The following is a 55,775-nucleotide window of genomic DNA, read 5'->3' as shown; positions in this document are numbered from 1 at the left end:
GCAGATCCACCACTGGGCGGCGCTGATCTTCCTCGCCGGCATGATGGTCCACATGATGCGGGTGTTCTTCACCGGCGCCTTCCGCAAGCCGCGCGAGGTCAACTGGCTGTTCGGCTTCCTGCTGCTGGTGCTGGGCATGTTCACCGGCTTCACCGGCTACTCCCTCCCCGACGACCTGCTCTCCGGCACCGGCGTGCGGTTCATCGAGGGTGTCATCCTGGCGATGCCGCTGATCGGCTCGTACCTGCAGATGTTCATCTTCGGCGGGGAGTTCCCGGGGCACGACATCATCCCGAGGTTCTTCACGGTGCACGTGCTGCTGCTGCCGGGCATCATGCTCGGTCTGCTGGTGGCCCACCTGATCCTGGTCTTCTACCACAAGCACACGCAGTTCCCGGGTGCCGGCAAGACCAACAAGAACGTCGTCGGCATGCCGCTGCTGCCGGTCTACATGGCCAAGGCCGGAGGCTTCTTCTTCCTGGTCTTCGGTGTCATCTCGGTGATCGCGGCCATCGCGAGCATCAACCCGGTGTGGGCCATCGGCCCGTACCGCCCGGACCAGGTGTCCACCGGCGCCCAGCCCGACTGGTACATGGGCTTCGCCGAGGGTCTCGTCCGTGTGATGCCGGGCTGGGAGTGGGACTTCTGGGGTCACACCATCAACTTCGGTGTGCTGATCCCGATCCTGATCTTCCCGCTGGTGCTGGTGGCCATCGCGGTCTACCCGTTCATCGAGTCGTGGGTGCGGGGTGACAAGCGCGAGCACCACATCCTGGACCGTCCGCGCAACGCCCCGACCCGTACCGGCTTCGGTGTGGCCTGGCTGGTCGCGTACTTCGTGATGCTGATCGGTGGCGGTAACGACCTGTGGGCGACCCACTTCCACCTGTCGATCAACTCGATCACCTGGTTCGTGCGCATCGCGTTCTTCGTCGGTCCGGTGCTGGCGTTCATCGCCACCAAGCGGATCTGCCTGGGGCTGCAGCGCCGCGACAAGGACAAGGTGCTGCACGGCCGCGAGTCGGGCATCATCAAGCGCCTGCCGCACGGTGAGTTCATCGAGGTCCACGAGCCGCTCACCCAGGAGCAGCTGCACGTCCTCACCCAGCACGAGCAGCCCGCTCCGCTGGAGCTGGAGCCCGAGGTCGACGAGAACGGCGTCGAGCGCAAGGCCACGCGGTCGCAGAAGCTGCGTGCCAAGCTCTCGAAGGCGTACTACGGCGAGGACAACGTCATCCCGAAGCCGACCGTCGAGGAGTACAAGGAGATCAGCAGCGGCCACGGCCACCACTGATCACCGAGCCGCCGTGAGGGCACGGCGGTTGTGAGACGCCACCCAGAGGGCCCCGTCCGGACACCGGACGGGGCCCTCCGGCATGTCCGCGGCTCGATAGGGTTTACCTCATACGCAGGCACGAACCAGGAGTGTGGACCATGAACGTTGCGACCCCGGCAGGCGGCGACAGCGTGGCGGCCCACACCTGGCCGGGCGTCCTGAACGCCCTGCTCGACGGCCATGACCTCGCCGCCGACGACACCGCCTGGGCGATGGACCGGATCATGCGGGGCGAGGCCACCGACGCGCAGATCGCCGGGTTCGCGGTGGCGCTGCGCGCCAAGGGCGAGACCGTCGCGGAGATCTCCGGGCTGGTGCGCGCGATGTACGCGCACGCCCGGCTGATCGAGGTGCCGGGCCCCGGCGTGGACATCGTCGGCACCGGCGGCGACGGCGCCAAGACCGTCAACATCTCCACGATGTCCTCGATCGTGGTGGCCGGCACGGGCGCGAAGGTGATCAAGCACGGCAACCGCGCCGCGTCGTCGGCGAGCGGCTCCTCCGACGTCCTGGAGAAGCTCGGCGTCCGGCTGAACCTCACCCCGCGGCGCGTCGTCGAGGTCGCCGAGGAGGCGGGCATCACGTTCTGCTTCGCGGTCACCTTCCACCCGGCGCTGCGCCATGTCGCCACCGCCCGCGGGCAGCTGGGCATCCGCACCACCTTCAACGTGCTGGGCCCGCTCACCAACCCGGCGCGGGTGCAGGCGCAGGCGACCGGTGTCGCGGATGCGCGGATGGCGCCGATCCTCGCCGGGGTGCTCGCCGAGCGCGGTTCGTCCGCGCTGGTCTTCCGCGGTGACGACGGGCTGGACGAGCTGACGACGACGGCGACGTCGCGGGTGTGGATCGTGCGGGACGGCGCGGTGCGGGAGGAGACGTTCGACCCGCGGGACGTCGGGATCCCGCTGGTCCCGGTGGAGGCGCTGCGCGGTGCGGATGCGGCGTACAACGCCGAGGTGGCGCGGCGGCTGCTGGACGGGGAGAAGGGCCCGGTCCGCGAGGCGGTGCTGCTGAACTCCGCGGCGGCGCTCGCCGCGCTGGAGCCGACCGCGGCGCCGCTGACCGAGCAGATCCGGGCCGGTATGGAGCGGGCGGCTCAGTCGATCGATTCCGGGGCGGCCAAGCGGGCGCTGGAGCGCTGGGCGGTCGCCAGCAACGCCTGAGCGCGGTACGGCCGTTGCGGGGAATGCGGCGCAATTCCGGTCCGGTTGATCTCAACAACCGGACCGGGCTTGCGCCGCTCCGTTCATATGGCATGATGCTGCGCAGGTCACGAGTGACAGCGATATAGGCCCCGGCCCGCTGTCCGGCAACCCTCCTTCCGTGGCGGGGTGCCCCGGGTGATGACCAGGCCGCAGGCAGCGAGGTCTGCGGCAAGCGCGGATCCCTCGCCAGGGATCCTGGTCCTCAGAGGGAGAACTTCCGTGAACCAGCGAATGCGATAGGGCTGCAAAAGCCCGCTCTCCAGCCTTTCGCTTCCGAAGTAATTCAGCGTCCCACCGCTGCTCTTTCCTGCCTGCCGAATTCCCCGCGCCCCTTCGCGCTTTCGCCTACCCGCGCGCGGTGAATTCGCCTTTCTCTCACGGGAGTTCGCCATGCCTGTCTCCACCCTTGCCGCCGACCGCCCCGTCTGTGACGAACTGGAGGTTCTGGGGCGAGATGTCCAGGTACCGCTGGCCGCCGGCGGCGAGATCGGCTACGCCGCCCTCGACTACGCGGCGAGCGCCCCCGCGCTCCAGCGGGTCTGGGACGACGTGGCCGCCTACGCGCCCTACTACGGCAGCGTGCACCGCGGCGCCGGGTACCTCTCGCAGCTCTCCACCGACCTTTTCGAGAACGCCCGCACCACCGTCGCCGGCTTCCTCGGCTGCCGCGACGACGACCAGGTGATCTTCACCCGCTCCACCACCGACTCCCTCAACCTGCTGGCCGCCGCGCTGCCGCCCGCCACCCGCGTCTTCGTCTTCGAGACCGAGCACCACGCCGCGCTGCTGCCGTGGGAGCAGCGCGACGGCATCGACGTCACCTACCTCGACGCGCCGCGCACCCCCCGCCAGGCCGTCGACACCCTGGAAAAGGCCCTCGCGGCCCGTGCCCCCTACGGACCCGCGTTGGTCTGCGTGACCGGCGCCTCCAACGTCACCGGCGAGATCTGGCCGGTCCAGGAGCTGGCCGCCGCGGCCCACGCCCACGGTGCGCGGATCGTCCTGGACGCCGCCCAGCTGGCGCCGCACCGGCCCGTCGACCTCGCCGGACTCGACGTGGACTGGGTCGCGTTCTCCGGCCACAAGCTGTACGCGCCGTTCGGCTCCGGCGTCCTGGCCGGCCGCGCCGACTGGCTGCGCGAGGCGGACCCGTACCTGGCCGGCGGCGGCGCCAGCCGGACCGTCACGCGCCGCCCCGACGGCGGCGTCGACGTCGCCTGGCACACCACCGCGGCCCGCCACGAGGCCGGTTCGCCCAACGTCATCGGCGCCTACGCGATCGCCTCCGCGTGCCGGGCGCTCACCGACGCGGGCTTCGACACGGTGGTCGCCCGCGAGCAGGAACTCATCGCCCGCGTCCGGAACGGCCTGGCGGATATCCCCGGCGTCCGCGTCCTGTCGCTCTTCGGCGACGACGCGGACCGCGTCGGCGTGCTGTCCTTCGTCGTCGACGGCTGGAACAGCTCGCGCCTCGCGGCGGCGCTGTCCACGGAGTACGGGATCGGCGTCCGCGACGGGCTCTTCTGCGCCCACCCGCTGGTCCGAGCGTTGCTCGGCGGGGCGCCGGATGAGCCCGCCGAGTGCGGTTCGCCTGTGCTTGCGCCCGCGGCGGGCGGGAGCGAGCTGGGCGCCGTCCGCGTCAGCTTCGGTGCCGGTACGCCCGACGAGCACGTCGACCGCTTCGTCCGAGCGGTCCGGGAACTCGTCGCGGCCGGGGCGCGCTAGTCCGCGGCCTGTCCGCTGCCGGTCCGCTGCGCGGTGCCGGGTGCGGTGTGTGGCCTGCGGCCCGTCCGCTGCCCTGCCGCTGCGCGGTGCTTGTGCGGTGCGTTGCTCGCTGTCTGTTTGTTGCGCCTGCGGCGGGCGTGGTCGCTGCGCGAGGCTTTTCGGCTGCGGTGCCGGACCTCCGGACTCCGTCCTGCGGTCCGGCCCCTTCCGTTTGTGGTGGGGGAAAGATGGTGGGGGTACGCCACCGTCGTCGTCTTCTCGCACGTAGGGAAGATGACGACGGTGGCGAACCCCCACCGGCCTTTTACCACCCACCCACGGGAGGGGGACCTCCGGAGGACGGAGTCCGCAGGAGGGCCCCCGCTCCCGACAACCCACGCCCGCCGCAGGCGCAACGGCGCCAAACCCTCACGGCGGGAAAGCCGAAAAACAACGCAGCAGGCGAACCCGCAGGCGAACCGGCGAACCGCCCGCCGCAGGCGTCAGGCGTCAGGCGTCCAGGCCGATCGCGAACGCCGCCTCCAGGTCATGCTGCGAATACGTGCGGAACGCAATGTGCGTCTCGGTGGAGGCGACGCCCGGCACCTTGCTGATGCGGCCGGGGATGACGTCGGCGAGGTCGTCGTGGGCGGCGACGCGGACCATCGCGATGAGGTCGTGCGCGCCGGTGACCGAGTACACCTCGCTGACCCCTTCGAGCGCGGCGATCTGCTCGGCGATCTCCGGGATCTGGTCCACGCTGGTCTTGATGAGCACGATCGACGTGATCACGGCTGGCTCTCTCCCTCGGTCGCCGGTGCATTCCCCCTGGTGACCTCCACAGTAGCGGGCCGGTGGCGGGCCCATGCGTAGAGGAAGCCGAGGGCGAAGCCGATGACGTGGGCGAGGTAGGCGACGCCGGGGCCGGCGGGGTCGCGCTGGGCGGCCAGCCACTGGAGGGCGAACCAGAAGAGCAGCACCACCCAGGCGGGGAAGCGCAGCGGGAGGAAGAAGAGGAAGGGGAAGAGGCTGGTGACGCGGGCGCGGGGGAAGAGGTAGAGGAACGCGCCCAGGACGCCGGAGATGGAGCCGGAGGCGCCGACCAGCGTCTGGCCGGAGGCGGCGTGGGCGGCGGCGTAGCCGAGGAGCGCCAGGTAGCCGGTGACGAGGAAGAAGACGGTGTAGGCCGGGCGGCCCATCCGGGCTTCGGCCATGCCGCCGAAGACGTGCAGGAAGAGGGCGTTGCCGAGCAGGTGCAGCCAGCTGCCGTGGACGAAGAGCGCGGTGAGCGGGGTGAGCCAGGCGGCCGGGTGGCCGGCCCAGAGGTCGCGGGGGATGACGCCCCAGCGTGCGAAGTACGCGGTCTGCGCCTGGAGGAGGGCGTCGCCGGTTCCGTACAGCGGGTTGAGGCCGGATGCGGGGCCGAGGACGAAGAGGGCGCAGCAGACCGCGATGAGGAGGTTCGTCACGGAGTACGCGCCGCGGGCCGGGCGGTCCGGATGGCGGGCGTCCGGTGGGGTGTGCGGCGGCCGGGGCCGGGGGTCTTCGGGCGGTGGCGGAGGCAGGGGCGGCGCCGTCATGAAGGGGATCATGCCGCAATGAGGGGCATTCGGGGCGGACTGCCTCGCCGCGTCCCGCCTCCTGGGCCGTGCCCGCGCGGCCGTGCCGTCAGGCCGTAGGGTTACGGTCGGTACTTTGCGTACTTCCCGCAGTCCGACGGCGCACCGCGTGAGGCCGCAGCATCCGCACCGCACGAGTAGGAAGAAGGACGATCACGATGGCTGTTCCCCTGCCGACGGACCGGACCCGGTGGCGCTGCACCCTGTGCGGCAACCTCACCCGCTTCGACGTGACCCGCACGTCCAAGGTGGTGGAGTACACGCACCTCGATCTGGCCGGGGAGCCGAAGGTCGAGGAGCGCGAGGTGCTCAGCGACGCCGTCGAGTCCGTGCGGTGCCGCTGGTGCAACGCGGTCGACCAGATCGAGCTGGTCGACCGTCCGGGCGCGGACGCCTGAGGATCGGGGCGAGTAGACCGTGGTGGAGCGTCCAGCAGGGGAGCCGGGGGCGAGCGGGGCGGCGTCCGGCGGCGGGGGCGAGGAGGCCTTCGACCGTCCGCTGCCCGAGGGCGTCCGGCGCCGTGTCGTGGCGCTCACCGCGGACGCGTTCGGCGCGCTGACGGTCGCCGAACTCCCGCCGCCGCTGCGGCAGTACGCCCGTTTCACGCCCTCGCGGCGCGCCAAGTTCGCGGGGAACGCGATGGCCGCCGCGCTGGAGAGCGACGCCGTCTTCCGGCAGCGCATCGCGGAGAAGGTCCGCGAGGCGCAGCCGGAGGTCGCCGAGGCGCTGGAGCGGGGCACCGCGCCCGCCGCCGCCGATCCGCTGGACCTCGCGGCGGCGGCGTACGTGCTGCGCCCCGACGGCTGGCCGAAGCTGGTCGCCGCGGCGGGCGAGGAGGCGCAGCGGGCCCGCGCCGAGCGGGCGGGCGAGGAGGCCGAGCGGGAGCTGGCCCGGTTGCGTGAGGAGCTGGCGCGGGCCCGTGCGGACGCCCGCGCCGACGCCGACCGGGTGCGCGCCGAGCTGGACGCCGTCCGCAAGGAGAACGACGCGCTCCAGCGGAAGCTGCGCAGCGCCCTCAGCGATGTGAAGCGGGGTGCGGCGACGGCCCGTAAGGCGGCGGCGGAGCTGGAGTCGGAGCGGTCCCGGGCGGCGTCCGAGAAGGCGGCGGCCGACAGTGAACTGCGCCGTCTCAAGGCGCGGATCGGGGAGAGCGAGGCGGCGCTGGAGACCAGCCGCCGCGCCGCCCGGGAGGGCCGCAGCGTCGAGGACATGCGGGTGCGGCTGCTGCTGGACACCGTGCTCGACGCGGCTCAGGGGCTGCGCCGGGAGCTGGCGCTGCCGCCCGCCGGGGTGCGGCCCGCCGACACCGTCGAGGCGGTGGAGCCCGGCCGGATGACGCCGAAGGACATCGCCACCCGCGCGCTGTCGGAGACCGATCCGGCCCTGCTGGACCAGCTGCTGGCGCTGCCGCAGGCCCATCTGGTGGTGGACGGCTACAACGTCACCAAGACCGGCTATCCCACGATGCCGCTGGACAAGCAGCGGCTGCGGCTGCTGGGCGGCCTCGCGGTGCTCGCCGCCCAGACCGGTGCGGAGATGACCTGTGTCTTCGACGGTGCGGAGCTGGCGGCGCCGGTGCTGCTCGCGCCGCCGCGCGGGGTGCGGGTGCTGTTCAGCAAACCTGGTGTGACGGCGGACGAGTTGATCCGGCAGCTGGTGCGCGCGGAGCCGGCGGGGCGGCCGGTGGTGGTGGTCTCCACCGACCGCGAGGTGGCGGACGGTGTGGCGAAGGCCGGGGCGCGTCCGGTGGCATCGGCCCTGTTGCTCAAGCGACTTGCCCGCGTCTGACGGGGCGACGTGCCCGGGGGTGACGGATCGACGATTTGTCCGTTCCCTGCTCTCTGACCGTCAAGTGCCCACTACAGCCCGTGTGATGTTGGTAAAACCTGGCCTGGGCGCGGCGTTTTTTACCCGGGAGGATTTGAAGCGATCACAACTCGGTTACTAAGGTCGGGCCTCGAACCTTCATGCAGTTGATCATCCACCCGGGATGAACAGTGAAGGAACCGCCGAGTCCGCGGCGTACGCGCGGAGCCGGGGTCACCACCCCCCACTTCCCGGTAGGCGGCTGAAGGAAGAAGGAGATCGCCCCCGTGGCGTCCCACCGTCGACCCAAGCAGCCGAGCCGTACTCGTGTGACCGTGCTCACCGCGACCGCCGCGGCGGCCGTCGCCCTCTCCTCCCAGGCCGCGCAGGCCGCCCCGTCGAAGAAGGACGTCAAGTCCGAGGTCGACAAGCTCTACGAGCAGGCGGAGCAGGCGACCGAGAAGTACAACGGCGCCAAGGAAGATCAGCAGAAGCTCCAGAAGGAGGTCGCCGACCTCCAGGACAAGGTGGCCCGCGGTCAGGGCGAGCTGAACGAGCTGCGCAAGGGCCTGGGCGCCGTCGCCTCCGGCCAGTACCGCAGCGGCAGCATCGACCCCTCCGTGCAGCTGTTCCTCTCGGGCGACCCGGACACCTACCTGGAGAAGGCCGCCACCCTCGACCAGCTGAGCGGCAAGCAGGCCGATCAGCTCAAGGTCATCGCGGACAAGCAGCGCCGCCTCGCGCAGGAGCGCGCGGAGGCCGCCAGGAAGATCCAGGACCTCTCCGAGACCCGCAAGGCGCTCGGGGACAAGAAGGACGAGATCCAGGGCAAGCTCGCCAAGGCGCAGGAGCTGCTCAACACCCTCACCGCCAAGGAGAAGGAAGCCCTCCAGGCCAAGGAGGACCGCGCCAACCGCTCCAACGAGCGGGTGGACCTCGGCAACGACGTCCCCGCCTCGCAGCGCGGCGCCGCCGCCCTCGCCGCCGCCCAGACGAAGATCGGCTCGCCCTACGTCTGGGGCGCCACCGGCCCGTCCTCCTTCGACTGCTCGGGCCTGACCTCCTGGGCGTACCAGCAGGCCGGCCAGTCGCTGCCGCGCACCTCGCAGGCGCAGGCCAGCGCCGGTACCCGCATCGGCATGAGCGAGCTGAAGCCGGGCGACCTGGTGCTCTTCTACGGCGACCTGCACCACATCGGCCTCTACGCGGGCAACAACACCGTGCTGCACGCGCCGAAGCCCGGCGCCGCGGTCCGCTACGAGTCGATCAACAACATGCCGTTCCAGTACGGCGTCCGCGTCTGACGCTCCGGGCCACTCGCCCGGCGGCAGCGCCGCGCCCGCCTCCCGCCCCGTCGGCGGCCTTCCCGGTCGCCGGCGGGGCGGCGCCGTTGCCGCCCGGGCGGCCCCCAGCGGTTTCGTCGTCGCATGCCCCGGCTTACGATCGGCCGCATGGCAGGTCAGGGTGTACGGCGACCGCCCCGGGCCACGGCCGCGGGGAGCGCCGTGCTGCTGACGTTGGTGCTCGCCGCCGCGAGCGGCTGTGCGAAGGAGCCGCCGCCGCGGACCCGCTTCCCCGAGGTGCAGCGGATGCTGGACGCCCGCGCCCGGGCGGTACAGGAGCACGACGAGGCCGCGTTCCTCGCCTCCGTCGACCCGGTGCGGCCCGGCTACCGCGACCGGCAGCGCCGCGCCTTCCGCACGATCGAGGAGCTGCCGCTGACCGGCTGGCGCTACGACCTCGTCGCGACCGACGCCTTTCCGCTGGCGTCCGGCGGCAGCACGATGGCCGCCAAGGTCGAACTCCGCTACCGGCTCAAGGGCTTCGACGCCGAGCCGGTCACCTCGGTGCAGTATCTGACGCTGACCCGGACGGCCGGCCGCTGGCGGATCGCGTCGGACGACGAGGGCACCGCGTCCGGCCACGCCGGCACCCGGCAGCTGTGGGACCAGGGGCCGGTGGCGGCGGTGCGGGGGCGGCATGCGCTGGTGCTGGGCGCCGCCGGGGACCGCGGGCGGCTGGCGGATCTGGCGCGGCGGGCGGACGCGGCGGTGCCCGCCGTCACCGCCGCCTGGCAGGGCCGCTGGAGCGGCCAGGTGGTGATCGAGGCGCCGGGCTCGGTCGCCGGGATGGCCCAACTGCTGGGCAGCGGCGACCCGTCCGCGTACGCGGGCATCGCGGCGGTGACGACCGGTGAGGCGGGCGCGCAGGCGAAGGCCCCGGCCGACCGGGTGATCGTCAACCCGGAGGCGTACGCGGACCTCAACGACACGGGCCGCGCGGTGGTGCTGGCGCACGAGATCACCCATGTCGCCACCCGCACGGCCACCACCGGCGACACCCCGCTGTGGCTCTCGGAGGGGTTCGCCGACTGGGTGGCGTACCGGGGGAAGCGGCACACGGCGGCCGCGGCGGCGCCGGAGCTGTCGCGGGCGGTCGCCGCCGGGCATCCGCCGCGGCGGCTGCCCGCCGACGCGGACTTCGGCTTCACCGGCCGCGCCGACCGGCTGGCGAAGGCGTACGAGTCCGGCTGGCTGGCCTGCCGGATGATCGCGGACACATGGGGCGAGGCGAAGCTGCGCGCGTTCTACCGGGCGGCGGGCGGCGTGCCGGCGCGGGAGGGGCATGCGGGGCCGGGGGTGCGGTCGGCTTCGCCGTCGGCGGGGGCCGGTGCCGCGGCGTCCGGTGACGGGCCCTCCGCCGGAGCGCCGGCCACCGCGCCGGGCCGCGACGACGCCAAGGACGGCGGTGCGGGCGGGACCGGGCGGCGGGTCGTCGGCGGGCATCCGGCGGCGCCCGCGCCGGGGGCGGCGGACGGCCGTCGCGAGGCCGTCCGCAACGCCCGCCTCGACACCGCCTTCCGCTCCCAACTCGGCCTGAGCGCAGGGGAGTTCACGAAGAAGTGGCGGGCCTACCTCAAGCGCGCGCTGACCTGACGGGGGAGTGCCCGGGCGCGCGGGCGCCGGGAGGCTGCGGCGGGGCGGACGGGCGCTCGGCGGCGGCGCCCGGACCGGGGCCCGGGGCCGGGGCCGTCTCCGGTGCGGGCGGGCCGCCGGAGCCGTCCGCCGGGGCCTCGCCGTCCGCCGCGCTCCGTACCGTCGTCCGCCACAGCCTGCGGGCGGCGAGGAGGGCGGCCCAGAGCAGCAGGGCGTTGCGGAGCAGCAGGACGGCGACGCCCGGTGCGTCGCTCGCCACGACGCGGTCGAACCAGAGCGGGAACTCCCAGCACGTCAGGCCCGTCGCGGCCAGCACCAGCGCCACCGGCAGGGTCTGCCGGCTCGCCCGTACGGTCAGGCAGACCGCGCCGAGCCCCACCGGCCACAGCAGGTACTGCGGGCTGATGACCCGGCTGGTGACGGTGGCCAGCAGCACCGCGGTGAACGCCGCGTCGCACCACACTGCGGGCCGCGGCGCGGCGCGCAGCCCGCTCCGCAGCCGCCACCACACGAGCCAGCCCAGGGCCACGGCCGTCAGCACCGTCGCCACCGCGCTGACCTGCGGCACCAGCGGGCCGACGAACTCCATCGAGCCGTAGCGCAGCACCACCTCGCCCGGCAGGCCGAAGTGCCGGGCCACATGGAGGACGAGCGCGCCGAGCGACTCGACCTCCGTACCGCGGTCCCGTTGGGCGGTGAGGAAGGCGAACGCGCCGGGGGCGGCGAGGGCGAAGCCGAGCGTCAGCGCCGCACCGCAGACCACCGCGCCGCCCCACAGCGCCCGCGCCCGGCGGCCGCGCAGCGGCGCCCCGCACAGCAGCAGCACGGGCCACACCTTCAGCAGCGCACCGCAGGCGATCAGCGCCCCGGCCAGGCGCGGGCGGCGGGCGGCGGCGCAGAGCGCGGCGACCGCGACGGCGGTGACCATCAGGTCGTAGCGGGCGTACCCGGTCGGGCCGAGCAGCGCGACCCCGGCGATCCACACCCACGCGCCCGCCGGCCGCCGGCCCGGCCGCCGCCCGGCCCGTACGAGCAGGGCGAGGACGGCGGCGTCGGCGGCGAGCAGCAGCGCGAAGAAGGCGTGCGGGTAGGTCAGGAACGGCAGCAGCCCGGGGGAGAGGACCGCGAGGGCGGCGCCCGGCGGGTACTGCCAGGTGACGTCGCCGACCGGGAAGGAGCCGGAGGCCAGCACCTGCGCCCAGCTCCGGTAGATCACCGACACATCGCTCGTGACGTCCGGCCCGGGCACGGTCAGGACCTTCAGGACGCAGAGCAGGAGGACGGCGCGGGTCGCGGCCCAGGCAAGGAGCTGGAGGCCGGTGACCGGGAGGCGGCCGGGGCGTAGCCGATCCGTCCGGAGACGGAGACGGAGGCGGAGACGGAGGCGGGGACGGGGACGGGGACGAGGGCGGTCGTCCGGGGCGGTGGGCGGCCGGGCCGGGGGCCGGGCGTCGCCGGGGTGCGCGGAAGCCATGGTCACCTCGTTGTCCGTGTCGTGCCCTGTCGTGCCCTGTCGTGCCGTGTCGTGCCGTGTCGTGCCGTGTCGTCCCGTGGGGCCGTGCCGTCGCCGTGCCGGTCGTGCCGGGGGCGCGCCGGTCGTGCCCGGCGGCGCCGTCCCGCGGCCGGTCCGCCCGGCCCGGGGACGCCCCGGTCCCGCCCCGGGGCATGATGCCGGACGCCTCCCGCCGTGCCCCGCCTCCCGGCCCCGGCGCGTCCCGGACCGCCGCCGCCCCCGGGCCCGCTCCGGGGCCGACCCGGTACTGTCGGCCGGAGGCGAGGCCACCGGGCCGCGCCCGCGAGCCGAGCCGACGCCGAGAGACCAGCGTGCACAAGACCCTCATCGTCACCAACGACTTCCCGCCGCGCCCCGGCGGCATCCAGGCGTTCCTGCACAACATGGCGCAGCGCCTGGACCCCACCCAGGTCGTCGTGTACGCCTCCACCTGGAAGCGCGGCGCCGAGGGGCGCGCGGCCACCGCCGCCTTCGACGCCGAGCAGGAGTTCCCGGTCGTCCGCGACCGTACGACGATGCTGCTGCCCACCCCGGCCGTCACCCGCCGCGCCACCGCGCTGCTGCGCGAGCACGGCTGTACGTCGGTGTGGTTCGGGGCCGCGGCGCCGCTCGGGCTGATGGCGCCCGCGCTGCGCGCCGCCGGGGCGCGCCGGATCGTCGCCACCACCCACGGCCACGAGGCCGGCTGGGCGCAGCTGCCCGCCGCCCGGCAGCTGCTGCGCCGCATCGGCGAGGGCACCGACACCCTCACCTATCTCGGCGAGTACACCCGCCGCCGGATCGCCTCGGCGCTCACCCCCGAGGCCGCCGCCCGGATGGTCCAACTGCCGCCCGGCGTCGACGAGAAGACCTTCCACCCCGGCTCCGGCGGCGACGAGATCCGCGCCCGCCTCGGCCTCACCGACCGGCCCGTCGTCGTCTGCGTCTCCCGGCTGGTGCCGCGCAAGGGGCAGGACACGCTGATCGAGGCGATGCCCGCGATCACCGCCGCGGTACCGGACGCCGTCCTGCTGGTCGTCGGCGGCGGTCCGTACGAGAAGGAGCTGCGGGCGCTGGCGGAGCGCACCGGGGTGGCGGAGTCGGTGCGGTTCACCGGCGCGGTGCCGTGGGCGGAGCTGCCCGCCCACTACGGCGCGGGCGACGTCTTCGCGATGCCGTGCCGCACCCGGCGCGGCGGCCTCGACGTCGAGGGTCTGGGCATCGTCTACCTGGAGGCGTCCGCCACCGGGCTGCCCGTCGTGGCCGGTGACTCCGGCGGCGCGCCGGACGCGGTGCTGGACGGCGAGACCGGCTGGGTGGTGCCCGGCGGCTCCCCGCAGGCCACCGCGGAACGCGTCGTCACGCTGCTGGCGGACCCGGAGCTGCGCCGCCGGATGGGCGAGCGGGGCCGCGCCTGGGTCGAGGAGAAGTGGCGCTGGGACCTGCTCGCCGAGAAGCTGAAGGAACTGCTCTGAGCCCGGGGGTGGGCCCGTGCGGCCCGCCCGCAAGACGCGGACGGACCCGCCCGGAGGCGGCCGCCCCCGGACACGCCGACGGGGCGCGCCCGGTGGGCCGCGCCCCGTATGCCTGCCGTGCCGACGGGTCCGTCAGCCGCGGTAGAGCGCCTCGATCTCCTCGGCGAAGTCCTTCGCCACCACGTTCCGCTTGAGCTTCAGCGACGGCGTGACGTGCCCGGAGTCCTCGGTCAGCTGGGTCGGCAGGATGCGGAACTTCCGGACCGACTCGGCCTTGGAGACCGCGGCGTTGCCGTCGTCGACCGCGCGCTGCACGGCGGCCAGCAGCTCCGGGTCGTCGGCCAGCGTCACCGCGGTGGAGTCCGCGGGCCGGCCGTGCTCGGCGGCCCAGCGCGGCAGGAACTCCTCGTCGAGGGTGATCAGCGCACCGATGAACGGCCGGCCGTCGCCGACGACCATGCACTCCGCGATCAGCGCGTGCGCCCGGATCCGGTCCTCGATCACGGCGGGCGCGACGTTCTTGCCGCCCGCCGTCACCAGGATCTCCTTCTTCCGCCCGGTGATGGTGAGGTAGCCGTCCTCGTCGAGGGTGCCGAGGTCGCCGGTGTGGAACCAGCCGTCGGAGAGCGCCTCGGCGGTGGCCGCCTCGTTGTTCCAGTACTCGGTGAACAGGTGCTCGCCGTGGAGCAGCACCTCGCCGTCGTCGGCGATCCGCACCACCGAGCCGGGCAGCGGCTGGCCGACGGTGCCGATCTTCGGCCGGTCCCAGGGGTTGAACGCGGTCGCCGCACAGGACTCCGTCAGGCCGTACCCCTCCAGGGCGGTGAAGCCGATGCCGCGGTAGAAGTGGCCGAGGCGCTCGCCGAGCGGGGCGCCGCCGGAGATGGCGTGCGTGGCGCGGCCGCCGAGGACGGCGCGGAGCTTGCCGTAGACCAGCTTGTCGAAGAGCTTGTGCCGCAGCCGCAGGCCGAACTTCGGGCCCGCCGCGGTGTCCAGCGCCTTGCTGTAGGCGATGGCGGTGTCCGCCGCCCGGTCGAAGATCTTGCCCTTGCCGTCGGCCTGGGCCGTGGCGCGTGCGCCGTTGTAGACCTTCTCGAAGACCCGGGGGACGCCCAGGATCATCGTCGGCCGGAACGTGGCGAGGTCGTCGGTGAGGTTCTTGATGTCCGGCGCGTGCCCCAGCTTGATCGGCGCCATCACGCAGGCGATCTGCACCAGCCGGCCCAGCACGTGCGCGACCGGCAGGAAGAGCAGCACGGACGACTCACCGGTGGTGAACAGCGGGCGCAGCCGCTCGACGACGTTGCCGACCTCGGCGAAGAAGCTGCGGTGGGTGAGGACGCAGCCCTTGGGGCGGCCGGTGGTGCCGGAGGTGTAGACGATCGTGGCGGGCGAGTCGGCGTCCGCGAGGGCGGAGCGCTCGTCCACCTCCTCGTCGGTCAGCGCGGTGCCCGCGGCCGACAGCCGGGCGACGGCGTCCCGTTCGATCTGCCAGATGTGGGCCAGCGCGGGCAGCCGGTCGCGGACGGACTCGACGGCCGCCTCGTGCGCGGGCGTCTCCACCAGGCAGGCCACCGCGCCGGAGTCGCCGAGGATCCACTGGATCTGCTCGGCGGAGCTGGTCTCGTACACCGGCACGGTGATCGCCCCGGCGCTCCAGATGGCGAAGTCCAGCAGTGTCCACTCGTAGCGGGTGCGCGACATCAGGCCGATGCGGTCGCCGGGCTGGATGCCGGAGGCCATCAGGCCCTTGGCGACGGCGCGGACCTCGGCGAGGAACGCGGTGGCCGTGACGTCCTGCCAGCCGCCGGCGGTCTTCCGGCCCACGACCGCGACATCCGGGTGCTGCGCGGCGTTGCGGCGGATGAGATCCGTCAGATTGCCGTCCGAAGGGACCTCGTACAGAGCCGGAAGGCTGAACTCGCGCAAGACTGCTGCTCCTCATTGGCGCCGGTGCCACGACGCTGTGTGCTGCACCGGTTCGGTCCATGACTGGCAGGGGACTGGACTGCCCGGACGTTACCCACCGGTATTGCTTTGGGGTAGGGGGTACGGCCAGATGTTCGATGCGTCACATGGCGAGGGGTGCGGCGGGGGACTTACGGCCCCACCTGCGAGGGGCGGGCCGCCCGCGCAGACTAGACCAGCGTTTCGGTGACCGGAAAGTAACCGGCGGAGGGCACCCTGCCGACCGGCGCTCGCCACGACTTAGGCTTTCGGTCATGCGACTGCACGTGGTCAGTGACGTACACGGCAACAGCCGGGACCTCGCCCGCGCCGGTGAGGGCGCCGACGCCCTCGTCTGCCTCGGCGATCTCGTGCTCTTCCTCGACTACGCCGACCACGCGCGCGGCATCTTCCCCGCCCTCTTCGGCGCCGACAACGCCCGCCGCCTCATCGACCTGCGCACCGCCCGCCGCTTCGAGGAGGCCCGCGCCTTCGGCCGCCGCCTGTGGGGCGAGCTGGACGCCGCCGGGCAGCCGCGCGAATCCGTCATCGAGACCGCCGTCCGCGACCAGTACGCCGAACTCTTCGCCGCCCTGCCCACCCCCACCTACGCCACCTTCGGCAACGTCGACATCCCCCGCCTCTGGCCCGAGTACGCCCGCGCGGGCACCACCGTCCTCGACGGACAGCGGATCGAGATAGGCGGCCGCGTCTTCGGCTTCGTCGGCGGCGGACTGCCCTCCCCGATGCGCACGCCGTACGAGATCGGCTACGAGGAGTACGCCGCCAAGATCGAGGCGCTCGGCGAGGTCGACGTGCTCTGCACCCACATCCCGCCGGACGTCCCCGAGCTGTGCTACGACACCGTCGCCCGCCGCTTCGAACGCGGCAGCGCCGCCCTGCTCGACGCCATCCGCCGCACCCGCCCGCGCTACTCCCTCTTCGGCCACGTCCACCAGCCGCTCGCCCGCCGGATGCGCATCGGCGCCACCGAGTGCGTCAACGTCGGCCACTTCCGCGCGACCGGCCGGCCCTACGTCCTGGAGTGGTGAACCGGCCGCCGCGCCCGGCCGCCTCGCGGGCCCGCGCCGCCCGGCCCGCTGGTGTCCGGCGCCGCCGCGCCGCGCGGTAGCCTTCAGCAGCAGAGACACCGGTTTCGACGCGAGCCGGGGGCCGGGCCGTACCGGCGCAATCGGCATGGAGGAGTCACGGCGATGGCCGAACACACCAGCTCTAGCACCACGATCGCGGCGCCGCCCGCCGAGGTGATGGGAGTGATCGCCGACTTCGAGCGCTACCCGCAGTGGACCGGCGAGGTCAAGGAGGCCGAGGTGCTGGCCAAGGACGACCACGGCCGCGCCGCCCAGGTCCGGCTGCTCCTCGACGCCGGTGCCATCAAGGACGACCACACCCTCGCCTACACCTGGACCGGCGACGACGAGGTCAGCTGGTCGCTGGTCAAGTCCCAGATGCTGCGCGCCCTCGACGGCTCCTACCGCCTCGTCCCGGTGAACGGCGGCGCGGCCACCGAGGTGACCTACCAGCTCACCGTCGACGTCAAGATCCCGATGCTCGGCATGATCAAGCGCAAGGCCGAGAAGGTCATCATCGACCGCGCGCTCGAAGGCCTGAAGAAGCGCGTGGAGTCCGGCCCCGAGGGCCCCGCAGGCGCGGCCGGGACCCGCTGAACGTGCGGACCGTCCTCGTCACGGGCGCGGGCGGCGCCGGCCGCTCCACCCTCGCCGCGGCCACCGCACTGGCCGCGGCCCGGCAGGGCGCGCGGGCACTGCTGCTCACCGGCCGGAGCAGCGCCCCGCGGATCGCCCTGGGCACCGAGCTGTCCACCACGGCCACCGAGATCGCGCCCGGGCTGCACGTCCGCAGCATCGACCCCGCCGACCGCTTCCGCACCGAGTTCCTCGCCTTCCAGGACCGCGTCGGCGCCGCCCTCGACCTGCTCGGCGCCACCCCGCTCGACGCCGACGAACTCACCGAACTCCCCGGCGCCGAATCCTTCGCGCTGCTGCACGCCCTGCGCGCCGCACACGCCTCGGGCGCCTGGGACACCGTCGTCGTCGACGCGCCGCCCGCCGACGAAACGATCCAGCTGCTGGCGCTCCCCGCCCAGGTCCGCCGCTATCTGCGCCGGCTGCTGCCCGCCGAACGTCAGGCCGCCCGCGCCCTGCGCCCGGTCCTCGCCCAGCTCGCCGGCGTCCCGATGCCCGCCCAGAAGCTCTACGAGGCCGCCGACCGCTGGGAGCAGGAACTCGCCGCCGTCCAGGCCGTGATCGACGCGCCGGGCACCACCGTCCGGCTGGTCACCGACGCCGGACCGGTCGCCGTCCAGGCGCTGCGCGCCGCCCGCGCCGGGCTCGCGCTGCACGGCCGCCGCATCGACGCGGTCCTCGTCAACCGGCTGCTGCCGACCGGCTCCGCCGACCCGTTCCTCGCCGCGCTCTCCGGCGCCCAGCAGGACGCGCTGAAGGCGCTGCGCGAGGAGGCGGCCGGGCTCCCGGTCCACGAGGTCGCCCACCTCGGCCGCGACCCGCAGGGCCTGGACGCCCTCGCCGCCCTCCTCGGCGCGGACGCCGCCCGCATCGGCGCCACCTCCGAGACCGCCGCGCGCGCCGCCGACCCCTGGACCGTCGAGGACCGGCTCGCCGACGACGGACTGCTGGTGTGGCGGGTGCCGCTGCCCGGCGCCGCCCGCGAGGGGCTGGGGCTGGTGCGGCGCGGCGACGAGATCGTCGTCACCGTCGGCCGGCACCGCCGGATACGGACCCTGCCCTCGGCACTGCGCCGCTGCACCGTCACCGGCGCCGGACTGCGCGAGGGCGTGCTCCAGATCCGCTTCACCCCCGATCCCGCGCTCTGGCCCGAGCAGGACTGATCCGGGTACCCCCGTTCGGGTACCGTCAAAGGTGAGTCCCGTCCCGGCCGCCGGGCGCCCCGGCGCACCGCGGCCACCCGCCGCAGCAGTCCACGGAGCCCGCCATGAGTGATGCCACCGACCGTCCGGCCGAGCCCTCGTCCGCTCCCGACGCCGACGCCTGGGAGACGGCCTGCGCCGAGGACCTCGCCGCCGAGAAGGCCCGCCGCCGTGCCGAGCAAGGCGTCCCGCCGGGCAGCGCCGCCGATGAACTGCGCAAGCTCGCCGAGGCGGTGAGCGACAAGCTCGCCGGGATCCAGCTGCCCGGCGCGCTCGGCGGCGCCGCCGCGTCCACCGCCGTCAGCAGCCTGTTCCGCCAGGCCAAGGCCGCCGTCGAGCCGGTCGTCGAGCGCCACCCGGACGTCTTCGACCACCTCGCCGCCGCCGGCTCCGAGCTGCTCGCCGCCTACCGCTCCGCCGTCGAGGGCGGCGAGGCCCGCTGGACCCGCAAGGAGACCGGCGACCACCCCCGGCCCGCCGGGCGTCCCGAGGACCCCCGCGACGACGACGGCCCCACCGGCACCGAGCGGATCGATCTGGACTGACGGTCCCTGGGGCCCTCCCCCGCTCCGGTACGGTGGATCACGGCGGGGTTCGAGAGACAACTGAGGGACACATGGGACTCACCATCGGCGTCGACATCGGCGGCACGAAGATCGCGGCCGGTGTGGTCGACGAAGAGGGCTCGATCCTGGACACCTGCACGGTGCCGACCCCGCAGAGCGCCGACGCGCTGACCGACGCCATCGCCGACGCGGTCCGCTCGGTCGGCGCCGCCCACCAGGTGGAGGCCGTCGGCATCGGCGCGGCCGGATACGTCGACGAGAAGCGGGCCACCGTCCTCTTCGCACCGAACATCGACTGGCGCCACGAACCGCTCAAGGACAAGGTCGAACAGCGCGTCGGCCTGCCCGTCGTGGTCGAGAACGACGCCAACGCCGCGGCCTGGGGCGAGTACCGCTTCGGCGCCGGCGCCGGCCACAGCGACGTCATCTGCATCACGCTCGGCACGGGCCTGGGCGGCGGCATCATCATCGGCAACAAGCTGCGCCGCGGACGCTTCGGCGTCGCCGCCGAGTTCGGCCACATCCGGGTCGTCCCCGACGGTCTGCTGTGCGGCTGCGGCAGCCAGGGCTGCTGGGAGCAGTACGCCTCCGGCCGCGCCCTGCTCCGCTACGCCCGCCAGCGCGCCTCCGCCACCCCCAAGGACGCCGGCGTCCTGCTGGGGCTGGGCGACGGCACCCCCGAGGGCATCGAGGGACGGCACGTCAGCGAGGCCGCCCGCCGCGGCGACCCGGTCGCCGTCGACTCCTTCCGCGAGCTGGCCCGCTGGGCCGGTGCGGGCCTGGCCGACCTCGCCTCGCTCTTCGACCCGTCCGCCTTCATCGTCGGCGGCGGCGTCTCGGACGAGGGCGAGCTGGTCCTCGACCCGATCCGCAAGTCGTTCCGCCGCTGGCTGGTCGGCAATCAGTGGCGGCCGCACGCCCAGGTGCTCGCCGCCCAACTCGGCGGCAAGGCCGGGCTGGTCGGCGCCGCCGACCTCGCCCGCCAGGGCTGACCCCCCGCCCGCCGCGTCCCGGACGCGGCGGGCACCGCAGTTTCCGGGCCCCGCCACCGGCACCAGGAGCCGCCATGACAGCGCTTCCCGCATCCCGCACCGCACCGGACGGTTCGGCCGTCGTGCGGGTGCTCAGCTACAACGTCCGCTCGCTGCGCGACGACGAGGCGGCGCTGGCCCGGGTGATCCGCGCCTGCGCGCCCGATCTCGTGCTGATCCAGGAGGCGCCGCGGTTCTTCCGCTGGCGCAAGGCCGCCGAACGGCTGGCCCGCGCCGCCGGTCTGACGTACGTCACCGGCGGCGCCACCGCCACCGGGCCGATGATCCTCGCCGCGCTCCGCCTCCACGTCGAGCGCACCGCCGACATCCTGCTGCCCCGCACCCCGGGCCTGCACCGGCGCGGCTTCGCCACCGCCGTGGTCCGGGTCGGCGGCGCCCGCCTCGGCGTCCTCAGCTGCCATCTCAGCCTGGCCGCCGCGGAGCGGTACGCCCAGGCCGAACGGCTGCTGGCGGAGCTGGCGGCGCTGGACGTGCCGCACGCGGTGGCCGGCGGGGACCTCAACGACCGCCCGGACGGCCGGAGTTTCCGGCGGCTGTCCGGTGCGCTCACCGACGCCTGGGCGGCGCACCCCTGGGGCGGGGAGTTCACCTCGACGCCGCGCGAGCCGCACCAGCGCATCGACGCGCTCTTCACCACCGGCGGCATCGAGGTGCTGGGCTGCGGCGTGCCGCACGGGCTGCCCGGGGTGGACCCCGCCGATCTGACGGCCGCCAGCGACCATCTGCCGGTGCTCGCGGCGCTGCGGATCCCGGCGGACGCGCCGTAGGGCCCGTCGCCACACTCCCGTCGCGGGGCGAGCGGCGGGAGCGCGACGACGGGCCCCGGGCGGCCTCAGACCACCGCGCCGCTGCCGGGCGTCGGCCCGTCGTCCTCGTCGTCGTTCTTCATCCGGGCGATCAGGGTGGCGAAGCCGCCGAGGAAACCGCCGATGCCCAGGACCGTGATCCACCACGTCACCGGCTGCTGGAGCAGCACCGTCACGATCAGCAGCAGCGGGCCGCCGAGCACCGCGAGCCAGGCGAACTTCGCCGTGACGTCGGCCTGCGGGAGCGGGGGCGGCTCGGGCGGGGTGAAGTGGCCCTCGTCGTCCTCGTCGAAATCGTCGTCGGACGGCTCGGCGGCGCTCCAGTCGCGCGGGCCGACACCAGGTGCGAACACCACGAAGCTGCCGGGGGAGCCGGAGCCGGGCGCTGCGGGGCCGGACGGTGCCTTCGGCCCGGCGTCCTCCGCGGTCCGCTCCCCGGCTCCGCCGTCCTCGTCCGCGGCGCCGGGCTCCGGCGCCGCGGGGCCGGGCCGCTCGCTCTCCGGCGCGGGCGCGGCGCCGGTGGCCTGCGCGCTCCCGCCGGGCTCCGCGGGGCCGGAGCTCTCGCCGCGTACCTCCCGGCGGGCGTCGTCCCACGCCGGTTCCTTGCCGTAACCCGCGACGATCTGGGCCCAGGCGGCCTCTTCGTCCAGCGGATCCTGGGGATCGCGAGGGCTACGCTCCGCCACGGGCCGCCGTCCCCTCGTCCACCGGTTCGGTCAGGGCGCCCGGGGCCAGCCGCTCGATGAAGGCGGCGGTGTCCCGGAAGATCTGCTCGGCGTCGTGGTCGAGCGTGGCGACGTGGTAGCTGCGCTCCAGCAGCGTCCGGTCCACGTCCGTCGACGACACCCGGGCCAGGACCCGCTCCGAGTCGGCCGGCGGGACGACATGGTCCTGCGGGCTGGTCATCACCAGCAACGGCTGGGTGACCTGCGGGAGTTCGGCGTCCACCAGCCGGAGGAACTGCCGCAGGGAGTACGCGGCGTGCAGCGGGACGCGGTCGTAGCCGACCTCCTCGGCGCCGGGCTTGGCGATGTCGCTCGCCACCCCCTTCGTCGTCGGGACGAAGTGGCGCAGCACGGGCAGCAGCGGCGCCGCCGCGTCGTGCACCTTGTTGGCCGGGTTGACCACCACGACGCCGCTGACCGCGTCGCCGTGCCGGGCGGCGAGCCGCAGCGCCAGCGCGCCGCCCATCGACAGCCCGCAGACGAAGACCTTCGTGCACCGCTCGGACAGCGCCCGCAGCTCGCGGTCGACCTCCGCGTACCAGTCCTGCCACGTCGTGACCGCCATGTCCTGCAGGCGGGTGCCGTGGCCGGGCAGCAGCGGCAGCGTGACGCTCGCCCCGCGGTCGGCGAGGTACTCGGCCCAGGGGCGTACGGACTGGGGGGAGCCGGTGAAGCCGTGACACACGAGGACGCCGACCTCTCCGCCGTCACGGCGGAACGGCTCGGCTCCGGGAAGGAGCGGCACCGGGGAACTCCGATCGATGAGGGATCTGGCTCGTCACCTGCAGCGTACGCGGAGTGACGCCGGTGGGGTAAGGGCGATCGCGCGATGCGGGGCCCGCCGCGTCCCGGGCGGCGGGCCGCAGGCGACGAACCCGGCTCCGGGCCGGGTTAAGGTCTTTGCGTCACACACAGGAGGCAGTCGGTTGATCTACGGCGCAATGAAGTTCTCTCTCGGCGGTTCGCTCAAGCTGGCGTTCCGTCCCTGGGTGGAAGGCATCGAGAACGTTCCCGCCGAGGGTCCGGCGATCCTCGCGAGCAACCACCTGTCCTTCTCGGACTCCTTCTTCCTGCCCGCGGTCCTCGACCGCAAGGTCACCTTCATCGCGAAGGCCGAGTACTTCACCTCGCCCGGCGTGAAGGGGAAGCTGACCGCCGCGTTCTTCAAGGGCGTGGGCCAGCTGCCCGTCGACCGCTCGGGCGCGCGCGGTGCGGGCGAGGCGGCCATCAAGAGCGGCATCGAGGTGCTGGAGCGCGGTGAGCTGTTCGGCATCTACCCGGAGGGCACCCGCTCGCCCGACGGCCGCCTCTACCGCGGCAAGCCCGGCGGTCTGGCCCGCGTCGCGCTGGCCACCGGTGCGCCGGTCATCCCCGTCGCGATGATCGACACCGAGAAGGTGCAGCCGCCCGGCAAGATCGTGCCGAAGATGATCCGGCCCGGCATCCGCATCGGCAAGCCGCTGGACTTCACGCGCTACCAGGGCATGGAGGGCGACCGCTTCATCCTGCGCTCGGTCACCGACGAGGTGATGTACGAGATCATGAAGCTCTCCGGCCAGGAGTACGTCGACATCTACGCGACGGCCGCCAAGCGGCAGATCGCCGACGCGAAGAAGAAGGCCGAGGCCGAGGCGAAGCGGGCCGAGGGCGCCGGCAAGGGCAAGGGACACGGCACGGACGGACCGGGTAAGGCCGAGGCCGGGGCGTAGGCGCGCCCGGCGAGGGGTGGGGGCCGGGGATGGCGGACACCGACAGCACGACGAAAGCGGGCGGGGCGGCGGCGGGCACGGTACCCGCCGCGCCGCGGCCGGGGCTGCGCATGTCCGTGGAGCTGCCGCTGTGGCGCGCGCTCACCGGCTACCGCGTCCTGACCCTGATCTACACCTGCTGCCTGGTCGCCTCGCAGTACGAGAAGTACGTGCATCCGCTCGGCGCGGTCGGCTACATGGCGGCGCTCACCGTCTGGACCGCGCTGACCTGGCGCCACACCACCTCGGCGGAGCGCTGCACCCGGCGCTTCCTCGCCGGTGACCTCACCTTCGCGGTCGGCGGCATCCTGCTGACCATGGTCGTCGAGTCCCATGAGCGGATCATGGGCGGCGCGGCCACGCTGCCGTCGATCTGCACCGCGGGCTCCGTCCTCGGTTTCGCGATCAAGGGCGGCTGGCGGTGGGCGATGGCCGCGTCCAGCCTGGTGGCCGTCGCCAACCTCGTCGAACGCGAGGAGCTGGCCGGGAACACCATCCACAACGTCGTGCTGGTCTGGGTGGCGAGCGTGGCGATCGGCTACGTCGTCGAGGTGGCCCGCGACAGCGAGCGCACCCTCGCCCGCGCGCTGCAGATCGAGGCGGCGACCCGCGAGCGGGAGCGGCTGGCCCGCGATATCCACGACAGCGTCCTGCAGGTCCTCGCGATGGTGCAGCGCCGCGGCGCCGCGATCGGCGGGGAGGCGGCGGAGCTGGGCCGGATGGCCGGGGAGCAGGAGGTCGCGCTGCGGACGCTGGTGTCCGGCGGGCTGGTCCCGCCGCCCCGCGCGGGCGCACCGGCCACCACCGCCGCGCCGCCGGTGGCCGCCGCGGTCCCCGAGGACGCGGCGGACGGCCGCTGCGACGTACGGGCGCTGCTCGCCCCGTACGCCGGGAGCGGGGTGACGTTCTCCGAGCCGGGCTCGGCCGTGGAGCTGCCCGCGCACGCCGCCGGGGAGCTGGCCGCCGCGGTCGGCGCCGCGCTGGACAACGTACGGGTGCACGCCGGGGAGGGCGCCCGGGCGTGGGTGCTGCTGGAGGACGAGCCGGCGGCGGTCGTGGTGACGGTCCGCGACGACGGGCCGGGCATCCCCGAGGGGCGGCTCGACGACGCGGAGCGGGAGGGCCGGCTCGGCGTCGCCCTGTCGATCCGCGGGCGGCTGCAGGACCTGGGCGGCACCGCCGAGTGGCTGTCGGTTCCCGGACAGGGCACCGAGGTGGAGTTGACCGTACCCAAGGGCGCACCGCCCGAGGGCCGACGCGGGGGGAAGGCGCGCGCATGAGTGACCAGGACGCGGCGGGGCCGGGCGGTTCCGGTGACGCGATACAGGTGATGGTGGTCGACGACCACCCGATGTGGCGGGACGCCGTCGCCCGGGACCTGGCGGCCGCCGGGTGCGAGGTGGTGGCCACCGCGGGCGACGGTCCGCAGGCGGTCCGCCGGGCCCGCGCCGTCGTGCCCCAGGTGCTCGTCCTCGACCTCAACCTCCCCGGGCTGCCCGGCGCGCAGGTCTGCAAGGAGGTCGTCGGCTCGCACCCCGGGGTGCGGGTCCTCGTGCTGTCGGCCAGCGGGGAGCACGCCGACGTGCTGGAGGCGGTGAAGTCCGGCGCGACCGGCTATCTGCTGAAGTCGGCGAGCACCGAGGAGCTGCTGGACGCGGTGCGCCGCACCGCCGCCGGGGAGCCGGTCTTCACGCCGGGGCTGGCCGGTCTGGTCCTCGGCGAGTACCGGCGGCTCGCGACGGAACCGGCGCCCGCCACGGCGGACGAGCCGGGCGCCCCGAGCCTGACCGACCGGGAGACCGAGGTGCTGCGGCTGGTCGCCAAGGGCCTCTCGTACAAGCAGATCGCCGAGCGGCTGGTCATCTCGCACCGCACGGTGCAAAACCACGTCCAGAACACCCTCGGCAAGCTCCAGCTCCACAACCGCGTCGAGCTGGTCCGCTACGCGATCGAGCGCGGGCTCGACGACGCCTGACGGCGGGGCGCGGCCTCCGGCGGCCGCGTCACCGCCGCGCCGCGCCCCCGCCCGTACGGGTGATCGTCGGGCGCCAACTCGCCCCCGGCGCACCGGAGTCGGCCGCACACCCATCCCGGAGTGACCCGGATCACCTCTAGCGTGACCGCATCGGTTGGTGCGGGGCCGTGTGCGGCCCTCTGACGGGATGTAGGTGAAGGCGATGCGGGTCGGAGTGCTGACCGGCGGTGGCGACTGCCCCGGTCTGAACGCGGTGATCAGGGCCGTCGTCCGCAAGGGCACCCAGGAGTACGGGCACACCTTCGCGGGCTTCCGCGACGGCTGGCGCGGGCCGCTGCGCGGCGACGTCCGGCCGCTGGACATCCCCGCGGTGCGCGGCATCCTGCCCCGCGGCGGTACGGTCCTCGGCTCGTCGCGGACCAACCCCTTCCAGGAGGCGGACGGCGTCCGCCGGATCAAGGAGACGCTGGCCAAGGAGGAGATCGAGGCGCTGATCGCGATCGGCGGCGAGGACACCCTCGGCGTCGCGGCGCGGCTCTGGGAGGAGCACGGCATCCCCTGCGTCGGCGTCCCCAAGACCATCGACAACGACCTCTCGGCCACCGACTACACCTTCGGCTTCGACACCGCCGTCGGCGTCGCCACCGAGGCCATCGACCGGCTGCACACCACCGCCGAATCCCATATGCGGGTCCTGGTCGTCGAGGTGATGGGCCGCCACGCCGGCTGGATCGCGCTCCACTCGGGGCTCGCGGGCGGCGCCAACGTCGTCCTCATCCCCGAGCAGCGCTTCGACGTCGAGCAGGTCTGCGCCTGGATCGAGTCCCGCTTCCGGGTCCGCTACGCGCCGATCGTCGTCGTGGCGGAGGGGGCGATGCCCAAGGACGGCCAGATGGTGCTGAAGGACGGCAGCACCGACGCGTTCGGGCACGTCCGGCTCTCCGGGGTGGGGGAGTGGCTGGCCAAGGAGATCGAGCGGCGGACCGGCAAGGAGGCGCGGACCACGGTCCTCGGCCACACCCAGCGCGGCGGCACGCCGAGCGCCTTCGACCGCTGGCTGGCCACCCGCTTCGGGCTGCACGCCATCGACGCGGTCCACGCCCGCGACTTCGGCTCGATGGTGGCGCTGCGCGGTACGGACATCGTGCGGGTGCCGCTGGCCGAGGCGACGGCGCAGCTGAAGACGGTCGATCCGGCGCTGTACGCGGAGGCGGGGGTGTTCTTCGGCTGACGGTGCGCGCGGCGGCGGGCGGCCGCTTCGGGCCCGCCGCCGTTCGGGGCGGCCCGCCGCCGGGGCGCGGCGGCGCCCGGCGCCTCGCCCCGTATATTCGGCCCGGCGGACAAAAGCCGCGAATCGGTCGGATGCGGGGCGAGGAGGAGAGCGGTATGGAGATCGTCGCGTTCGGGGTGCAGACCGATGAACGGCCGCTGCTGGAGCGGGCGTTCGCCGACCGGCACCAGATCCGCTGCCTGGACGTCAACCTCGACCACGACACCGCGCCCATCGCCCACGGCTACGAGATCGTCACCACCGACGTCAACTCCGAACTCTCCGCCGAGGTCCTCCAGACCCTCTTCGTGGGCGGGACGCGGCTGATCGCCCAGCGTGCCACCGGCTACAACAACATCGACCTCCAGGCCGCCGCCGACCTCGGCATGACCGTCGGCCGGGTCGCCGCCTACTCGCCCTACGCCGTCGCCGAGTTCGCCTGGGCGCTCGCCCTCGCCGTCGACCGCCGGGTGATCCGCGCCGCCCAGCGCACCCGCCTCTTCGACTTCCGCCTCGACGGGCTGATGGGCCGCGACCTGCGAGGACGCACCGCCGGCGTGGTCGGCACCGGCCGGATCGGCGCGGCCTTCACCCGTATCGCGCACGGCTTCGGGATGCGCCTGCTGGGCTGGGACCTCGCCGAGAACCCGGACTGCCAAGGCCTCGGGATGCGCTACGTCGACCGCGACCGGCTCTTCGCCGAGTCCGACCTGATCACCCTGCACGTCCCGCTGACCGACGCCACCCGCCACCTCGTCGACGCCGCCGCGCTGGCCGCCATGAAGGACGACGCCCTGCTGGTCAACACCAGCCGCGGCGGCCTCGTCGACACCGCCGCCCTCGTCGAGACCCTCAAGTCCGGCCGCCTCTCCGGCGTCGCCCTCGACGTCTACGAGGAGGAGGCCGGGATGTTCTTCCACGACCGCTCCCTCGACGTCGTCCGCGACGACGTCCTGGCCCGCCTGATGACCTTCAACAACGTCCTCGTCACCTCCCACCAGGCGTACTTCACCGCCGACGCGGTCGGCCAGATCATCGACGCCACCCTCGCCAACGTCGAGGACTACCTGGCCGGCCGCGGCGGCGCGAACCTCCTGGTCACACCAGAACGGCCGCCAGCAGCTGAGCGGTGAGCGCCGACCCGTCCAGTGTCAGCACCGACTCCGGGTGGAACTGCACCCCGGCGAACCCCGGACCGCGCAGCGCATGCACCTCACCGCTTACCTCGTCCCGGCTCAACTCCACGCGGTGCATGGCCAGTTCCGCGGCGGTGGCGTCGTCGCAGCGGGCCGTGAAGGTGTTGTAGAAGCCGACGGTCTCCGGCCGCCCGAAGAAGTCGATCCGCTCCTGCGCCCCCTGGAACGGCACCTCCTTGCGGACGATGTCCAGCCCCAGCTCCGCGGCGAGCAGCTCATGGCCGAGGCAGACCCCGAGGACCGGCCGGTCCGCCGCCCGCCCGCGCAGCAGCTCCGCGGCGAGCGACCGCAGGAACCGCATCTTCGGGTCGGCGGCGTCGGACGGATCGCCCGGCCCGGGCCCCAGCACCACCGGCCCCCGGTGCGCCCGCACCGCCTCCCGCAGCCCCGGCGCGTCGAACCGCCGCACCGTGACCTCCAGGCCCGACGTCCGCAGCAGATGCGCCAGCATCGCGGTGAAGGTGTCCTCCGCGTCCACGACCAGCGCATGGCCGCGCAGCGCGGCGGTCGGCTCGCCGGAGCGCATCCGCAGCCAGAACGGCGCCAGATCCGCCCGCCGCGCATCCAGCGCCGCCCGCACCCGCGGATCGTCCGCCAGCCGCGGCGCCGTGGCGGCCGCGGCCGGCCGCTCCGGCGCCGGCCGCACCCCCAGCGCGGTGAGCACCCCAGCCGCCTTCGCATGCGTCTCCGCCACCTCGCCGTACGGGTCCGACGCCCGCACCAGCGTCGCCCCGACCGGCACCCGCAGCCGCCCGTCCGCGTCGATGTCGGCGGTCCGGATGAGGATCGGCGAGTCCAGCGTCTGCGCGCCGGACGCGTCCCGGCCCAGCAGCGCCAGCGCGCCCGCGTAGTAGCCGCGGCCCCGGCCGTCGGCGGCGCGCGGCTCGTGGCGCTCGATGACCCGGCAGGCGTTCTGCACCGGCGAACCGGTGACCGTCGCCGCGAACATCGTCTCCTTCAGCACCTCGCGCACGTCCAGCGAGGTCCGGCCGCGCAGCTCGTACTCGGTGTGCGCGAGGTGCGCCATCTCCCGCAGCCGCGGCCCGACGACCACCCCGCCGCCGTCGCCGACGGTGCACATCATCTTCAGCTCCTCGTCGACCACCATCGACAGCTCCTCCACCTCCTTGCGGTCGCCGAGGAACGCCAGCAGCCCCTCGGCGGTGGGGCCGTCCGCCGGGTAGCGGTAGGTGCCGCTGATCGGGTTCATCACGACGGTGCCGCCGCCCGGCGCGTCCGGCCGCGCCCCGGTCATCCGCACATGCACCTCGGGGCTGGCGCCGACCAGCGTCCGCACCCCGGGGCGGTGCACCACATACGTCCAGTACGCGCCGCGCTCCCCGGCCAGCAGGCGCCGGAACAGCGCCAGCGCGTCGGCGGCGCCGAACCCGTCGATCGCGCCCTCGAAGGTCCGCCGGATCACGAAGTTGGCGCCCGCCCCGGTGCCGATCTCGTCCCGCACCACCCGCCCGACGATCTCGGCGTACGCGTCGTCGGACACGTCGAACGCCCCGTCGCGCACCGCCACGTCGTGCGCCGGGAGCGCGTCCAGCACGGTGTCCAGCGGCAGCTCGCAGACGGTGTGCGGGCGCAGCACGGCGAGCGGCGTGGCGTCGTCGTGGGCGGTGAACCCGCGCTCGCGGATCTGCCGGAACGGGATCAGCGCCAGCGCATCGGTGACCGGCGCACCGGCCGTGTCCGGGCCGTCGCCGAGCGGGATGTCGGCCAGCCGCTCGACCTCGGTGACCTCACCGATCAGCACCTCGACCGAGGAGCCGTCGCGCCCCGGCGTGCGGCGGCGCAGCAGCGCGAACGGCGGGCAGCCGGGGGCCAGCAGCCGCCGCACCAGGGCGGCGGCGTCCTGCGGCGCGGCGGTGGGGGAGGGGTGGGGCATACCGGGTTCCTTCCGGGAGGAGGAACGGCCGGTGATACACCGAAGGCCGCCCCTCGGGCGGCCTTCGCGGAGTTCGAGTGAGTACGCGCGTGTCAGCGGGCCGCCGGATGAGCGGTCCACCACCAGTTCATGACGTGCGGCGCGTACATGCCGGGCACCCTACCGGACCCCGCCGGGCCCCGGCGCCGCCGTCCGCACTCCGGACGGCCCGGCGCGGGCGCCCGGAGCCGGCGAGGAACCGGCACGGGGCCGGTGCCGGGCCGTCCGGTTCCGGGTGCGATCCGTCTCACACTCCGGGCGGCGCCCGGTCACCCTCCGCGGACCCCGTAATGTGGACGTGTGACCGTGAACGCTGAAACCCACGCCGGTGGCAACACCTGGCGAGACCTGCCCGCGGCGCAGCAGCCCGACTGGCCGGACCACGAGGCTCTGCGCGATGTGATCGCCGAGCTGGAGTCCTATCCGCCGCTCGTCTTCGCCGGCGAGTGCGACCAGCTGCGCGAGCGCCTGGCCGCGGTCGCCCGGGGTGAGGCGTTCCTCCTCCAGGGCGGCGACTGCGCGGAGGCGTTCGACGCCGTCTCCGCCGACCACATCCGTAACAAGCTCAAGACGCTTCTCCAGATGGGTGCCGTCCTGACCTACGCCGGGTCCGTCCCGGTGGTCAAGGTCGGCCGGATCGCCGGCCAGTACAGCAAGCCGCGCTCCAAGCCCACCGAGACCCGCGACGGCGTGACGCTGCCGACCTACCGCGGCGACTCCGTCAACGGCTTCGAGTTCACCGAGAAGGCCCGGATCCCGGACCCCGAGCGGCTCAAGCGGATGTACCACGCCTCCGCGTCGACGCTGAACCTCGTGCGCGCCTTCACCACCGGTGGCTACGCCGACCTGCGCCAGGTGCACGCCTGGAACCAGGACTTCGTGAAGTCGTCGCCCTCCGGCCAGCGCTACGAGGCGCTCGCCCGCGAGATCGACCGCGCGATGAACTTCATGAACGCCTGCGGGGCCGACCCGGAGGAGTTCCGCACCGTCGAGTTCTTCTCGTCCCACGAGGCGCTCATCCTCGACTACGAGTCGGCGCTCACCCGCACCGACTCGCGCACCGGTCAGCTCTACGACGTGTCGGGCCACATGGTCTGGCTCGGCGAGCGCACCCGCCAGCTCGACCACGCGCACGTCGAGTTCGCCTCGCGCATCCGCAACCCCATCGGGGTGAAGCTCGGCCCGACGACCACGGTCGAGGACGCGCTGGCGCTCATCGAGCGGATCGACCCGGACCGCGAGCCGGGCCGGCTGACCTTCATCACCCGGATGGGCGCGGACAAGATCCGCGACCGCCTTCCCGAGCTGGTGGAGAAGGTCACCGCCTCCGGCGCGCAGGTCGCCTGGATCTGCGACCCGATGCACGGCAACACCTTCGAGGCGGCATCGGGCCACAAGACCCGCCGCTTCGACGACGTGCTCGACGAGGTCAAGGGCTTCTTCGAGGTCCACAAGTCGCTGGGCACCCACCCGGGCGGCATCCACGTCGAGCTGACCGGCGACGACGTCACGGAGTGCGTGGGCGGCGGCGACGAGATCTTCGTCGACGACCTGCACCAGCGCTACGAGACCGCCTGCGACCCGCGGCTCAACCGCAGCCAGTCGCTGGACCTGGCCTTCCTGGTCGCGGAGATGTACCGCGACCAGTGAGTCCGCCGGTCGCGGCGGTGCGCGACACACCTGTGGGGCGCGGATCTGTGATCCGCGCCCCACGGCGTTGCCCGGCGTTGTGTGCCCCCTGAGGCGACAGGTAAGGTAAGGGTTACCTCACTGATGATCAACGGGATCGACGAGGCCGACCTACGCGGAGGTGGACCGGGTGTACGTGTGCTCCTGCTTCGGCATCACCGAACAGCAGGTCCGCGAGCACGCGGACACCGGTGCCTGCACGCCCCGCCAGATCGCCTCCGCCTGCAAGGCCGGCACCGACTGCGGCGGCTGCGTGCGCCGCATCCAGGCGCTGCTGGGCCGTGGCGCCTGCCCTCGCCGCGAGCTGATCGACAAGGGTGCCCCCGAGCCGCTGGGCGCGGACGTCCCGCCGGTGGCCGCCGAGGCCCTGCCGGTGGCGGCGGAGTCCCTGCCGGAGGCCGCGGAGGCCCCGGTGACCGGGCCGGCCCCGGCGCTGCTCCCGGTGGTGCAGGCGCCCCCGGCGTACCGCGAAGCGGCCTGACCGCGCCCCGTGCGCCCCGGGCTCAGGTGCTGGGCTGCTCGATGACCTGCGCGATGTAGAGCGGCTCGCCGAGCTTCTCCACCAGCTCCAACTGCGTGTCCAGATAGTCGATGTGGTGTTCCTCGTCGGCGAGGATGCTCTCGAAGATGTTGGCCGAGGTGATGTCGCTCTTGGCGCGCATCAGCTCGATCCCGCGCTTGAGGCGGTCGATCGCCTCCACCTCCACCTGCCGGTCCGCCTGGAACATCTCCGTCACCGTCTGGCCGACGCGGACATGGAACAGCCGTTGATAGTTCGGCAGCGCCTCCAGGAAGAGGATGCGGTCGGTGAGAATTTCCGCGTGCTTCATCTCGTCGAACGATTCGGCGCGGGTGTACTTCGCGAGCTTCGGCCAGCCGAAGTTCTCCTGCATCTTCGCGTGCAGGAAGTACTGATTGATCGCGGTCAGCTCGGCGGTCAGCTGCTCGTTGAGGAATTCGATGACCTCGGGGTCGCCCTGCATGACAGCGGGCTCCTTCCGCGCGGTAACGGGCACGTGCGGCGCATCCTTGCATCGCCCGGAGCGTAACGTCCAGTAAGTGCACGCTTACTGTGGATTGCCCGTTTCGCCTGATGTTGGTCATGGGCACCCCTTCGGGTCTGACACCATGGAGGCATGGGTCAGCCGGAAAGCCGCGAAGCGGAGCAACCTCCGCTGCCTCCCGGGCAGCGACTGCAGCGGGGCTGGCCCGTCACGCACTACGGTCCGGTGCCGAAGTTCCGCCCCGAACGCTGGGAGTTCCGCGCCTTCGGCGCGACCGCGGACGGCGACAAACACTGCTGGACGCATGAGGAATTCGCCGCGCTGCCGTATACGACGGTCGTCGCCGATATGCATTGCGTGACGAAATTCAGCATGCTGGGCGCCGAATGGGGCGGCGTACGCACGACGACGATCCTCGAACTCGCGCCGCCCGCGCCCGAAGCCACCCATGTGATGGTCTGGGCGGAATACGGATTCAGTTCGAACCTTCGCCTGGAGGATTTCGCGGCGGAGAACTGCCTCTTCGCCACCCACCGCTCCGGCGAACTCCTCACCGCCGAACACGGCTTCCCGGTCCGGCTGATCGTCCCCCATCTCTACGCCTGGAAGGGCCCCAAGTGGGTCCGCGGCATCGAGTACATGACCGCCGACCGCCGCGGCTTCTGGGAGGAGCGCGGCTATCACAACCTCGGCGACCCCTGGCGCGAGCAGCGCTACTCCTACCAGGAGGAACCGGGGGACGGGCCGGAGCTGTAACGGGGAAGAGTTTTAACGGGGCGGTCGCCGCGGCGCGCGCCGTGGCCAGGCCGGGGCGACCGGCCCGCGCGCCCCGGTCCCGCGCCTCACCGGCCCGCGGCCGGACGGCTCCCGCCCCGGCGGCTCAGCCGACCGCCGCCGTCCGCAGTTCCTTCAGCCGGGCGACGTCCGCCGCATGGCCCTCCGGGCCGCCGGGCGTCTCGATCACCAGCGGTACGCCGTCCGTCGCGGGGTGGGTGAACAGCTCGCCGAACGGCTCCGCGCCGAGGTGGCCGGCGCCGATGTTGGCGTGCCGGTCCTTGTGGGCGCCGACGACGTCCTTGGAGTCGTTGGCGTGGATCAGCCGCAGCCGGCCCTCGCCGGTGACCTCCGTCAACTCGTCCAGCAGCGCCTTCATCCCGCCCGGCGCGGCCATGTCGTGGCCCGCCGCGAACGCATGGCAGGTGTCCAGGCAGACCCCGAGCCTCGGGTGGCGCTCCAGCACCTCGAAGTACGGTCCGAGGTCCTCGGCGAGCGCGCACAGCGAGGCGCCCTGCCCGGCCGTCGGCTCCAGCAGCAGCCAGGGATCGTCGTCGTGCACCAGCTCCGCCAGCAGCGGCCGCATGTACTCCCCGGCCTGCGCCAGCGCCTCGGCGCGCGGGCGCCCGCCGGTCGCCGAACCGGTGTGCACCACCACCCCGCGCGCCCCGATCTCCCGGCCGCGGCGCAGCGAGTGCCGCAGCGACGCCACCGACTTCTCGACGGTCGCCGCGGTGTGCGAGCCGAAGTTGATCAGATACGGCGCGTGGACGTACACCGGTATGCCGGCCTCGGCGCAGCCGGCCCGGAACGCCTCGTCCTGCTCGGGGTTGCCCACCGGTGTCGCCCAACCGCGCGGATTGGCGACGAAGACCTGGACCGCCTCGCCGCCCATCGTGCGGGCATAGGGAAGACCGGTCTTCGCCAGACCGCCGGCGACCGGCACATGGCCGCCGACCGGATTACGGAGCCGGCCGCGCGCGGCGGCGTCTGCGGGGGAGGGATGGTTGCTCACCCCACCAGGGTGCCAGGCCCCGCCGGCAGCGCGGCCGGGGCCCGGCTCCGGCCCGGCCCGTACGGCAGCCAGGCGCCCGGGGCGCGCCCGGCACCGGCGGTCAGTGGTGCCAGGCCCGGCCGCCCGTGTTGTGGATGAAGCGCTGCAGGACCTTGAGGGTGGTGCGGTACTCCTCGTCCGAGATGCCGGCGTGCCGCTCCGCCCACAGCTCCTCCTGGAGCGCCGCGGCCTGGGCGTGGAAGGCCCGGCCCTCCGGGGTGAGGGTCAGCCGCCCGCCGGCGTCCTCGGCGATCCAGCCGCGGGCGACGGTCGTGTCGATCTGCTCCGCCATCGCCGCGTCGCCCGTGGCGAGGTAGTTCCGCAGCAGCCGGGACACCTCGTCCCGCATCCGGCCCTCCTCGGCCCCGGCGACCTGCGCCAGGACCCACCACTGCGGCTGGGTGGTGCCCAGCTCCGCGAGGGCGCCCCGGATGCGGGTGACGACGGCGTCGTAGGCGGCCCAGCTCCAGTAGCCGATGGGCTGCCGGATCAGCTCGGCGTCGGTGTGCGAGTACTCCATGACGGTTCCCTCCGCGGGCGTCGAAACAGGTGCGACGGAAAGGACCGTAGAAGCTCAAGCGGACTTGAGGTCAAGGGCTCGGGGTGTCGGACGCCCGCCCCTACAGCGCCCCCTTGAGCCTGATCGTGATCGTGCTGCCCTTGGGCGCCTGCTCGCCCGGGTCGACCGACTGGGACTCGACGGTGTCCTGCGGGAACAGGAACGGCTTCTTGACCTCCACGGCGAATCCGAGGTCGCTCAGCTGCTTCTTCGCGTCGTCGACGTTCTGCCCCGTCACCTTCGGCACCGTGACCATCTCCGGGCCCAGCGACAGCGTCAGCGTGACCGTCTCGCCCTTGCCGAGCTGCCCACCGGCCGGGGACTGCCGGGCGACGGTGCCCTTGTCCTCGGGGGAGTGGACGGCCTGCTCGGCGAACTTCACCACGAAGCCCTCCTCCCGCAGCGTCTCGGCGGCGTCGTCGCGGTCCTCGCCCGTCACGTCCGGCACGTCCAGCGCCGCGCCCCGGCTCACCGTCAGCGCCACCGCGGTGTCGGGGTGCCGCTCGCTGCCCGCCGCCGGGTCCGTCCGGATCACCGAGCCCTTGGCGACCTCGTCGCTGAACTCGCGGCGCGTCGCCCCGGGCACCAGCCCGCGCTCGCGCAGCGCGCGGCGGGCGTCCGCCACCGGGGTGCCGGACAGATCCGGGACGGTGACGATCTCCGGGCCGCGCGAGACGGTGAGGGTGACCGTCCCGGTGCCGCGTATGCGCGCGCCGGTGCCCGGGTCCGTGGCCATGACATGGCCGCGCCGGACGGTGGGGCTGTAGTCGCGCACCACCTTCACGCCCAGCCCCTCGCCCCGCAGCGACCGCTCGGCCTTGGCCTGCGTCATGTCGAGCACCGCGGGGACGGCGGTGAACTGCCCGGCGGTGACGTACCAGATGCCCGTGCCGCCGCCGAGGACCAGCAGCACCGCGGCGACGATCGCCACCAGCCGGCGCCGCGGATCGGCGAACGGGCCGCGCCGCGCGGGCGGCGCCGGGCGCAGCCGGGTGGTCGGCTCGGACGCCGGGACCTCCAGGCGGCTGGTGCGGTTCAGCCCCTCCTCGCCGTGCGCCGCCTCGACGCCCGCGAACCCGGGCAGCGGCGGCTGCACCACGGCCCGCGGCAGCACGCTCGTACGCTCCGTGCCGTCGCCGCCCGTGGGCATCTCCCTGGCCTGCGGCGGGACCGCGTCCAGCTCGGCTTCCGTCAGCCCCTCCCGCCGCTCGCGCACCGCGGACAGCAGCGCCACCGCGTCCTCGGGGCGGCCCTGCGGGGCGCGGGCGGTGGCCAGCGCGACCAGCGCGTCCAGCGGCGCGGCCAGGCCCGGCACCGCCTCCGACGGCGGCGCGACGTCCTCGTGCAGATGCCGGTAGAGCACCTGGGCCGCCGTGCCGCCGGTGTGCGGTTTGGCGCCGGTGAGCATCTCGTAGAGCACCACGCCGCAGGCGTAGACGTCGACGCGGGCGTCGGCGGTGCCGTCCTCGATCTGCTCGGGCGCGAGATACGAGACGGTGCCCAGGACCGCGCCGGTGGTGTCGGTGTGCGCGCCGACCGTGCGCACCAGACCGAAGTCGGCGACCTTGACCCGGCCGTCGTCGCCGATCAGGACGTTCTCCGGCTTCATGTCGCGGTGCACCAGGCCCGCGCGGTGGGCGGCGCCCAGCGCGGCGAGGATCGGCTCCAGCACGTCCAGCGCGGCCCGCGGGCGGAGCGCGCCCCGCTCCCGCAGCACATCGCGCAGCGTGCACCCGGCGACGTACTCCATCGCCAGATAGACGTACGTGCCGTCCGTGCCCTGATCGAAGACGCCGACCACATTGGGGTGCGACAGCTTGGCGACCGACTTCGCCTCGCGGATGAAGCGGTCCACGAACGCGCCGTCCACGGCCAGCGACGGATGCATCACCTTCAGGGCGAGCACGCGGTCGAGCCGGGTGTCCAGGGCGCGGTAGACCGTCGCCATGCCACCGGCGGCGATGCGCGCCTCGACGCGGTACCGGCCGTCGAGCAACTGCCCGACCAGGGGGTCCTGAAGGGTCGTATCCACGGCAGACGAGTCTACGAGGAGCCACCGACACCGCCGCCCCTCCGGCCGCCGTACGGGCGCACTGCAGCCGAACGGTGACCGTGGCCGTCCCCGGGGCGGCGGGCGGCGGCCCGCCGCCCCGGGCAGGTCAGAACGCCGGGCGCTCCGGATCCAGCTCCGCGCGCCCGTCCGCGGGCGACGAGGCCAGCGCGAAGTGGCGCCGCGGGATGCGCCCGGCGCGGAACGCCAGCCGCCCCGCGTCGACCGCGTACCGCATCGACCGCGCCATCAGCTCCGGCTCCTGGGCGCGGGTCACCGCCGACGCCAGCATCACCGCCGCGCACCCCAGCTCCATCGCGAGCGCCGCGTCCGAGGCGGTCCCGGCGCCCGCGTCGAGGATCACCGGGACCCCGGCGCGCTCGGTGATCAACTGGAAGTTGTGCGGGTTGCGGATGCCCAGACCGGAGCCGATCGGCGAGCCCAGCGGCATGATCGCGGCGCAGCCCGCGTCCTCCAGCTTCCGGGCCAGCACCGGGTCGTCGTTGGTGTAGGGCAGCACCGTGAAACCGTCGTCCACCAGGGTCTCCGCCGCGTCCAGCAGCTCCACCGGGTCGGGCAGCAGGGTCCGCTCGTCGGCGACCACCTCCAGCTTGACCCAGTCGGTGCCCAGCGCCTCCCGGGCGAGCCGGGCGGTGAGCACCGCCTCGCCCGCCGTGAAGCAGCCCGCGGTGTTCGGCAGCACCCGGATGCCGTGCCGGTCGAGGACGGAGAGGACCGACCCCTGGACGGTCGGGTCCAGGCGCCGCATCGCGACCGTCGTCAGCTCGGTGCCCGAGGCCAGCAGCGCCCGCTCCAGGACGTCCAGGCTGGGCGCGCCCCCGGTGCCCATGATCAGCCGGGAGGTGAAGTCCCGGCCGCCCAGGGCGAGGAGATCGTCGGCCATCGCTCAGCCCCCCTGGACCGCGGTCAGCACCTCGACGCGGTCGCCGGCGCCGAGCGTGGTGGCCGTCCACCGGGAGCGCGGGACGACGGTCTCGTTGACCGCCGCCGCGATTCCGGACGGGGCGGCGGACAACGTCGCCACCAGGCGGTCCAGGGTCAGACCGCCGGGGATCTCCCGGGCGTCGCCGTTGACCGTGATCGTGACCGGGGCGACGGCCGGAGCGGACGGCGTGGACGGGGTGGGGGAGGGGGGAATGGTCATGCCTGCTGCTCCTGGAGGACGCGTCCCGGGGCGGCCGGCGCACCGGCCCCCGGGGCGAAGCGGGCGGGGGAGAACGGGCGGGCCTCCTCGGGCAGCCGCCCCGTGGTGAGCGCCTCGGCCAGCGCGTCACCGGTGATCGGCGTCAGCAGCACGCCGTTGCGGAAGTGCCCGGTGGCCAGCAGCAGACCGGGCAGCGCCGTCGGGCCGAGCAGCGGCGCGTTGTCCGGCGAGGCGGGCCGCAGCCCCGCGCAGGTCTCCACCAGCGGCAGCTCCGTCAGGCCCGGCACCAGCTCGTGCGCGTCCCGCAGCAGCTCGTAGACGCCGCCCGCGGTGACGGTGGTGTCCCAGCCCAGCTCCTCCGTGGTGGCGCCGACGACCAGTTCGCCGTTCTCCCGCGGCACCAGATAGAGCGGCCCCCCGCGCACCACGGCCCGTACGGTGCGCGACAGGAACGCGGGGCTCCCCTGGGGCATGCGCGGCAGCCGCAGCCGCAGCACCTGGCCCTTCACCGGGCGCACCGGCGGCCGCACCTCGTCCGGCACGCCCGCCAGCCGCCCGCTGAGGCTGCCCGCGGCCAGCACGGTGGCGCCCGCCGAAATCCGGGTGCCGTCGGCCAGCTCGGCGCCGGTGGCGCGCCCGGCGGCGACCGTCAGCCGGGCGGCGCGGGTGCGGTGGAAGGCCACCCCGGCCCGCTCGCAGGCCACCAGCAGCGCCGCGGTCAGCCGCCGCGGATCGGTCTGGTGGTCGCCGTCGACCCGCAGGCCCCCGCGCACGCCCGGCGCGAGCATCGGCTCCAGGCGCCGGCACTCACGCCCCGGCAGCCAGACCGACTCCAGCCCGCACCGCACCTGGAGGGCGTGGAGTTCGCGCAGGTGGGCGCGGTCGTCGGCGTCCAGTGCCACGGCCAGGGTGCCGCAGGCGCGGTAGCCGGCGTCCAGGCCGCTCGCCTCCTCCAGCTCCGCGACGAACTCCGGGTAGCGGCGGGCGGAGGCGAGGTTGAGGCCGAGCAGCGTCTCCTCGCCGTAGTGCAGTTCGGTGACGGCGGCGAGCATCCCGGCCGCGACGTGGCCCGCGCCGCCGCCCGGCTCCGGATCGGCCAGCGCGACGCGCAGCCCGCGCCGCGCGGCCCGCCAGGCGGTGACCAGCCCCATGAGGCCGCCGCCGATCACCAGCACATCGGGGTGCGGCGACGGAGCCGTCGGGCTCGGTGGTGTGGCAGATGGAGGCATGGGCGTCCAGCCCCTCCCTTCGCCGGCATGACCCGGATCAGGTTCGTACGGTCGGAGGCCGGTCAGCCTCCCTCTCAGCCCGGTACGCCGGGCTCCCGCGAGTGTCCGCCTCACCCTAGTACCCGCCTCCCGGCGCCCGTAAGGCGGCGGCCGGGGAGCGGACGGACCGTCCCGGGGAGCGGCGGGCGGTCCGTAACGCTGTGTCAGAGATCTCCTTGCGCGGTGCTGCGGACCGCTTCGCGCGCCGTCCTAGAGTGACCGGGTGAGCGAGCAGAGGAAGTCCTCCCAGGCCCCTGACCACACGCCGCGCGTGGTGATCGCCGGTGCGGGAATGGCGGGCGTGCAGACCGCCGTCGCGCTGCGCGAGACCGGCTGGCGCGGCGCGATCACCCTCTTCGGCGACGAACCGCACCCGCCCTACGACCGGCCGCCGCTGTCCAAGGCGGTCCTGCTGGGCAAGGCCGACGGCGCCGCCTTCGACGTCGACTTCCGCTCCCTCGGCATCGAGCTGGAACTGGACCATCCGGTGACCGGCATCCGCCCGGAGGAACACCTGCTGGACACCGTGCGCGGCCCGGTCCGCTACGACCACGCCGTCCTCGCCACCGGGGCGGAACCCCTGCGGCTGCCCGGCACCGAGGGGCACCCCGGCGTGCACCTGCTGCGCACCCTGGACGACGCGCAGCGGCTGCGGCCCGTCCTCGCCGGGCGGAGCGACATCGTCGTGGTCGGCGCGGGCTGGATCGGCGCCGAGTTCGCCACCGCCGCCCGGGAGGCGGGCTGCGCCGTCACCGTCGTCGAGGCCGCCGACCGCCCGCTGGCCGGGGCGCTGCCCGCCGAGGTCGCCGCCCACATGACGCCCTGGTACGCCGCGGCCGGCGCCGAACTGCGCACCGGCGCGCGCGTCGCCGCCGTCGAGGAGCGCGGCGTGGTGCTCGACGACGGCACCGCACTGCCCGCCGACGCCGTCCTCGTCGGCATCGGCGCCCGCCCCGCCACCGGCTGGCTGGCCGGCTCCGGCATCGCGCTCTCGCCCGAGGACGGCTCGGTCCTCGCCGACGACCGGCTGCGCACCTCCGCCCCGGACGTCCACGCCGTCGGCGACTGCGCCTCCTTCCCCTCCGCCCGCTACGGCCGCAGGCTCCTCATCCACCACTGGGACAACGCCCTCCAGGGCCCCCGCACCGTCGCCCGGAACATCGCCGGCGACCCCGCGGAGGCCGCCGTCTACGACCCGGTCCCGTACTTCTGGTCGGAGCAGTTCGGCCGCTTCGTCCAGTACGCGGGCGACCACGGCGGCGCCGACGAACTGGTCTGGCGCGGCGACCCGGACGGCGCCGCCTGGTCCGTCATCTGGCTGCGCGACGGCGTCCTGGTGGCGCTGCTGGCGGTCGGCAGGCCCCGCGACCTGGCCCAGGGCCGCCGCCTCATCGAGCGCGGCGCCGCCCTGGACCGGGTGCGGGCGGCCGACGCGTCCGTCCCGCTCAAGTCCGCGGCGCGCTGAGCCGAACGGGGCGCCGGGGGACGGCCCAGGCGCCCAGCGGGGACCGCGCGCCGGGGCTCCGGCGCCCCCGCGCGGCCCTCTCCCGGCGATGCCCGGCTACCGACTGTCAGTGCGAGGTGGCACGCTTGTCCTGTGACCGAGATTGACGCAAACATCGATGGACTCGTCCCCGCCTGGCTCACCCTCCCCGACATCGCCGAAGAGTTCGGCGTCGAGGTGACGCGCGTCCGGCAGCTGGTCAAGGAGGGCCAGCTGATCGCGGTGCGCCGCGGCGAGAACAGGGCACTGCACGTGCCGGCCGATTTCATCAAGGACGGCAAGGTCGTCAAGGGCCTCGTCGGCACCCTGACCCTCCTGCGGGACGACGGCTTCGCCGACGAAGAGATGCTGGAGTGGCTCTTCACCGCGGACGACACCCTGCCCGGCACCCCCGCGCAGGCCCTGCGGGAGAACCGCGGCACGGAGGTGAAGCGCCGGGCGCAGGCGCTCGCCGTGTGACGCCCGGGGCGGGCCGCACCCCGGCCCGCCCGCACCACCCGCATCCGTAACCGCTACCGAAGTGGCGTACGGCCGGACCGCCCGGCCGTACGCCACCGCCTTGGGGGAGCACCCGATGACGACCCGGACCCACGCCGCCCGCGCCGCCGCCCTCGCCGACGCCCGGCTCTACCTCTGCACCGACGCCCGCACCCGCCAGGGCGACCTGCCGCAGTTCCTCGACGCGGTGCTCTCCTCCGGGGTGGACATCGTCCAGCTGCGCGACAAGGGCATGGAGGCGGCCGAGGAGCTGCGCCATCTGGAGACCGTCGCGGACGCCTGCCGCCGCCACGGCACGCTCCTCGCCGTCAACGACCGCGCCGATGTCGCCCACGCCGCCGGAGCCGATGTGCTCCACCTCGGCCAGGGCGACCTCCCGGTGCCCGCCGCCCGCGCGCTCCTCGGCCCGGACGTCCTCATAGGCCGCTCCACGCACGCCGAGGCGGAGGCCGACGCCGCCCTCGCCGAGCCGGGCGTGGACTACTTCTGCACCGGCCCGTGCTGGCCCACGCCCACCAAGCCGGGCCGCCACGCCCCGGGCCTGGGCCTCGTCCGCCACACCGCCGCCCGGGCCCCCGAGCGCCCCTGGTTCGCCATCGGCGGCATCGACGCCGGCAATCTCGACGCGGTGCTCGACGCCGGCGCCCGCCGGATCGTCGTCGTCCGCGCCCTCACCGAGGCGGACGACCCCGCTGCCGCGGCCGCCGCGCTCGCCGCGCGGGTGCGCGAACGGGACGTCTGATCCGGCCCGGTTCCTGATCCGCAGGGCGCCGGGCCCGCGCACGGGGCCCGCGCCCGCCGACCGGCGATGTCCGGCCTCCCGTCCCACTCCGTGGACGGGAACCGGCCCTATTCCGGCATTCCACAGGAGTCGGTTGGTGCCCGACCCACGGGTGGATAACCTTCCCGTATGGCCCTAGGTACCGCTTCCACCAGGACTGATCGCGCACACACCGTCCGTGAGCTGCTTGCTTCCGGCAAACAGTCGTACTCGTTCGAGTTCGCCGCGCCGAAGACCGAGAAGGGCGAGCGGACGCTGTGGAACGCCATCCGCCGCATCGAAGCCGTCGCCCCGACCTTCGTCTCCGTGACCTACGGCGCCGGCGGCACCTCCCGTGAGGGCACCGTCCGCGCCACCGAGCGGATCGCCACCGACACCACCCTCACGCCGGTCGCCCACCTCACCGCCGTCAACCACTCCGTGGCCGATCTGCGCAACATCATCGGCCAGTACGCCGACGCGGGCATCCGCAACATGCTCGCGCTCCGCGGCGACCCGCCCGGCGACCCGATGGGCGACTGGGTCCGCCATCCGCAAGGCATCACCTACGCCGCCGAACTCGTCCGTCTCATCAAGGAGTCCGGCGACTTCTGCGTCGGCGTCGCCGCCTTCCCCGAGATGCACCCGCGCTCCACGGACTGGGACACCGACGTCGCGCACTTCGTCGACAAGTGCCGCGCCGGCGCCGACTTCGCCATCACCCAGATGTTCTTCTACGCCGAGGACTACCTCCGGCTGCGCGACCGTGTCGCCGCCGCCGGGTGCACGACGCCGATCATCCCCGAGATCATGCCCGTCACGAACGTCCGGCAGATCGAGCGTTTCGCCCAACTGAGCAACGCCGCGTTCCCACCTGAGCTCGCGGACCGCATCCTGGCCGTCAAGGACGACCCGTCCGCTGTACGCTCCATTGGCATCGAGTACGCCACGGAACTGTGCGCGCGCTTGAGGGCCGAGGACGTGCCCGGGTTGCACTTCATCACCCTGAACCACTCCACGGCGACCCTGGAAATCTACGAGAATCTGGGGCTGCACCAGCAGCCCTGATCACGGTGCCGCAGCGCGGCGGAAGAGGGGCGTACATGGGCTGGGCGGTCCTCTACATCGCATTCGGTTGCGTCGCGCTGTGGCTCCTGGGCGAGGTCCTCCTCCAGCACAAGGCCCGGCTCCGGTGGCGGCTGCTGGCCTTCACCGGGTTCCTCGGCGTGGTGGCGGGCGTGCTCATCCCGTCGGTGATCGTCATCGCGCTCGGCGCCGCCGCGTTCGCCACCGGACAGACCTTCGTGACGCTCTCCTTCCGCCGCGGCTTCACCACCGGCTGGTCGCTGCGGAAGGCGCCGCCGGAGAACAACCGGCGCCGCCGGGCCAGGTCCGGCGGCCGCCGGCCCGCCCTGCACGTCTCCGGCATCGAGGAGACGACCGCTCCCGCCGGCGCCCCGGACGCCCCGGCCCCCACGGACACCGCCGACGCCCCCGGCCCGTACGACGCCGCGCCCCCCGCCCCGGACGGCTACCCGCCCCACGACGGCTACGCCGTGGCCCCGCAGCCGGACCCCGACGGCGGCTGGAGCGCCGACGGCCACGGCACCGCCCCGGTCTTCGGCGGTCAGGACGGCTACGCCCAGGACACCGTCCACGCCCCGCAGCCGCTCCCCGACGAGACCGGCCAGTACGGCGTCTACAGCCCCGACGCCCGCCCCGCCGCGCACGGCTCCGACGCCTACGCCGCGTCCTTCGGCCACCAGCCGGCGGCCCCCGATCCCTATGGCCACGGCGGCGGTTACGCCCCCGGCACCCACGACGCGTACGCCGATCCCTTCGGCTCCTACGCCCCGTACGGCACCGACCCGGGCACGGCCGCCCAGCCGTACCCGCCGCACGACCCCTACGCACCGGTGGACCCGTACGCCCAGCAGCCCTACGGATCGGCGTACGGCGCCTCGCTCCAGGACTACGGCGACACCCCGCCCGGCGGGGTCTGGGTGCCGCAGCAGCGCGACGGCGTCCGCCCGCCCGGCGAGCCGCCGTATCCGCCGTCGCCGCACCACGGCCACGAGGAGCAGCAGTACCGCTACTGACGCCACGTCAGATGCGCCCGCCACGCAGGGACATGGCCCCGGACCGCACGGTCCGGGGCCTCTTGCGTGCGGCGGCCGGCGCTCCTCGGAAAGCGGGCGCCACGGGACCCCGGCGCTGGTACAAAGTGATCATCTCCCGCGCCGGCAGGGCGCGGGTTCCGGACAGAGGGGGACCGGCCGTGCCCATGACCACTCGCGCCGTGGTGGAGGAGCTGCTGCGCCGTATCGGCGAGGGCGACCCGGAGCGCATCGCCGAGCTGTACGCCGAGCGCATCGACTGGAAGCTGGACTGGCCCGAGGGGGAACACGGCCGCGCCGCGACCCCGTGGATCCGCCACCGCACCACCCGCGCCGGCGCCGCCGCCCACTACCGTGAACTGATGCAAGGCCATGCGCCCGGGCAGGCGGCCACCGAGATCGAGCGCATCCTGGTGGACGGCGCCGACGCGGTCGTGCTCGGCGAGATCCGCCAGACCGCCCGCCCCACGGGCCGCTCCTACCGCGCACGGTTCGCCCTGCACCTCACCGTCGCACAGGGCCTGGTCACCCGGCATCACGTCTACGAGGACAGCCTCGCCGTGGCCGCGGCGTTCGCGGCGGACGACGCATCCCACGCCCGCTGAGCCCCCTGCGAGGGCAGGGGCCGTGGGCCTTCATCCCGGGCCGGAAGCTGCCGCAGCCGCCGGTCCTGGGCCGCGGCCCGCGCCTTCGCCGCCGGGGGGACGACGAGCCCGGCGTCCCAGGGGCGTCCCCGTGAAGTCGCCCACCGGGCACGCCTGCTACGGGCGGGGCGGGCGTTCTCAGGTCGAGCCCTGCCAGTCGTCGCCGTTGACGATCAGCCCGGCGACGATCGCCCCGGACATCCCGGCGTGCGCCAGGCCCCCACCCGGGTGCGACCAGCCGCCGACGGCGTACAGCCCGGGTATCCGGGTGCGGTTGGCGGGCCGCAGGAACCGGCCGCCGCCACCGGCCAGCGCGGGACCGGGCAGCAGCGCCTCCGCGGCGGGCGGCAGCACCTCCTGCCACAGCAGCCGCTCCCGCAGCCCCTCCACCACGGCCTCGGCGCGCTCCGTCATCCGCGCGGCCAGCGCCTCGGCCTCGTCCGCGGAGAGTCCGCCGGGACCGGGCGCCGCGACCGTCGCCGTCAGCGTCACCGCCTCATGGGCGTCATCGGGGCGGGTGGCCGGATCGTCCGGCCGCAGCACCGTCACCGTCGGCGCCGCCGGGGCGCCGCCGCCGAAGACCGCGGCCAACTCCGCCGCGCGGTCGTCGGTGTGCACCACCGTGCGGTGTGCGGCATCGCCGGGCCGGGCGCCACGCAGCGCCAGCGCCACCGTCATCCGGGCGGGCACCGCACCCGGCGGCGGACCGGCCGGGGCGTCCGACGCCTCCCAGGGCGCGCCGCCGGGCACCAGCGCCGCCAGCGCCTGCGGGGTGACCCCGGCGACCACGTGCTCCGCCTCCGTCACCTCGCCGCCGGCCGTGACGACACCCGCCGCCCGGCCGTCCGCCACCACGATCCGCTCGACCGGCGCCCCGAACCGGAACTCCACGCCGCGCGCCACGCACCGCGCGTGCAGCGCGTCCGCCAGCGCCCGCATGCCACCGGCCGGATACCAGGTGCCGAACGTCTGCTCCATGTACGGCAGCACCGCCGCGCTCGCCGGGACGGCGCGCGGATCGAAGCCGTACGCCGTGGCATGGCTCTCCAGCAGTGCGATCAGCCGCGGATCGGACAGCTCACGGCGGGCGACCTCGGCGAGCGTCGCGGTCGTCGGACCCTTGCCGCGGCCGAACAGGCCGCGGCGGCGCACCGCCGGATACGGATCGCGCCCCAGCACCTGCCAGTCCGCCCACAGCGGCTCCTCCAGGAGCGGTCTGCGGGTGGCGTCCCAGGCGTCGCGGGCGCGGCCCAGGAAATCGCTCCAGCGCTCCCCGGCGCCCGCGCCCAGCGCACCGTCCAGCGCCGCGAGAACGCCGCCGCGCGAGGCGTTCGGCAGTGAGACCGCCGTGCCGTCGGGGAAGACATGACGGCTCGCGGGATCGACCTGGGTGAGCGTCAGCGCGCTCTCCAGCGGCTCCCGGCCGGTCTTGATGAACAGATCGCGGTAGACCGCGGGGAGGTGCAGCAGCGCGGGCCCGGTGTCGAACCCGAACCCCTCGCGCGCAAAGCGCCCCAGCGCCCCGCCGTACGTCGCCGCCTGCTCGCACACCACCACCCGGTGGCCCGCGACGGCCAGCCGCGCGGCGGCCGCCATCGCGCCCGCGCCCGCCCCGATCACCGCAATCCGTGCCATGTCCGCGACTGTATCCGCACCCACTGACAACGCCCGCACCACGGCCCGGCGGGCGGCCTCAGCGCGGGACGGGATCCGCCTCCGCGGCGGCCCGCAGCCGCTTCTCCTCGCGGCGTTCACGGCGCCGCCGCAGCGCCCGGCGGATCCGCGACCAGAGCAGGATCACCAGCGCCAGACCGGCCAGCAGCAGCGTCGCGGCGATCACGGCGGCGATCACCGGATGGAAGACCGCGAACGCGATCAGCCCGGCGACCCCGAGGTCCTCGACGACGCTCACCACGATGTTGCTCGCCGGCTCCGGCGAGGTGTTGACCGCCAGCCGCGCCCCCGCCTTGACGAGATGGCTCAGCAGCGCCGCCGAACCGCCGACCGCACCGGCCGCCAGCTGCGGCAGCGACCCGTCGTGCCCGGCCAGCAGCGCCGCCACGACGCCGCCCGCGACGGGCCGTACGACGGTGTGCACGGCGTCCCAGACGGAGTCGACGTACGGGACCTTGTCGGCGACGGCCTCGAAGAGGAAGAGCACCGCGGCGGCGATCAGCACATCGGGGCGCTGCAGTGCGTCCGGCACCTCGTCGGCGACGCCGGTGGCGCCGAGCAGGCCGAGGAGCAGCACGACGGCATAGGCGTTGATCCCGCTCGCCCAGCCACTGGTGAACACCAGCGGGAGTACGGACATGCCGGAGATCGTAGAACAGCGTGGGGACGGGGTGCTCACGGGTGAGTACGCGTACTCAGACGGTGAGATGAGTAGGTACGCGGATGGGCGGCACCCCACCGGAACGACAGAGTGGTGTCCACCGAAGGGACGCGGCGCCGCACCGCCGGCACGGGGCGGCGGAGCGGCGCAGCATCCCGGACGTGACGGGGGAAACACGGGGGAAGTACGGGGGAACACGGGGGAAGCACGGGGGAAGCGCTGCCCTGGTCGGATCGGTGGGGGAACGATCCGCGCCAGGGCAGCGCACTTTCCGCGTCCGGCCCCGGGAGCGGCGGGGGATCGCGGCGCCCCGGGCGGGACGGTTCCCGGCGGTGCGCCACGGGCGGCGCACCGGGGACGGTGCCCGGCCGACATCCGCCGGGCAACGGCCCGTTCGGGCCGGCGGATCAGCCGCGGTGGCCGCTCACCCGCCCCTGGAGCAGCCGCGACAGCGCCGCGTGCACCTCGTCGAGGGAGCGGTCCGGCTGGTACGACTGCCAGTCCAGCGCCGCCACCAGCACCATGCCGAACAGCGCCGACGCCGTCAGCGGCACATCGATCTCCTCGCTCAGCTCGCCCTGGGCGACGGCCTCCTGCAGCACGCCCTCCACCACGGCCACGGCCCGCTGGCGCACCACCATCAAGGTGGACTGCCAGGCTCTGTTGGTGCGCCACAGTTCGGCCACGTAGAGCTGGGTGAGCGCCGGGTAGCGGGAGATGAAGTCCAGACCGGCGCGGATCATCGCGTCCAGCGCGTCGATGCGGGAGCCGCCGCGGCCGGTCACCTCCTCGGCCGCTTCCTGGAGGGAGGCCGCCAGCAGTTCGATGCCGTGCCGCAGCAGTTCCTCGAAGAGAACGTTCTTGCTCGCGAAGTTGTAGTAGACCGTGCCCTTCGCGACCCCCGCCCGCTCGGCGATCTCGTCCACCGTGGTGGAGGAGAAGCCCTGTTCGGCGATGAGGGTGACCGCGGCGTCGAAGAGTTTGCGCCGGGTGGCGTCGCGGCGTGAGTGGGAGCTGTCCATGCAGGTGATTGTGCCGGTCCGCGGCCGCTGCCCGCTCCCGGGCGCGGCCGCGGGCGCAGGTCCTTCCCGGGCGCCGCCGCCGGCCGGTGCGCCGTCGGCACCGGAACGCACCCCCGGCCGGGCGAATTGCCTCCCTGTCACCGGACTTCTCCGTGAAAGCCCAGGTCAGGGCCGATTGTCAGTGGTGTGCCGCAGGATGGGGGCAACGGTTGTGAACCGGATTGCGACGACTGGAGGTTCGTCATGGCAGCTCGTCCCGCGCCGGGCAGCTCCGCTGCGTACGGTCCCCCGAGCGATGTCCACCCCGTTCTGCGGCGTTCGGCAGCGCCACCCGCCGCCCTCACCCTGCTCACCCAGGCCCGGCAGGGCCTCACCGAAGCCGAGACCCTGCCGTCCCCGAACGAACGCTTCGCGACGGCCCATCTCGCCGCGCTGCGCACCGCCGCCGCGGTGTTGGCCGTCCGGGGCAGGCCCGAGGCCACCCCGCGCCGGCGCCGCCGCATCCGCAGCGCCTGGGACGTCCTGCCGGAGGTCGCACCGGAACTGACCGAGTGGAGCGCCCTCTTCGCCGCCGGCGCCGAACGCCGGGCCCGGGCCGAGGCCGGCATACCCGGCGCGGCCGGCCGGCGGGAGGCCGACGACCTCATCCGCGCCGCCGCCCATTTCCTCCGCCTGGTCGAGCGCCTGCTGCTGCTCCAGCCGTCCCTGCCGGACCAGCGGGCGGGGTGAGCCGGAGGGGCGGTGCGCGGGCCGGCGGCCCGCGCCCGGCCCGGCCGGTGGCCGGTGCCGCACGCCGCGCACGCCGTGTGCGGGCGCGGGGCCGTCGCCGCCCCACGGGGCCCGTCGCCGGCCGGGCCCCGACCGCCCGGCCGGGACGCGACGGAAGGAGCTGAAGCCGCAGGTGGCGCCGCAGGCCGCGGACGGTGCGGGACGCAATAGGGTGGTGAGCGCCTAGTTGTTCTGCCCCTCCGAGGAGCCACCCGCCGTGTCTGACCCGCTGCGCCCGCGCGCATCCCTTCGTACCGCCGTGGTCTGGGAGGTTCTCAAGGACGCCCTGGAGCGCCGGGCCGCGGCTGCCGGGCGCGATGTCCTCGACGTCCTCGACACCGGAGGCGGCACCGGCAACTTCGCCGTGCCGGTCGCCCGCCTCGGCCACCGCGTCACCGTCGTCGACCCGAGCCCCAATGCCCTGTTCGCCCTGGAGCGCCGTGCCGCGGAGGCGGGCGTCGCCGACCGGGTGCGGGCCGTCCAGGGTGACGCCCACGGCCTCTTCGACGTCGTCGAGCGCGGCGGCTTCGACGCCGTGCTCTGCCACGGCGTCCTGGAGTACGTCGACGAGCCGGCCGAGGGCGTCCGCAACGTCGTCGCCGCGCTCCGCGAATCCGGCACCCTGAGCCTCCTCGCGGCCGGGCTCGGCGGCGCCGTGCTGGCCCGTGCCCTCGCCGGGCACTTCACCGAGGCCCACCAGGCCCTCACCGACCCGGCCGGACGCTGGGGCGAGGGCGACCCGGTGCCCCGCCGGTTCACCGCCGACCAGCTCTCCGGGCTGGTCACCGGCGCCGGGCTGCAGGTCGGCGCGGTGCACGGCGTACGGGTCTTCGCCGACCTCGTCCCGGGCGTGCTCGTCGACACCGAGCCCGGCGCGATGGAGGCGCTGCTGAAGCTGGAGGCGGCCGCCGCCGAGCAGCCCGCGTTCCACTCGGTCGCCACTCAACTGCACGTTCTCGCCGAGCGCGGCTGATCGCCACCGGCGGCCGGCCGCCGGGTGCGGTCGGCCACAGCCCACCCGATCAGCCTCTTCGCCCCGTATGATCGAGGGACGACGTTCCGGCATGACGGATAGGCGGGTGGGGAATGCAGGCAGCATCACCACCGGCCGCCCTGGCGGCCAGGACAGTGGACTGGCGCAGAGGGGCGGGTTTCACGGGGGCGAATCCCTGCCTATCCTGAAAGGGCCGCACCCGGTCGCCCCCGCGACCGACGAGTAGGAGGACTCCGTGCCGCTCTCGGAGCACGAGCAGCGCATGCTCGAGCAAATGGAGCGAGCGCTGTACGCCGAAGATCCCAAGTTCGCGACAGCGCTTGAGGGAAGCGGGCTGCGCACGTACACCCGGCGACGGGTCTACCAAGCGGTCGTCGGCTTTCTTGTCGGTATCGGCCTGCTCATGGCCGGCATGGTCGCCCAGCAGATCTGGATCAGCGTCGTCGGCTTCCTGGTGATGCTCGGCTGCGCCGTCCTCGCGGTGACCGGCTGGCGCAAGGCCCCCAAGCCCGGCGAGCAGCGGCCCGGCGCGGCCCCGGGGAAGCGCGGCAGGGCGGGCGGAGCGCCCGCACGGCGCGCGTCCGGTGGCCGCCGCTCGATGATGAACCGCATCGAGGACCGCTGGCAGCGCCGCCGCGACGAACAGGGCCACTGAGCCCGCACCGCCCCCGGCCCTGAACGGCTCCGCCGAGCCGAACGGCCCATTCAGCCCTTGACGGGGCCGCCCACCTCGGGCGGTCCCGTTTTTGCGTGGGGCTTTCTTGGCCGGGTGTGGGTTCTTTTTCGGGCTGAGGTCGGGGCCGGGGCCGGGTGGGTGTGTGAGGCGGGAGCCTTGCCTTCTGTGCGGCCGGAGCCGCGCGGCCCGGAATCTCGGAGCTTCGGTCCGTGCGGCCGGGAAGCCCGGAGCCTCGATCCGCGCGGGCACCGCGCCCCGCCTGAGCGCCCCGCCTGAGCCGGGCCTGCGCCCGCGCGGAATGCCGTCCCGTCCCGTGGCCGGAACCATGCGCTCGACGGCTCGACGGCTCGACGGCTCGACGGCTCGACGGCTCGACGGCTCGACGGCTCGGCGCGCCGGGCCCGCCCCGAACCGCCGTACGCCCGGCCTCCGGCCTCGGCGTACGGCGGTTCCGTCCGGGGCCGGTCAGGGCCGCCGGCCGCCGGGCTGCAGTGCCGAGGTGAGGCGGCGGAGGGCGGTGGCCGGGCGGCCGGCGGCGTGGCGCCGGCGGAAGGCCGTCCACCGGGCCGCGCACGCGCGCAACTGCCGGTCCGCGGAGCGCGGCGCCAGCGTCGCCCGCCAGCGCGTCCCGCGGGACGCCTGCGCGCGCAGGGCGGCACAGACCAGGCGGACGTCCTCGGCCACCTGCGGTGCGGGCCGCGGTCGCGCCGCGTACCGGGACTCCTCGACCGCCCCGGCCACCCGGTGCACGGCCGCCGTGGCCTCGGGCGGCAGCGCGGCGGTGTCGGCCAGCCGGACGGCCGTCCGGCGCGGGGTGAGCGCCTCGTCCGGTGGTATGCCCAGGTCCCAGGCGGTGTCGGTCAGCTCCTGCCAGGCGGCGGGGGCGGCCTGCGGGCCCTGGGCGGCCAGCCGCCGGGTCCGGGCCCGGCGCCGCCGGAGCGCGGGGAGCGCGGCCACCGCGAGCAGCAGCAGACCACCCAGGGTGAGGCCGGTGGCGGCGAGGACGGACGGGCCGCCGCCCGGGGGGCCCGGGGCCGGGGCCGAGGGCGCCGCCGCCGTGCAGCCCGCGGCGCCCGCGCGCTGACCGGGACCGCAGGTCGGATCGGGCCGCGGGCCGTCGGTCGGCTTCGCGGGCCGGGTCGGCTGCTGCGCCGGGGAGCCCGGCGTGTGGTCCTGCGAGGTATCCGGCAGCGCGTACTCCGGGACGTTGCCGCGGCTCGGGGTGGGCTCGAAACGCGTCCAGCCCACCCCCTCGAAGTACAGCTCGGGCCAGGCATGGGCGTCCCGCAGGCCGACCGAGGTCGTACCGTCCGGCTGCTTGGTGCCCGGCGTGAAACCGACGGCGACCCGCGCCGGGATGCCCAGGGTGCGCGCCATCGCGGCCATCGAGAACGAGAAGTGGACGCAGAAGCCCTCCTTCTGCTGCAGGAACCGCACGATGGCCTTCACCCCGCTGCCCGCCCGCACCTCGGTGTCGTAGCGGAAGCCGCCGTCGGTCGCGAACCAGTCCTGGAGCTTGACGGCCTTCGCGTACGGGGTGGCCGCGCCGCGGGTCACCTGCCGGGCCGTCGTCGCGACCACCGGCGGCAGTTCGGCGGGGACCCGGGTGTACTCGCGGCGCAGCTCGGTGGGGGGCGGCGGGGCCTCGGCGAGCTGCCGCGCCGTCGGCCGCACCCGCAGGCTCTCCACCTGGTACTGCAGGCCGCGGGTGTTCTGGCCGCGATCGCCCACCAGGGTGCGGCCCTGCTCCTCGAAGCGCCACCGCCCGGCGATGCCGACCCGGGAGGCCGGGAACGGCATCGGCAGCCAGTTCTGGCCGTACCACTCGGCGGTCGAGATCGAGGTGTTGATCCGGGAGGTGGCGACGTCGGGGGAGAGGCCGGCGGGACGCGGCAGCTGCTCGGGCACGTCCGTCACCGTCCGCTCGGACGGCTTCCAGGCCGTGCCGTCGAACTGGTCGAGCGCCACGATCCGCAGATACAGGTCGCGGGTGTCGCTCGCCGTGGTGCGGTAGTTGAGGACCTCCTTGTCCTCGGGCTGGTTCAGGCTGTTCTGGAGCGAGACCAGCGGGTTGACGGCCGAGATGGTGCCGCCGCCGGCCCCCGCGTCCCGGCCGCCCGCGCCGAGCAGCCCGGTGCCCAGCGACGGCAGCACCGCCGGGACGGCGACGGCGACACCGAGCGCCAGCGCGCCGATCCGCCGCCCGTGCCGCACCGGCACCGGAGCCGGCCCGGACGCCGTCCGCCCGGAACGCGGCCACCACCGCGGGCCCCGGCCGGCCGTGCCGCCGAACACCCGGCCCCAGCGCGAGAGCCGGTCCCGGCCCTCGGCCAGCAGGAGCAGCAGATAGCCCGCGGCGGAGATCAGGAACCACAGCCAGCCGGTGCCGTCCGCCGCCAGTCCCGCCGCCACCGAGTAGAGCGCCAGCAGCGGCAGCCCGGCGGGCGCGGCGCTGCGGTACGTGACCGCCAGCGCGTCCACGACCAGGCCGACCAGCGTCACCCCGCCGACCAGCAGCAGCCGGATGCCCGGGGTGAGCGGCGCCGGGCTGGCGTACCGGCTCACGTCCGCGACCCCGGACTGCCCGAGGCGGACCAGCTCCGCGACGGCGTCCGGGCCCGGCACCACCCCGAGCAGCGCCTGCCCGCCCGCGTACAGCGCGGTCAGCGTCAGCAGCGCCACCGCGACCTGGGCCACGACGACCACCGGCCGGGGCCACGGCAGCCGCCGCGCCCCGGCGCCCGCGGCGGTCACCAGCACCACCAGCAGCGCCGCCTGCACCATCCAGCCGACCGGCTCGACCAGCGGCACCAGCGCACAGGACGCGCAGAGCGTCGCCACCGCCGCCCACAGGGCAGGCCCCCGCCCGCTCATCCGCGCCCTCCCGCCGGCACGGCCCGGCCGCCCGCGGAGCGCCCGGGGACCGGCGTCCGCCCGATCGCCGCGGCGCGCCGTCCGGGTGCCCCTCCGCCGTGCCGCCGCCCGCTCACGTCCCGCCTCATGTCCCGCTCCCCGCCCCCGCTGCCGCGCCGTCCGTGTCCGCCGGGGCGTACGGCGTGGCCGCCGCGCCCGCCCAGGGACCATCGGAGGGTATGCCGCTCGCGCCGTCGGCCGCCCGCCAGAGCGCGGGCAGCGAGGCGCCCGGCGCCACCGGCAGGGCCGTCCAGCCGGCCTCGCGGAGCATCCGCAGCCGGTCGTCGAGCCTTCCCGGGCGGGCGCCGGGCCCCGCCTGCCAGGAGTGCTGCGCCCAGGCGTCGCCGTCCAGGACGAAGGCGACCGCGGCCGCGCTGCGCCGCCGCATCCGCGCCGCCGCCTCGGCCGCCGCCTCGTCCAGCTCCCCGAAGAACCCGATCAGCAGCCCCTCGCCGCCGCGCAGCGCCTCGTACGCCGCCGAGAGGTCCGGCTGCGCGGACGGCTCCACCACGGCGAGGGCGTCCAGCAGCAGCCCGGCCGCCGCATCGGAGTCCGAGCCGCCCGGCCCGGCGGCGGTGCCCTCGGGGCCGGGCACCGCGGAGCCCGTGTCCGTCAGCAGCCGTACCGGGAAACCGCGCTCCAGCAGGTGCGTCGCGGTGGACGCGGCGGCCGCCACCGCCCATTCGAAGGCCGACTCGGGACCCGTGCCGCGATGGGCCGCCTCCCGGGTGTCGAGCAGGACCGTGCACCGCGTCCGCTGCGGCTGCTCCTCCCGGCGGACCATCAGCTCACCGTGGCGCGCCGTGGACCGCCAGTGGACCCGGCGCAGATCGTCGCCGTGGCGGTAGCCGCGCGGAATGACGTCGTCCTCGCCCGCCAGCGCCGCCGAACGCCGCCGCCCGTCGCCGAACCCGGCCGTCTCCCCGGCCATCCGCACCGCCGGCAGCGGCTGCGTGCGGGGCACCGCCGTCAGGGTGTCCGAGGAGCCGAAGGCGCAGGTCAGCTCGCACATGCCGAACGGGTCGGCCAACCGCAGCTCCAGCGGCCCGAGCGCGAAGCGCCCCCGTAGATCCGACCGCACGCGGTACGACACCTCCCGGCGCCCGCCCGCCTCGACGCGGTCCAGCACGAACCGCGGCCGCGGCCCGAGCACGTACGGAACCCGGTCCTGGAGCATCAGCACACCGGTGGGCAGCCGGGAGAGGTTCTCCACCGACAGCCGCACCCGGGCCTCGGCGCCCACCGGCACCCGGGCGGGCACGAGCGTGCGGTGCGCGGCGACGTGGTGGCGCGTGCGGTGCAGCACCAGGACGCAGACCAGCGGGAGCGCCGCCAGCAGCAGCCCCACCCGCAGCAGATCCGCCTGGCCCAGCAGATACGCGCAGATCGCGGCGGCGACCCCCGCGGCGAGGAACGACCGGCCGCGCGTCGTCAGCCCGGCGAGGGCCGCCCGCAGGCCGCCCTGCCCGGCGACCTGGCTCCCGCCGGACATCACCGCTCCCGGAGGCCGGGCGGGCGGCGGTCCGGCGCGTCCCCGCGGGCCTGCCGCGCCGGGTCCGGCACCGGGACGCGGTGCAGGATCTCCAGCACGATCTGCTCCGCGCCGCGGCGGCCCAGCTGCGCCTGCGAGGTCGGCAGCAGCCGGTGCGCGAGGACCGGCACGGCCAGCGCCTGCACATCGTCGGGGAGGACGTACTCCCGCCCGGCGAGCGCCGCGGCCGCCTTCGCCGCGCGCACCAGGTGCAGCGTCGCCCGCGGCGAGGCGCCCAGCCGCAGATCCGGATGGGCGCGGGTGGCCGCCACCAGCTCCACGGCGTACCGGCGCACCGCCTCCGCCACATGGACGGCCCGCACCGCCTCGGTCAGCCGGACCACGTCCTGGGCCCGCGCCACCGGCCGCAGCCCCTCCAGGGGCGAGGCGGCGCCGTGCGCGTCGAGCATCCGCAGCTCGGCCGCCGGGCTCGGATAGCCCACGGAGACCCGGGCCATGAAGCGGTCCCGCTGCGCCTCCGGCAGCGGATAGGTGCCCTCCATCTCCACCGGGTTCTGGGTGGCGACGACCATGAACGGGCTGGGCAGCTCGTACGTCCGGCCGTCCATCGTGACCTGCCGCTCCTCCATGGACTCCAGCAACGCCGACTGCGTCTTGGGGGAGGCGCGGTTGATCTCGTCCCCGATCACGAACTGGGCGAAGATCGCGCCGGGCTTGAACTCGAACTCCTTGCTCTGCTGGTCGAAGACGCCGACACCGGTGATGTCGG

52 protein-coding genes and 2 riboswitches (2 of these 54 cut by a window edge) are annotated in these 55,775 nt (G+C 74.6%); of the genes, 31 read left to right on the top strand and 21 right to left on the bottom strand.

Annotated elements, in window-relative coordinates:
• From qcrB to ABT345_RS01500, 3 genes are all read left to right on the top strand, one after another.
• Positions 1-1,294, top strand: partial view of a cytochrome bc1 complex cytochrome b subunit gene (qcrB, locus tag ABT345_RS01510; RefSeq protein WP_345083351.1) — the 3' portion only. 344 nt of this gene lie to the left of the window's left edge; 1,294 of the gene's 1,638 nt are visible here — the last part of the coding sequence; its start codon lies off the left edge, out of view; it ends in the stop codon at positions 1,292-1,294.
• Between the two features lie 140 nt (positions 1,295-1,434).
• A complete protein-coding gene (gene trpD, locus ABT345_RS01505; protein WP_345083349.1) occupies positions 1,435-2,499 on the top strand; it encodes an anthranilate phosphoribosyltransferase in 1,065 nt (354 codons plus the stop codon).
• 105 nt (positions 2,500-2,604) lie between these two features.
• Positions 2,605-2,722, top strand: a riboswitch (SAM riboswitch).
• Between the two features lie 209 nt (positions 2,723-2,931).
• Positions 2,932-4,266, top strand: coding sequence for an aminotransferase class V-fold PLP-dependent enzyme (locus ABT345_RS01500; protein ID WP_345083347.1), 1,335 nt, complete (start codon positions 2,932-2,934; stop codon positions 4,264-4,266).
• Positions 4,267-4,755: 489 nt separating this feature from the next.
• Here ABT345_RS01500 and ABT345_RS01495 read toward each other — a convergent pair whose 3' ends face one another.
• Together ABT345_RS01495 and ABT345_RS01490 are read right to left on the bottom strand one after the other, a co-directional pair.
• Entirely contained in the window at positions 4,756-5,037 is a 282-nt protein-coding gene (locus ABT345_RS01495; RefSeq protein WP_345083345.1) for an Lrp/AsnC family transcriptional regulator, read from the bottom strand.
• Complete coding sequence (locus ABT345_RS01490; RefSeq protein WP_345083343.1) at positions 5,034-5,825, bottom strand: rhomboid family intramembrane serine protease; 792 nt, start codon at positions 5,823-5,825, stop codon at positions 5,034-5,036. The genes ABT345_RS01495 and ABT345_RS01490 overlap by 4 nt, the downstream gene beginning before the upstream one ends.
• Before the next feature lie 197 nt (positions 5,826-6,022).
• Here ABT345_RS01490 and ABT345_RS01485 point away from each other — a divergent pair, with 197 nt between their 5' ends.
• The 4 genes from ABT345_RS01485 (at position 6,023) to ABT345_RS01470 (ending at position 10,606) form a co-directional block, all read left to right on the top strand.
• Entirely contained in the window at positions 6,023-6,262 is a 240-nt protein-coding gene (locus ABT345_RS01485; RefSeq protein WP_345083341.1) for a hypothetical protein, read from the top strand.
• 19 nt (positions 6,263-6,281) lie between these two features.
• Complete coding sequence (locus tag ABT345_RS01480) at positions 6,282-7,652, top strand: NYN domain-containing protein (RefSeq protein WP_345083339.1); 1,371 nt, start codon at positions 6,282-6,284, stop codon at positions 7,650-7,652.
• Between the two features lie 305 nt (positions 7,653-7,957).
• Entirely contained in the window at positions 7,958-8,974 is a 1,017-nt protein-coding gene (locus ABT345_RS01475) for a C40 family peptidase (RefSeq protein ID WP_345083337.1), read from the top strand.
• Positions 8,975-9,121: 147 nt separating this feature from the next.
• On the top strand, positions 9,122-10,606 hold the full coding sequence (locus ABT345_RS01470) for a hypothetical protein (protein ID WP_345083335.1): 1,485 nt from the start codon (positions 9,122-9,124) through the stop codon (positions 10,604-10,606).
• Here ABT345_RS01470 and ABT345_RS01465 read toward each other — a convergent pair.
• Positions 10,587-12,080 carry a glycosyltransferase 87 family protein gene (locus tag ABT345_RS01465; protein ID WP_351320323.1) on the bottom strand — a complete coding sequence of 498 codons (1,494 nt, stop codon included), beginning with the start codon at positions 12,078-12,080 and terminating at the stop codon, positions 10,587-10,589. The two genes, ABT345_RS01470 and ABT345_RS01465, sit on opposite strands and share 20 nt — an antisense overlap.
• Positions 12,081-12,430: 350 nt before the next feature.
• Here ABT345_RS01465 and ABT345_RS01460 point away from each other — a divergent pair, with 350 nt between their 5' ends.
• The gene (locus tag ABT345_RS01460; protein ID WP_345083333.1) at positions 12,431-13,573 is read left to right on the top strand and encodes a glycosyltransferase family 4 protein; all 1,143 of its coding nucleotides are present in this window, start codon (positions 12,431-12,433) and stop codon (positions 13,571-13,573) included.
• A gap of 132 nt (positions 13,574-13,705) precedes the next feature.
• Here ABT345_RS01460 and ABT345_RS01455 read toward each other — a convergent pair whose 3' ends face one another.
• Positions 13,706-15,502, bottom strand: a complete 1,797-nt coding sequence (locus ABT345_RS01455; protein WP_345083331.1) for an AMP-dependent synthetase/ligase — start codon at positions 15,500-15,502, stop codon at positions 13,706-13,708.
• A gap of 293 nt (positions 15,503-15,795) precedes the next feature.
• On the opposite strand from ABT345_RS01455, the gene ABT345_RS01450 reads away from it, so the two are divergent.
• From ABT345_RS01450 to ABT345_RS01425, 6 genes are all read left to right on the top strand, one after another.
• Positions 15,796-16,572, top strand: a complete 777-nt coding sequence (locus tag ABT345_RS01450; protein ID WP_345083329.1) for a metallophosphoesterase family protein — start codon at positions 15,796-15,798, stop codon at positions 16,570-16,572.
• Positions 16,573-16,734: 162 nt separating this feature from the next.
• Positions 16,735-17,208, top strand: a complete 474-nt coding sequence (locus ABT345_RS01445) for an SRPBCC family protein (RefSeq protein WP_345083327.1) — start codon at positions 16,735-16,737, stop codon at positions 17,206-17,208.
• 2 nt (positions 17,209-17,210) lie between these two features.
• A complete protein-coding gene (locus ABT345_RS01440) occupies positions 17,211-18,410 on the top strand; it encodes an ArsA family ATPase (protein ID WP_345083325.1) in 1,200 nt (399 codons plus the stop codon).
• Positions 18,411-18,514: 104 nt separating this feature from the next.
• Positions 18,515-18,994 carry a DUF5304 domain-containing protein gene (locus ABT345_RS01435; RefSeq protein ID WP_345083323.1) on the top strand — a complete coding sequence of 160 codons (480 nt, stop codon included), beginning with the start codon at positions 18,515-18,517 and terminating at the stop codon, positions 18,992-18,994.
• A 71-nt stretch (positions 18,995-19,065) separates the two neighbouring features.
• A complete protein-coding gene (locus tag ABT345_RS01430; protein ID WP_345083321.1) occupies positions 19,066-20,007 on the top strand; it encodes an ROK family glucokinase in 942 nt (313 codons plus the stop codon).
• A 74-nt stretch (positions 20,008-20,081) separates the two neighbouring features.
• Positions 20,082-20,834: an endonuclease/exonuclease/phosphatase family protein gene (locus ABT345_RS01425; RefSeq protein WP_345083319.1), complete on the top strand. Its 753-nt coding sequence runs from the start codon at positions 20,082-20,084 to the stop codon at positions 20,832-20,834.
• Positions 20,835-20,899: 65 nt separating this feature from the next.
• On the opposite strand, the gene ABT345_RS01420 is transcribed toward ABT345_RS01425, so the two are convergent.
• Positions 20,900-21,559 (bottom strand): hypothetical protein, encoded by a 660-nt coding sequence (locus tag ABT345_RS01420; RefSeq protein ID WP_345083317.1) that lies wholly within the window; start codon positions 21,557-21,559, stop codon positions 20,900-20,902.
• Complete coding sequence (locus tag ABT345_RS01415) at positions 21,546-22,343, bottom strand: alpha/beta hydrolase (protein WP_345083315.1); 798 nt, start codon at positions 22,341-22,343, stop codon at positions 21,546-21,548. The genes ABT345_RS01420 and ABT345_RS01415 overlap by 14 nt, the downstream gene beginning before the upstream one ends.
• 196 nt (positions 22,344-22,539) lie before the next feature.
• On the opposite strand from ABT345_RS01415, the gene ABT345_RS01410 reads away from it, so the two are divergent.
• From ABT345_RS01410 to ABT345_RS01390, 5 genes are all read left to right on the top strand, one after another.
• Positions 22,540-23,307, top strand: a complete 768-nt coding sequence (locus ABT345_RS01410; RefSeq protein ID WP_351320313.1) for a lysophospholipid acyltransferase family protein — start codon at positions 22,540-22,542, stop codon at positions 23,305-23,307.
• Between the two features lie 29 nt (positions 23,308-23,336).
• Positions 23,337-24,626 (top strand): MacS family sensor histidine kinase, encoded by a 1,290-nt coding sequence (macS, locus tag ABT345_RS01405; RefSeq protein ID WP_386461304.1) that lies wholly within the window; start codon positions 23,337-23,339, stop codon positions 24,624-24,626.
• The gene (locus ABT345_RS01400; RefSeq protein ID WP_345083311.1) at positions 24,623-25,321 is read left to right on the top strand and encodes a response regulator; all 699 of its coding nucleotides are present in this window, start codon (positions 24,623-24,625) and stop codon (positions 25,319-25,321) included. Before macS ends, ABT345_RS01400 begins: the two co-directional genes overlap by 4 nt.
• Positions 25,322-25,523: 202 nt before the next feature.
• A complete protein-coding gene (locus tag ABT345_RS01395) occupies positions 25,524-26,552 on the top strand; it encodes a 6-phosphofructokinase (protein ID WP_345083309.1) in 1,029 nt (342 codons plus the stop codon).
• Between the two features lie 155 nt (positions 26,553-26,707).
• Positions 26,708-27,724: a 2-hydroxyacid dehydrogenase gene (locus ABT345_RS01390; RefSeq protein ID WP_345083307.1), complete on the top strand. Its 1,017-nt coding sequence runs from the start codon at positions 26,708-26,710 to the stop codon at positions 27,722-27,724.
• Here ABT345_RS01390 and ABT345_RS01385 read toward each other — a convergent pair.
• Complete coding sequence (locus tag ABT345_RS01385) at positions 27,690-29,681, bottom strand: anthranilate synthase family protein (protein WP_345083305.1); 1,992 nt, start codon at positions 29,679-29,681, stop codon at positions 27,690-27,692. The genes ABT345_RS01390 and ABT345_RS01385 overlap by 35 nt on opposite strands.
• 92 nt (positions 29,682-29,773) lie before the next feature.
• Entirely contained in the window at positions 29,774-29,830 is a 57-nt protein-coding gene (locus ABT345_RS01380) for a trp operon leader peptide (protein WP_351320556.1), read from the bottom strand.
• Between the two features lie 190 nt (positions 29,831-30,020).
• Between ABT345_RS01380 and ABT345_RS01375 the strand changes: the two genes are divergently transcribed.
• Both ABT345_RS01375 and ABT345_RS01370 read left to right on the top strand, forming a co-directional pair.
• A complete protein-coding gene (locus ABT345_RS01375; RefSeq protein WP_345083303.1) occupies positions 30,021-31,370 on the top strand; it encodes a class II 3-deoxy-7-phosphoheptulonate synthase in 1,350 nt (449 codons plus the stop codon).
• A gap of 169 nt (positions 31,371-31,539) precedes the next feature.
• Positions 31,540-31,890: a (2Fe-2S)-binding protein gene (locus tag ABT345_RS01370; protein WP_345083301.1), complete on the top strand. Its 351-nt coding sequence runs from the start codon at positions 31,540-31,542 to the stop codon at positions 31,888-31,890.
• Positions 31,891-31,912: 22 nt separating this feature from the next.
• On the opposite strand, the gene bfr is transcribed toward ABT345_RS01370, so the two are convergent.
• The gene (bfr, locus tag ABT345_RS01365; protein WP_345083299.1) at positions 31,913-32,392 is read right to left on the bottom strand and encodes a bacterioferritin; all 480 of its coding nucleotides are present in this window, start codon (positions 32,390-32,392) and stop codon (positions 31,913-31,915) included.
• 153 nt (positions 32,393-32,545) lie between these two features.
• Between bfr and ABT345_RS01360 the strand changes: the two genes are divergently transcribed.
• Positions 32,546-33,169 (top strand): sulfite oxidase-like oxidoreductase, encoded by a 624-nt coding sequence (locus tag ABT345_RS01360; RefSeq protein WP_345083297.1) that lies wholly within the window; start codon positions 32,546-32,548, stop codon positions 33,167-33,169.
• Positions 33,170-33,293: 124 nt separating this feature from the next.
• On the opposite strand, the gene ABT345_RS01355 is transcribed toward ABT345_RS01360, so the two are convergent.
• The 6 genes from ABT345_RS01355 to thiO all read right to left on the bottom strand — a co-directional run bounded on the left by ABT345_RS01355 (position 33,294) and on the right by thiO (position 39,244).
• Entirely contained in the window at positions 33,294-34,202 is a 909-nt protein-coding gene (locus ABT345_RS01355; RefSeq protein ID WP_345083295.1) for a deoxyribonuclease IV, read from the bottom strand.
• Between the two features lie 100 nt (positions 34,203-34,302).
• Positions 34,303-34,761: a MarR family winged helix-turn-helix transcriptional regulator gene (locus tag ABT345_RS01350; RefSeq protein ID WP_345083293.1), complete on the bottom strand. Its 459-nt coding sequence runs from the start codon at positions 34,759-34,761 to the stop codon at positions 34,303-34,305.
• Positions 34,762-34,861: 100 nt separating this feature from the next.
• Complete coding sequence (pknB, locus tag ABT345_RS01345) at positions 34,862-36,832, bottom strand: Stk1 family PASTA domain-containing Ser/Thr kinase (RefSeq protein ID WP_345083291.1); 1,971 nt, start codon at positions 36,830-36,832, stop codon at positions 34,862-34,864.
• A 127-nt stretch (positions 36,833-36,959) separates the two neighbouring features.
• Positions 36,960-37,754 (bottom strand): thiazole synthase, encoded by a 795-nt coding sequence (locus tag ABT345_RS01340; RefSeq protein WP_345083289.1) that lies wholly within the window; start codon positions 37,752-37,754, stop codon positions 36,960-36,962.
• Positions 37,755-37,757: 3 nt separating this feature from the next.
• On the bottom strand, positions 37,758-38,015 hold the full coding sequence (thiS, locus tag ABT345_RS01335) for a sulfur carrier protein ThiS (RefSeq protein WP_345083287.1): 258 nt from the start codon (positions 38,013-38,015) through the stop codon (positions 37,758-37,760).
• The gene (gene thiO, locus ABT345_RS01330) at positions 38,012-39,244 is read right to left on the bottom strand and encodes a glycine oxidase ThiO (protein ID WP_345083285.1); all 1,233 of its coding nucleotides are present in this window, start codon (positions 39,242-39,244) and stop codon (positions 38,012-38,014) included. The genes thiS and thiO overlap by 4 nt, the downstream gene beginning before the upstream one ends.
• Positions 39,242-39,353: riboswitch (TPP riboswitch) on the bottom strand. It overlaps the preceding gene by 3 nt.
• A gap of 153 nt (positions 39,354-39,506) precedes the next feature.
• Between thiO and ABT345_RS01325 the strand changes: the two genes are divergently transcribed.
• The 6 genes from ABT345_RS01325 (at position 39,507) to ABT345_RS01300 (ending at position 44,767) form a co-directional block, all read left to right on the top strand.
• A complete protein-coding gene (locus ABT345_RS01325) occupies positions 39,507-40,748 on the top strand; it encodes an NAD(P)/FAD-dependent oxidoreductase (protein WP_345083283.1) in 1,242 nt (413 codons plus the stop codon).
• 132 nt (positions 40,749-40,880) lie between these two features.
• Positions 40,881-41,246, top strand: coding sequence for an Rv2175c family DNA-binding protein (locus ABT345_RS01320; protein ID WP_345083281.1), 366 nt, complete (start codon positions 40,881-40,883; stop codon positions 41,244-41,246).
• Positions 41,247-41,361: 115 nt separating this feature from the next.
• Positions 41,362-42,027 carry a thiamine phosphate synthase gene (gene thiE, locus ABT345_RS01315; RefSeq protein ID WP_345083279.1) on the top strand — a complete coding sequence of 222 codons (666 nt, stop codon included), beginning with the start codon at positions 41,362-41,364 and terminating at the stop codon, positions 42,025-42,027.
• 168 nt (positions 42,028-42,195) lie between these two features.
• Positions 42,196-43,113, top strand: coding sequence for a methylenetetrahydrofolate reductase [NAD(P)H] (metF, locus tag ABT345_RS01310; RefSeq protein ID WP_345083277.1), 918 nt, complete (start codon positions 42,196-42,198; stop codon positions 43,111-43,113).
• A 35-nt stretch (positions 43,114-43,148) separates the two neighbouring features.
• Positions 43,149-44,144: a hypothetical protein gene (locus ABT345_RS01305; RefSeq protein WP_345083275.1), complete on the top strand. Its 996-nt coding sequence runs from the start codon at positions 43,149-43,151 to the stop codon at positions 44,142-44,144.
• 185 nt (positions 44,145-44,329) lie between these two features.
• Complete coding sequence (locus ABT345_RS01300; RefSeq protein WP_345085039.1) at positions 44,330-44,767, top strand: nuclear transport factor 2 family protein; 438 nt, start codon at positions 44,330-44,332, stop codon at positions 44,765-44,767.
• A gap of 177 nt (positions 44,768-44,944) precedes the next feature.
• On the opposite strand, the gene ABT345_RS01295 is transcribed toward ABT345_RS01300, so the two are convergent.
• The 3 genes from ABT345_RS01295 to ABT345_RS01285 form a co-directional block, all read right to left on the bottom strand.
• Entirely contained in the window at positions 44,945-46,441 is a 1,497-nt protein-coding gene (locus tag ABT345_RS01295; protein WP_345083273.1) for a phytoene desaturase family protein, read from the bottom strand.
• Positions 46,442-46,499: 58 nt separating this feature from the next.
• Positions 46,500-47,120 (bottom strand): DUF4126 domain-containing protein, encoded by a 621-nt coding sequence (locus ABT345_RS01290; protein WP_345083271.1) that lies wholly within the window; start codon positions 47,118-47,120, stop codon positions 46,500-46,502.
• Positions 47,121-47,548: 428 nt separating this feature from the next.
• A complete protein-coding gene (locus ABT345_RS01285; protein WP_345083269.1) occupies positions 47,549-48,163 on the bottom strand; it encodes a TetR/AcrR family transcriptional regulator in 615 nt (204 codons plus the stop codon).
• 243 nt (positions 48,164-48,406) lie between these two features.
• Between ABT345_RS01285 and ABT345_RS01280 the strand changes: the two genes are divergently transcribed.
• The 3 genes from ABT345_RS01280 to ABT345_RS01270 all read left to right on the top strand — a co-directional run bounded on the left by ABT345_RS01280 (position 48,407) and on the right by ABT345_RS01270 (position 50,580).
• Positions 48,407-48,892: an SAV_6107 family HEPN domain-containing protein gene (locus ABT345_RS01280; protein ID WP_345083267.1), complete on the top strand. Its 486-nt coding sequence runs from the start codon at positions 48,407-48,409 to the stop codon at positions 48,890-48,892.
• A 256-nt stretch (positions 48,893-49,148) separates the two neighbouring features.
• Entirely contained in the window at positions 49,149-49,904 is a 756-nt protein-coding gene (locus ABT345_RS01275) for a class I SAM-dependent methyltransferase (protein WP_345083265.1), read from the top strand.
• Positions 49,905-50,160: 256 nt separating this feature from the next.
• Positions 50,161-50,580, top strand: coding sequence for an SCO2097 family morphological protein (locus tag ABT345_RS01270; RefSeq protein ID WP_345083263.1), 420 nt, complete (start codon positions 50,161-50,163; stop codon positions 50,578-50,580).
• A 486-nt stretch (positions 50,581-51,066) separates the two neighbouring features.
• Here the strand turns inward: ABT345_RS01270 and ABT345_RS01265 are convergent, their stop codons facing one another.
• From ABT345_RS01265 to ABT345_RS01255, 3 genes are all read right to left on the bottom strand, one after another.
• Entirely contained in the window at positions 51,067-53,475 is a 2,409-nt protein-coding gene (locus ABT345_RS01265; protein ID WP_345083261.1) for a transglutaminase TgpA family protein, read from the bottom strand.
• 124 nt (positions 53,476-53,599) lie between these two features.
• The gene (locus ABT345_RS01260) at positions 53,600-55,006 is read right to left on the bottom strand and encodes a DUF58 domain-containing protein (RefSeq protein WP_345083259.1); all 1,407 of its coding nucleotides are present in this window, start codon (positions 55,004-55,006) and stop codon (positions 53,600-53,602) included.
• Positions 55,006-55,775: the 3' portion of an AAA family ATPase gene (locus ABT345_RS01255; RefSeq protein ID WP_345083257.1), read on the bottom strand. It continues 253 nt past the right edge of the window; only the last 770 of its 1,023 coding nucleotides appear in the window; its start codon lies off the right edge, out of view; its stop codon occupies positions 55,006-55,008. Before ABT345_RS01255 ends, ABT345_RS01260 begins: the two co-directional genes overlap by 1 nt.

Origin of the sequence: Streptomyces sp. NPDC000404 (genome assembly GCF_040300365.1) — a bacterium.
Taxonomy (GTDB): Bacteria; Actinomycetota; Actinomycetes; order Streptomycetales; family Streptomycetaceae; genus Streptomyces; species Streptomyces ramulosus.
This window is presented reverse-complemented; position numbering and strand designations above follow the sequence as displayed.

Excerpts from the sequence above, each read along its gene's own strand:
- trpD (WP_345083349.1), top strand. The coding sequence starts at position 1,435 with ATGAACGTTGCGACCCCGGCAGGCGGCGACAGCGTGGCGGCCCACACC.
- ABT345_RS01500 (WP_345083347.1), top strand. The coding sequence starts at position 2,932 with ATGCCTGTCTCCACCCTTGCCGCCGACCGCCCCGTCTGTGACGAACTG.
- ABT345_RS01490 (WP_345083343.1), bottom strand. The coding sequence starts at position 5,825 with ATGACGGCGCCGCCCCTGCCTCCGCCACCGCCCGAAGACCCCCGGCCC.
- ABT345_RS01485 (WP_345083341.1), top strand. The coding sequence starts at position 6,023 with ATGGCTGTTCCCCTGCCGACGGACCGGACCCGGTGGCGCTGCACCCTG.
- ABT345_RS01470 (WP_345083335.1), top strand. The coding sequence starts at position 9,122 with ATGGCAGGTCAGGGTGTACGGCGACCGCCCCGGGCCACGGCCGCGGGG.
- ABT345_RS01465 (WP_351320323.1), bottom strand. The coding sequence starts at position 12,080 with ATGGCTTCCGCGCACCCCGGCGACGCCCGGCCCCCGGCCCGGCCGCCC.
- ABT345_RS01450 (WP_345083329.1), top strand. The coding sequence starts at position 15,796 with ATGCGACTGCACGTGGTCAGTGACGTACACGGCAACAGCCGGGACCTC.
- ABT345_RS01445 (WP_345083327.1), top strand. The coding sequence starts at position 16,735 with ATGGCCGAACACACCAGCTCTAGCACCACGATCGCGGCGCCGCCCGCC.
- ABT345_RS01435 (WP_345083323.1), top strand. The coding sequence starts at position 18,515 with ATGAGTGATGCCACCGACCGTCCGGCCGAGCCCTCGTCCGCTCCCGAC.
- ABT345_RS01430 (WP_345083321.1), top strand. The coding sequence starts at position 19,066 with ATGGGACTCACCATCGGCGTCGACATCGGCGGCACGAAGATCGCGGCC.
- ABT345_RS01425 (WP_345083319.1), top strand. The coding sequence starts at position 20,082 with ATGACAGCGCTTCCCGCATCCCGCACCGCACCGGACGGTTCGGCCGTC.
- ABT345_RS01410 (WP_351320313.1), top strand. The coding sequence starts at position 22,540 with ATGAAGTTCTCTCTCGGCGGTTCGCTCAAGCTGGCGTTCCGTCCCTGG.
- macS (WP_386461304.1), top strand. The coding sequence starts at position 23,337 with ATGGCGGACACCGACAGCACGACGAAAGCGGGCGGGGCGGCGGCGGGC.
- ABT345_RS01400 (WP_345083311.1), top strand. The coding sequence starts at position 24,623 with ATGAGTGACCAGGACGCGGCGGGGCCGGGCGGTTCCGGTGACGCGATA.
- ABT345_RS01395 (WP_345083309.1), top strand. The coding sequence starts at position 25,524 with ATGCGGGTCGGAGTGCTGACCGGCGGTGGCGACTGCCCCGGTCTGAAC.
- ABT345_RS01390 (WP_345083307.1), top strand. The coding sequence starts at position 26,708 with ATGGAGATCGTCGCGTTCGGGGTGCAGACCGATGAACGGCCGCTGCTG.
- ABT345_RS01385 (WP_345083305.1), bottom strand. The coding sequence starts at position 29,681 with ATGCCCCACCCCTCCCCCACCGCCGCGCCGCAGGACGCCGCCGCCCTG.
- bfr (WP_345083299.1), bottom strand. The coding sequence starts at position 32,392 with ATGCAGGGCGACCCCGAGGTCATCGAATTCCTCAACGAGCAGCTGACC.
- ABT345_RS01360 (WP_345083297.1), top strand. The coding sequence starts at position 32,546 with ATGGGTCAGCCGGAAAGCCGCGAAGCGGAGCAACCTCCGCTGCCTCCC.
- ABT345_RS01350 (WP_345083293.1), bottom strand. The coding sequence starts at position 34,761 with ATGGAGTACTCGCACACCGACGCCGAGCTGATCCGGCAGCCCATCGGC.
- ABT345_RS01340 (WP_345083289.1), bottom strand. The coding sequence starts at position 37,754 with ATGGCCGACGATCTCCTCGCCCTGGGCGGCCGGGACTTCACCTCCCGG.
- thiS (WP_345083287.1), bottom strand. The coding sequence starts at position 38,015 with ATGACCATTCCCCCCTCCCCCACCCCGTCCACGCCGTCCGCTCCGGCC.
- thiO (WP_345083285.1), bottom strand. The coding sequence starts at position 39,244 with ATGCCTCCATCTGCCACACCACCGAGCCCGACGGCTCCGTCGCCGCAC.
- thiE (WP_345083279.1), top strand. The coding sequence starts at position 41,362 with ATGACGACCCGGACCCACGCCGCCCGCGCCGCCGCCCTCGCCGACGCC.
- metF (WP_345083277.1), top strand. The coding sequence starts at position 42,196 with ATGGCCCTAGGTACCGCTTCCACCAGGACTGATCGCGCACACACCGTC.
- ABT345_RS01305 (WP_345083275.1), top strand. The coding sequence starts at position 43,149 with ATGGGCTGGGCGGTCCTCTACATCGCATTCGGTTGCGTCGCGCTGTGG.
- ABT345_RS01300 (WP_345085039.1), top strand. The coding sequence starts at position 44,330 with ATGACCACTCGCGCCGTGGTGGAGGAGCTGCTGCGCCGTATCGGCGAG.
- ABT345_RS01295 (WP_345083273.1), bottom strand. The coding sequence starts at position 46,441 with ATGGCACGGATTGCGGTGATCGGGGCGGGCGCGGGCGCGATGGCGGCC.
- ABT345_RS01290 (WP_345083271.1), bottom strand. The coding sequence starts at position 47,120 with ATGTCCGTACTCCCGCTGGTGTTCACCAGTGGCTGGGCGAGCGGGATC.
- ABT345_RS01285 (WP_345083269.1), bottom strand. The coding sequence starts at position 48,163 with ATGGACAGCTCCCACTCACGCCGCGACGCCACCCGGCGCAAACTCTTC.
- ABT345_RS01280 (WP_345083267.1), top strand. The coding sequence starts at position 48,407 with ATGGCAGCTCGTCCCGCGCCGGGCAGCTCCGCTGCGTACGGTCCCCCG.
- ABT345_RS01265 (WP_345083261.1), bottom strand. The coding sequence starts at position 53,475 with ATGAGCGGGCGGGGGCCTGCCCTGTGGGCGGCGGTGGCGACGCTCTGC.
- ABT345_RS01260 (WP_345083259.1), bottom strand. The coding sequence starts at position 55,006 with ATGTCCGGCGGGAGCCAGGTCGCCGGGCAGGGCGGCCTGCGGGCGGCC.